This is a genomic window from uncultured Streptococcus sp. (assembly GCF_963511325.1).
Taxonomy (GTDB): Bacteria; Bacillota; Bacilli; order Lactobacillales; family Streptococcaceae; genus Streptococcus.
This window is the reverse complement of sequence record NZ_CAUPII010000005.1, coordinates 1-56,797: the sequence shown is the minus strand read 5'-3', so window position 1 is coordinate 56,797 and position 56,797 is coordinate 1. Positions and strand designations below refer to the sequence as shown.

The 56,797-nt window shown below is 38.3% G+C and carries 59 protein-coding genes and 4 pseudogenes (1 of these 63 cut by a window edge); 50 read left to right on the top strand and 13 right to left on the bottom strand.

The annotated features are described in order from the left end of the window. Positions 1–1,149: the 5' portion of an alpha-amylase gene (locus RQ973_RS02850; RefSeq protein ID WP_311522689.1), read on the bottom strand. It extends 303 nt beyond the left edge of the window; only the first 1,149 of its 1,452 coding nucleotides appear in the window; it begins with the start codon at positions 1,147–1,149; the stop codon falls past the left edge of the window. A gap of 246 nt (positions 1,150–1,395) precedes the next feature. On the opposite strand from RQ973_RS02850, the gene RQ973_RS02845 reads away from it, so the two are divergent. From RQ973_RS02845 to RQ973_RS02785, 13 genes are all read left to right on the top strand, one after another. Next, positions 1,396–2,559: a class I SAM-dependent rRNA methyltransferase gene (locus tag RQ973_RS02845; protein ID WP_311522688.1), complete on the top strand. Its 1,164-nt coding sequence runs from the start codon at positions 1,396–1,398 to the stop codon at positions 2,557–2,559. After that, positions 2,556–3,233 carry a type I 3-dehydroquinate dehydratase gene (aroD, locus tag RQ973_RS02840; protein ID WP_311522687.1) on the top strand — a complete coding sequence of 226 codons (678 nt, stop codon included), beginning with the start codon at positions 2,556–2,558 and terminating at the stop codon, positions 3,231–3,233. Before RQ973_RS02845 ends, aroD begins: the two co-directional genes overlap by 4 nt. Further along, positions 3,223–4,080: a shikimate dehydrogenase gene (locus tag RQ973_RS02835; RefSeq protein WP_311522686.1), complete on the top strand. Its 858-nt coding sequence runs from the start codon at positions 3,223–3,225 to the stop codon at positions 4,078–4,080. The genes aroD and RQ973_RS02835 overlap by 11 nt, the downstream gene beginning before the upstream one ends. Positions 4,081–4,096: 16 nt before the next feature. Beyond that, the gene (aroB, locus tag RQ973_RS02830) at positions 4,097–5,164 is read left to right on the top strand and encodes a 3-dehydroquinate synthase (RefSeq protein ID WP_311522685.1); all 1,068 of its coding nucleotides are present in this window, start codon (positions 4,097–4,099) and stop codon (positions 5,162–5,164) included. Positions 5,165–5,173: 9 nt separating this feature from the next. After that, complete coding sequence (gene aroC / locus RQ973_RS02825) at positions 5,174–6,340, top strand: chorismate synthase (RefSeq protein ID WP_311522684.1); 1,167 nt, start codon at positions 5,174–5,176, stop codon at positions 6,338–6,340. 9 nt (positions 6,341–6,349) lie between these two features. After that, entirely contained in the window at positions 6,350–7,453 is a 1,104-nt protein-coding gene (locus tag RQ973_RS02820) for a prephenate dehydrogenase (protein WP_311522683.1), read from the top strand. Positions 7,454–7,463: 10 nt separating this feature from the next. Next, a complete protein-coding gene (locus tag RQ973_RS02815; RefSeq protein ID WP_173214114.1) occupies positions 7,464–7,613 on the top strand; it encodes a hypothetical protein in 150 nt (49 codons plus the stop codon). 231 nt (positions 7,614–7,844) lie between these two features. Next, positions 7,845–8,045 (top strand): hypothetical protein, encoded by a 201-nt coding sequence (locus RQ973_RS02810; protein ID WP_311522682.1) that lies wholly within the window; start codon positions 7,845–7,847, stop codon positions 8,043–8,045. A 53-nt stretch (positions 8,046–8,098) separates the two neighbouring features. Continuing rightward, the gene (locus RQ973_RS02805) at positions 8,099–8,437 is read left to right on the top strand and encodes a YlbF/YmcA family competence regulator (protein ID WP_311522681.1); all 339 of its coding nucleotides are present in this window, start codon (positions 8,099–8,101) and stop codon (positions 8,435–8,437) included. A gap of 89 nt (positions 8,438–8,526) precedes the next feature. After that, a complete protein-coding gene (gene aroA / locus RQ973_RS02800; protein WP_248035331.1) occupies positions 8,527–9,810 on the top strand; it encodes a 3-phosphoshikimate 1-carboxyvinyltransferase in 1,284 nt (427 codons plus the stop codon). After that, a complete protein-coding gene (locus RQ973_RS02795; protein WP_311522680.1) occupies positions 9,803–10,279 on the top strand; it encodes a shikimate kinase in 477 nt (158 codons plus the stop codon). Before aroA ends, RQ973_RS02795 begins: the two co-directional genes overlap by 8 nt. Next, the gene (gene pheA / locus RQ973_RS02790) at positions 10,276–11,124 is read left to right on the top strand and encodes a prephenate dehydratase (RefSeq protein ID WP_311522679.1); all 849 of its coding nucleotides are present in this window, start codon (positions 10,276–10,278) and stop codon (positions 11,122–11,124) included. The genes RQ973_RS02795 and pheA overlap by 4 nt, the downstream gene beginning before the upstream one ends. Further along, positions 11,121–12,440, top strand: coding sequence for an LCP family protein (locus RQ973_RS02785; RefSeq protein WP_311522678.1), 1,320 nt, complete (start codon positions 11,121–11,123; stop codon positions 12,438–12,440). The genes pheA and RQ973_RS02785 overlap by 4 nt, the downstream gene beginning before the upstream one ends. A 304-nt stretch (positions 12,441–12,744) precedes the next feature. Here the strand turns inward: RQ973_RS02785 and RQ973_RS02780 are convergent, their stop codons facing one another. Continuing rightward, positions 12,745–13,911, bottom strand: coding sequence for an IS30 family transposase (locus RQ973_RS02780; protein WP_311522677.1), 1,167 nt, complete (start codon positions 13,909–13,911; stop codon positions 12,745–12,747). A 215-nt stretch (positions 13,912–14,126) separates the two neighbouring features. On the opposite strand from RQ973_RS02780, the gene RQ973_RS02775 reads away from it, so the two are divergent. From RQ973_RS02775 to RQ973_RS02755, 5 genes are read left to right on the top strand one after another with little or no spacing between them, the layout of a single operon-like run. Next, positions 14,127–14,963, top strand: a complete 837-nt coding sequence (locus RQ973_RS02775; RefSeq protein WP_311522676.1) for a phosphorylcholine transferase LicD — start codon at positions 14,127–14,129, stop codon at positions 14,961–14,963. Then, the gene (locus tag RQ973_RS02770) at positions 14,953–16,056 is read left to right on the top strand and encodes a glycosyltransferase (RefSeq protein ID WP_311522675.1); all 1,104 of its coding nucleotides are present in this window, start codon (positions 14,953–14,955) and stop codon (positions 16,054–16,056) included. Before RQ973_RS02775 ends, RQ973_RS02770 begins: the two co-directional genes overlap by 11 nt. A 1-nt stretch (position 16,057) precedes the next feature. Next, a complete protein-coding gene (locus RQ973_RS02765; RefSeq protein WP_311522674.1) occupies positions 16,058–17,044 on the top strand; it encodes a glycosyltransferase family 2 protein in 987 nt (328 codons plus the stop codon). 15 nt (positions 17,045–17,059) lie between these two features. Continuing rightward, positions 17,060–18,526 (top strand): O-antigen polysaccharide polymerase Wzy family protein, encoded by a 1,467-nt coding sequence (locus RQ973_RS02760; RefSeq protein WP_311522673.1) that lies wholly within the window; start codon positions 17,060–17,062, stop codon positions 18,524–18,526. Beyond that, positions 18,519–19,556, top strand: a complete 1,038-nt coding sequence (locus tag RQ973_RS02755) for a prephenate dehydratase (RefSeq protein WP_311522672.1) — start codon at positions 18,519–18,521, stop codon at positions 19,554–19,556. Before RQ973_RS02760 ends, RQ973_RS02755 begins: the two co-directional genes overlap by 8 nt. Before the next feature lie 4 nt (positions 19,557–19,560). On the opposite strand, the pseudogene RQ973_RS02750 reads toward RQ973_RS02755, so the two are convergent. Next, positions 19,561–20,377, bottom strand: a pseudogene (locus RQ973_RS02750) (IS630 family transposase). A 184-nt stretch (positions 20,378–20,561) separates the two neighbouring features. On the opposite strand from RQ973_RS02750, the gene RQ973_RS02745 reads away from it, so the two are divergent. The 4 genes and pseudogenes from RQ973_RS02745 to RQ973_RS02730 form a co-directional block, all read left to right on the top strand. Beyond that, a complete protein-coding gene (locus RQ973_RS02745; RefSeq protein ID WP_311522671.1) occupies positions 20,562–22,076 on the top strand; it encodes a lipopolysaccharide biosynthesis protein in 1,515 nt (504 codons plus the stop codon). Next, positions 22,057–22,860: a LicD family protein gene (locus RQ973_RS02740; protein ID WP_311522670.1), complete on the top strand. Its 804-nt coding sequence runs from the start codon at positions 22,057–22,059 to the stop codon at positions 22,858–22,860. Before RQ973_RS02745 ends, RQ973_RS02740 begins: the two co-directional genes overlap by 20 nt. Beyond that, on the top strand, positions 22,861–23,667 hold the full coding sequence (locus RQ973_RS02735; RefSeq protein ID WP_311522669.1) for a phosphorylcholine transferase LicD: 807 nt from the start codon (positions 22,861–22,863) through the stop codon (positions 23,665–23,667). It abuts the gene before it with no gap. Between the two features lie 29 nt (positions 23,668–23,696). Continuing rightward, positions 23,697–23,978 (top strand): annotated as a pseudogene (locus RQ973_RS02730) (MBL fold metallo-hydrolase); the annotation flags it as partial. Between the two features lie 76 nt (positions 23,979–24,054). Here the strand turns inward: RQ973_RS02730 and RQ973_RS02725 are convergent. Continuing rightward, positions 24,055–24,616, bottom strand: a pseudogene (locus RQ973_RS02725) (transposase); the annotation flags it as partial. On the opposite strand from RQ973_RS02725, the gene RQ973_RS02720 reads away from it, so the two are divergent. Continuing rightward, positions 24,591–25,435, top strand: a protein-coding gene (locus RQ973_RS02720) for an IS630 family transposase (RefSeq protein ID WP_311522668.1) whose coding sequence is annotated in 2 segments (ribosomal slippage) — positions 24,591–24,906 and positions 24,906–25,435 — 846 coding nt in all. Because the reading frame shifts where the segments join, the coding sequence is not laid out codon by codon here. The pseudogene RQ973_RS02725 and the gene RQ973_RS02720 overlap by 26 nt on opposite strands. A 64-nt stretch (positions 25,436–25,499) precedes the next feature. Here RQ973_RS02720 and RQ973_RS02715 read toward each other — a convergent pair. Beyond that, a complete protein-coding gene (locus tag RQ973_RS02715) occupies positions 25,500–25,916 on the bottom strand; it encodes a DUF6556 family protein (protein WP_311522667.1) in 417 nt (138 codons plus the stop codon). Positions 25,917–26,052: 136 nt separating this feature from the next. Here RQ973_RS02715 and RQ973_RS02710 point away from each other — a divergent pair, with 136 nt between their 5' ends. The 10 genes from RQ973_RS02710 to abc-f all read left to right on the top strand — a co-directional run bounded on the left by RQ973_RS02710 (position 26,053) and on the right by abc-f (position 36,166). Then, complete coding sequence (locus RQ973_RS02710; protein WP_311522666.1) at positions 26,053–27,195, top strand: cysteine desulfurase family protein; 1,143 nt, start codon at positions 26,053–26,055, stop codon at positions 27,193–27,195. 8 nt (positions 27,196–27,203) lie between these two features. After that, positions 27,204–28,418: a tRNA uracil 4-sulfurtransferase ThiI gene (thiI, locus tag RQ973_RS02705; protein WP_311522665.1), complete on the top strand. Its 1,215-nt coding sequence runs from the start codon at positions 27,204–27,206 to the stop codon at positions 28,416–28,418. Between the two features lie 135 nt (positions 28,419–28,553). Further along, complete coding sequence (locus tag RQ973_RS02700; RefSeq protein ID WP_311522664.1) at positions 28,554–29,378, top strand: alpha/beta hydrolase; 825 nt, start codon at positions 28,554–28,556, stop codon at positions 29,376–29,378. A 21-nt stretch (positions 29,379–29,399) separates the two neighbouring features. Next, positions 29,400–30,140 carry an esterase family protein gene (locus tag RQ973_RS02695; RefSeq protein WP_311522663.1) on the top strand — a complete coding sequence of 247 codons (741 nt, stop codon included), beginning with the start codon at positions 29,400–29,402 and terminating at the stop codon, positions 30,138–30,140. Positions 30,141–30,152: 12 nt separating this feature from the next. Further along, positions 30,153–31,319: an ATP-grasp domain-containing protein gene (locus tag RQ973_RS02690; RefSeq protein WP_311522662.1), complete on the top strand. Its 1,167-nt coding sequence runs from the start codon at positions 30,153–30,155 to the stop codon at positions 31,317–31,319. Between the two features lie 158 nt (positions 31,320–31,477). Beyond that, positions 31,478–32,347, top strand: a complete 870-nt coding sequence (gla, locus tag RQ973_RS02685; protein WP_281335100.1) for an aquaglyceroporin Gla — start codon at positions 31,478–31,480, stop codon at positions 32,345–32,347. Positions 32,348–32,512: 165 nt separating this feature from the next. Then, on the top strand, positions 32,513–33,046 hold the full coding sequence (locus RQ973_RS02680) for a YutD family protein (protein WP_311522661.1): 534 nt from the start codon (positions 32,513–32,515) through the stop codon (positions 33,044–33,046). A gap of 16 nt (positions 33,047–33,062) precedes the next feature. Continuing rightward, positions 33,063–34,148 (top strand): 23S rRNA (adenine(2503)-C(2))-methyltransferase RlmN, encoded by a 1,086-nt coding sequence (rlmN, locus tag RQ973_RS02675; protein ID WP_045763788.1) that lies wholly within the window; start codon positions 33,063–33,065, stop codon positions 34,146–34,148. A gap of 1 nt (position 34,149) precedes the next feature. Next, on the top strand, positions 34,150–34,623 hold the full coding sequence (locus RQ973_RS02670) for a VanZ family protein (RefSeq protein ID WP_153224791.1): 474 nt from the start codon (positions 34,150–34,152) through the stop codon (positions 34,621–34,623). A 1-nt stretch (position 34,624) separates the two neighbouring features. Then, on the top strand, positions 34,625–36,166 hold the full coding sequence (gene abc-f / locus RQ973_RS02665; RefSeq protein ID WP_049549120.1) for a ribosomal protection-like ABC-F family protein: 1,542 nt from the start codon (positions 34,625–34,627) through the stop codon (positions 36,164–36,166). A 54-nt stretch (positions 36,167–36,220) separates the two neighbouring features. Here abc-f and RQ973_RS02660 read toward each other — a convergent pair whose 3' ends face one another. The 4 genes and pseudogenes from RQ973_RS02660 to RQ973_RS02645 form a co-directional block, all read right to left on the bottom strand. Continuing rightward, complete coding sequence (locus tag RQ973_RS02660; RefSeq protein ID WP_153224792.1) at positions 36,221–37,024, bottom strand: peptidylprolyl isomerase; 804 nt, start codon at positions 37,022–37,024, stop codon at positions 36,221–36,223. Between the two features lie 81 nt (positions 37,025–37,105). Continuing rightward, positions 37,106–37,321: a hypothetical protein gene (locus RQ973_RS02655; RefSeq protein WP_153224843.1), complete on the bottom strand. Its 216-nt coding sequence runs from the start codon at positions 37,319–37,321 to the stop codon at positions 37,106–37,108. 51 nt (positions 37,322–37,372) lie between these two features. Continuing rightward, the gene (locus tag RQ973_RS02650) at positions 37,373–37,603 is read right to left on the bottom strand and encodes a hypothetical protein (RefSeq protein ID WP_311522660.1); all 231 of its coding nucleotides are present in this window, start codon (positions 37,601–37,603) and stop codon (positions 37,373–37,375) included. Positions 37,604–37,722: 119 nt separating this feature from the next. Continuing rightward, positions 37,723–38,052, bottom strand: a pseudogene (locus RQ973_RS02645) (hypothetical protein); the annotation flags it as partial. A 289-nt stretch (positions 38,053–38,341) separates the two neighbouring features. Between RQ973_RS02645 and RQ973_RS02640 the strand changes: the two are divergent. The 4 genes from RQ973_RS02640 (at position 38,342) to RQ973_RS02625 (ending at position 43,076) form a co-directional block, all read left to right on the top strand. After that, positions 38,342–40,207: an AAA family ATPase gene (locus tag RQ973_RS02640; RefSeq protein WP_311522659.1), complete on the top strand. Its 1,866-nt coding sequence runs from the start codon at positions 38,342–38,344 to the stop codon at positions 40,205–40,207. Positions 40,208–40,336: 129 nt separating this feature from the next. Further along, a complete protein-coding gene (locus tag RQ973_RS02635) occupies positions 40,337–41,305 on the top strand; it encodes a WYL domain-containing protein (protein WP_311522658.1) in 969 nt (322 codons plus the stop codon). A gap of 62 nt (positions 41,306–41,367) precedes the next feature. Then, positions 41,368–42,171 (top strand): hypothetical protein, encoded by an 804-nt coding sequence (locus RQ973_RS02630; RefSeq protein ID WP_311522657.1) that lies wholly within the window; start codon positions 41,368–41,370, stop codon positions 42,169–42,171. Between the two features lie 5 nt (positions 42,172–42,176). Next, positions 42,177–43,076 (top strand): ribonuclease D, encoded by a 900-nt coding sequence (locus tag RQ973_RS02625; protein ID WP_311522656.1) that lies wholly within the window; start codon positions 42,177–42,179, stop codon positions 43,074–43,076. Positions 43,077–43,309: 233 nt separating this feature from the next. Here RQ973_RS02625 and RQ973_RS02620 read toward each other — a convergent pair whose 3' ends face one another. Further along, positions 43,310–43,483 (bottom strand): hypothetical protein, encoded by a 174-nt coding sequence (locus RQ973_RS02620; protein WP_311522655.1) that lies wholly within the window; start codon positions 43,481–43,483, stop codon positions 43,310–43,312. A gap of 180 nt (positions 43,484–43,663) precedes the next feature. Between RQ973_RS02620 and rpsP the strand changes: the two genes are divergently transcribed. From rpsP to RQ973_RS02590, 6 genes are all read left to right on the top strand, one after another. Beyond that, positions 43,664–43,936 (top strand): 30S ribosomal protein S16, encoded by a 273-nt coding sequence (rpsP, locus tag RQ973_RS02615; protein WP_000268760.1) that lies wholly within the window; start codon positions 43,664–43,666, stop codon positions 43,934–43,936. A 19-nt stretch (positions 43,937–43,955) separates the two neighbouring features. Then, positions 43,956–44,195: an RNA-binding protein KphA gene (gene kphA, locus RQ973_RS02610; protein WP_000379617.1), complete on the top strand. Its 240-nt coding sequence runs from the start codon at positions 43,956–43,958 to the stop codon at positions 44,193–44,195. 44 nt (positions 44,196–44,239) lie between these two features. After that, entirely contained in the window at positions 44,240–44,575 is a 336-nt protein-coding gene (locus tag RQ973_RS02605) for a MazG nucleotide pyrophosphohydrolase domain-containing protein (protein ID WP_311522654.1), read from the top strand. A 71-nt stretch (positions 44,576–44,646) separates the two neighbouring features. Next, on the top strand, positions 44,647–45,165 hold the full coding sequence (gene rimM / locus RQ973_RS02600) for a ribosome maturation factor RimM (protein WP_311522653.1): 519 nt from the start codon (positions 44,647–44,649) through the stop codon (positions 45,163–45,165). Continuing rightward, entirely contained in the window at positions 45,155–45,874 is a 720-nt protein-coding gene (trmD, locus tag RQ973_RS02595) for a tRNA (guanosine(37)-N1)-methyltransferase TrmD (protein ID WP_311522652.1), read from the top strand. The genes rimM and trmD overlap by 11 nt, the downstream gene beginning before the upstream one ends. 12 nt (positions 45,875–45,886) lie before the next feature. Further along, positions 45,887–46,225 (top strand): ATP cone domain-containing protein, encoded by a 339-nt coding sequence (locus tag RQ973_RS02590; protein WP_001196044.1) that lies wholly within the window; start codon positions 45,887–45,889, stop codon positions 46,223–46,225. Between the two features lie 30 nt (positions 46,226–46,255). Here the strand turns inward: RQ973_RS02590 and RQ973_RS02585 are convergent, their stop codons facing one another. Next, complete coding sequence (locus RQ973_RS02585; protein WP_311522651.1) at positions 46,256–46,576, bottom strand: hypothetical protein; 321 nt, start codon at positions 46,574–46,576, stop codon at positions 46,256–46,258. A gap of 98 nt (positions 46,577–46,674) precedes the next feature. On the opposite strand from RQ973_RS02585, the gene RQ973_RS02580 reads away from it, so the two are divergent. Further along, the gene (locus RQ973_RS02580; RefSeq protein ID WP_311522650.1) at positions 46,675–46,890 is read left to right on the top strand and encodes a YdbC family protein; all 216 of its coding nucleotides are present in this window, start codon (positions 46,675–46,677) and stop codon (positions 46,888–46,890) included. A 57-nt stretch (positions 46,891–46,947) separates the two neighbouring features. On the opposite strand, the gene RQ973_RS02575 is transcribed toward RQ973_RS02580, so the two are convergent. Both RQ973_RS02575 and gor read right to left on the bottom strand, forming a co-directional pair. Beyond that, complete coding sequence (locus RQ973_RS02575; protein ID WP_311522649.1) at positions 46,948–47,487, bottom strand: biotin transporter BioY; 540 nt, start codon at positions 47,485–47,487, stop codon at positions 46,948–46,950. 335 nt (positions 47,488–47,822) lie between these two features. Continuing rightward, positions 47,823–49,169 carry a glutathione-disulfide reductase gene (gene gor, locus RQ973_RS02570; RefSeq protein WP_311522648.1) on the bottom strand — a complete coding sequence of 449 codons (1,347 nt, stop codon included), beginning with the start codon at positions 49,167–49,169 and terminating at the stop codon, positions 47,823–47,825. A gap of 241 nt (positions 49,170–49,410) precedes the next feature. On the opposite strand from gor, the gene RQ973_RS02565 reads away from it, so the two are divergent. The 6 genes from RQ973_RS02565 to RQ973_RS02540 all read left to right on the top strand — a co-directional run bounded on the left by RQ973_RS02565 (position 49,411) and on the right by RQ973_RS02540 (position 56,648). Further along, positions 49,411–50,598: an efflux RND transporter periplasmic adaptor subunit gene (locus tag RQ973_RS02565; RefSeq protein WP_311522647.1), complete on the top strand. Its 1,188-nt coding sequence runs from the start codon at positions 49,411–49,413 to the stop codon at positions 50,596–50,598. Continuing rightward, positions 50,582–51,283: an ABC transporter ATP-binding protein gene (locus RQ973_RS02560; RefSeq protein WP_311522646.1), complete on the top strand. Its 702-nt coding sequence runs from the start codon at positions 50,582–50,584 to the stop codon at positions 51,281–51,283. Before RQ973_RS02565 ends, RQ973_RS02560 begins: the two co-directional genes overlap by 17 nt. 1 nt (position 51,284) lies before the next feature. Then, positions 51,285–52,544, top strand: coding sequence for an ABC transporter permease (locus tag RQ973_RS02555; RefSeq protein ID WP_311522645.1), 1,260 nt, complete (start codon positions 51,285–51,287; stop codon positions 52,542–52,544). Positions 52,545–52,668: 124 nt separating this feature from the next. Further along, the gene (gene metG / locus RQ973_RS02550; RefSeq protein WP_248035429.1) at positions 52,669–54,666 is read left to right on the top strand and encodes a methionine--tRNA ligase; all 1,998 of its coding nucleotides are present in this window, start codon (positions 52,669–52,671) and stop codon (positions 54,664–54,666) included. A 103-nt stretch (positions 54,667–54,769) separates the two neighbouring features. After that, positions 54,770–55,696 carry an aldo/keto reductase family oxidoreductase gene (locus RQ973_RS02545; RefSeq protein WP_248035431.1) on the top strand — a complete coding sequence of 309 codons (927 nt, stop codon included), beginning with the start codon at positions 54,770–54,772 and terminating at the stop codon, positions 55,694–55,696. Between the two features lie 133 nt (positions 55,697–55,829). Further along, positions 55,830–56,648: an EbhA gene (locus RQ973_RS02540; protein WP_248035507.1), complete on the top strand. Its 819-nt coding sequence runs from the start codon at positions 55,830–55,832 to the stop codon at positions 56,646–56,648. Positions 56,649–56,797: the final 149 nt, after the last annotated feature.

Genomic DNA, 56,797 nt, shown 5'->3' with positions numbered 1-56,797 from the left:
ATCTTTGAAATCTTGCTGAGCATATTGACCAGAAATACCGTAGTAGTCTCCATAAAAGACACATGGGAGCCCCTGCTCTCGCAAAAGAATGAGGGCGTAGGCTGCTGGTTTAAACCATTCTTCAACAGTGGATTCAAGAGCTTGGCCACGTTGAGTATCATGATTATCGACAAAGGTTACAGCTCGGTCTGGATTGAATTGAACCAGACTATCATCAAAGATGGTTGTTAAATCATAGTCTTCTCCAGCCTTGCTTGCTTCAAAGAGATTTTGGTGAAGGCGAACATCGACAAGATCAAAGCGCTCTTCAATCTTTTCAAGGTAATCCAGATTTGCTTCCTTGTCTGGATTCCAGAATTCTCCAAAGACATAGAAATCTTGACCATATTTTTCTTTGATATCGCGAATGAAGTTGCGCATAAAGAAAGAGTCAATGTGTTTAACTGCATCCAAACGGAAACCAGCTACACCAGTCGTTTCCATAAACCAATCTGCCCAATCGTAGATATTTTTTATCACTTCAGGATGTTTGAAATCTAGATCGGCATACATGAGATAGTCGTAATTGCCATTCTCATTGTCGACTAATTCTTCATGAGCCCAGCCTTTGTTGTCTCCCTGTATCAGATAGATACCAGACTTACGGCGTTTAGCATCATAGTCAGTTCCAGTAAAGTGGTACCAGTGCCAGTGGAAGTCATTGTAGGTGTTTTGTCGTCCGTCAAAGGTAAAACCAGTCCAGCCATTGATGGTAAAAGGTTCTCCTAGTTCCACAGTTCGATCTTCTGGATCCACTTCTATTACTTGGAAAGATTCTAAATGGTCAGCGGCTGCCTTATGATTTAAGACGATATCAGCCATTGGTTGAATCCCATGAGATTTTAAAGTTTGGATGGCATGAAGATAGTCTTCTTTAAAGCCATACTTAGTACGTACAGTACCCTTCTGATTAAATTCTCCAAGGTCAAACAAGTCATAGACGCCATAGCCAACATCCTTTTCATTTGTTGCTTTAAAAGCAGGGGGCATCCAAATGTGACTAATACCTAAGTTGGCTAGGTGTTCAGCATCGTCAGCTAGGCGTGTCCAGTGATTTCCATCGTGGGGGAGATACCACTCAAAATATTGCATTAGGGTTTGATTTTTCATAGTTGATCCTCTTACTTACAGTGATGAGAATTATTGTAGCATAAAGCCAAAGAATATGCAAACGTTTGCGTTATAATTAAACTCTTTGAATTTTATGTCTATTTTTCAATTGGAAGTGTTGAAATACTATAAAAGAAAAATAGTAGGACTAATGGCAGGAAAAATTCTCTCAGATAGGGCAGGATGATGGATGAATCAATAGTTTCTATTTTGTGAATTGTCACAAAATTTGTTATAATAGTATTTATGAATAAAGTATTCGTCAGTAGACGTGTTGAAAAAAAACTAAACCAAGGTCTGGTACTTTTGGAGGAAATTGATTTTCCAGAACTATCTGAAACTGATCAGGAAGTTGAGTTATTTAGTCAAAACAAGCAGTTTTTGGGCAAGGCTTATTTATCTCGTCAAAATAAGGGGATTGGTTGGTTTGTAACGAACCAGAAGCTTTCTTTTAACCAAAAATTCTTTGAAAGTTTGTTTGAAAAAGCCAAACAAAAACGTTCTTCTTACTATCAAGATGAGTTGACAACTGCCTTCCGTTTGTTTAATCAAGAAGGCGATGGTTTTGGTGGAATGACTCTGGATATCTATGGAGATTATGTTGTTTTCTCCTGGTATAACTCCTATGTCTATGGGCTTCGCCAACAGATCCTAGCAGCCTTTGCTCTGGTTTTCCCTGAAGTCTTAGGTGCCTATGAAAAGATTCGTTTTAAAGGTCTAGACTATGAGTCTGCCCATATCTATGGTCAAGAAGCACCAGAAAATTTTACAGTTCTTGAGAATGGCGTCCTCTATCAAGTTTTTATGAATGACGGTCTTATGACAGGCATCTTCTTGGACCAACATGAAGTGCGTGGTAGCTTGGTTGATGGTTTAGCTATGGGGAAATCCTTGCTTAATATGTTTTCCTACACAGCAGCTTTCTCAGTTGCTGCAGCAATGGGAGGCGCTAGTGAAACAACCTCTGTAGATCTAGCCAAACGTTCGAGAGAACTGTCAGAAGCTCATTTTCATGCCAATGGACTCAGTCTTGACAATCATCGTTTCATTGTTATGGATGTCTTTGAATATTTTAAATACGCTAAACGTAAGGGCTTATCTTATGATGTGATCGTTCTAGACCCACCTAGCTTTGCCCGTAATAAAAAGCAAACTTTCTCTGTAGCTAAGGACTATCACAAGTTGATTTCCCAGAGTTTAGAGATTTTAAATCCGGGAGGTATGATCATTGCTAGCACCAATGCTGCCAATGTTTCCCGTCAAAAATTTATAGAACAAATCGACAAAGGATTTGCAGGAAGAAAGTACCAGGTTCTTAATAAATATGGACTTCCAGCAGACTTTGTCTACAATGAAAAAGATGAAAGTAGTAATTACCTTAAGGTGATTAGCATGAAGGTAACTAAATGAAATTAGTCGTTTCAGTAATGCCAAAGAGTTTAGAAGAGGCGCAAGAAATCGATGCCATGCGGTATATCGATGCTGATATCATTGAGTGGCGTGCCGACTTCCTACCAAAGGAAGCTATTTTACAGGTAGCTCCAGCTATTTTTGAAAAATTTGCAGGTCGCGAACTCCTCTTCACCCTACGTACTCGTGCTGAGGGAGGCGAGATCGATTTGGATTCGGCAGAGTATGTACAAATTATCAAAGATGTAGCTCAACTTTATCAACCTGAATATATCGATTTTGAGTATTTTTCTCACAAGGATGTTTTTGAAGAGATGCTTGATTTTCCAAATCTAGTCTTGAGTTATCATAATTTCCAAAAAACTCCAGAGAATATGATGGAAATCTTATCCGAGCTAACCAGCCTAACGCCCAAAGTGGTTAAAGTATCGGTTATGGCTCATACAGAACAAGATGTATTGGACCTTATGAACTTTACACGTGGCTTTAAAACATTGAACCCAGAACAAGAATATGTGACGATTTCTATGGGGAAAGTGGGCAAGGTTTCTCGTATTACTTCAGATGTGACGGGTTCTAGCTGGTCTTTTGCAAGTCTGGACGAAGCCAGTGCTCCAGGACAGATTTCACTTTCTAGCATGAAAAAAATTAGGGAGATACTAAATGAAGATTGATGGCTACACACGTTTAGCAGCTGTAGTCGCCAATCCTATCAAACACTCCATTTCACCTTTCATTCACAATAGAGCTTTTGAGGCAACTCATACCAATGGAGTTTATCTTGCTTGGGAGATAGAAGGAACAGACTTGGCAGAAACAGTTGCCAACATTCGTCGTTACCAGATGTTTGGAATCAATCTTTCTATGCCCTACAAGGAGCAGGTGATTCCTTATTTGGATCAATTGAGTGAAGCAGCTCGTTTGATTGGTGCTGTCAATACAGTGGTGAATCGAGAAGGAACTTTAATCGGATATAACACAGATGGCAAGGGATTCTTTAAGAGCTTGCCTTCTTTTAAAATATCTGGGAAAAGAATGGTCTTGTTAGGAGCAGGCGGTGCAGCCAAGGCAATTTTGGCGCAGGCAATCTTGGATGGAGTCAGTCAGGTTTCTGTCTTTGTACGTTCGACTTCAATAGAAAAAACAAGACCTTACTTAGAAAAACTGCAAAATGAAACAGGGTTTAAAGCAGATTTATTTGCTTTAGAAGATGTTTCTGAACTGCAAGCAAGGATAACTGATTCGGATTTACTGGTAAATGCGACTAGTGTTGGTATGGATGGAGTATCTCTGCCAATCCCAACAAGTATCGTTTTGCCAGAGAAGCTTTTGGTAGCTGATGTGATTTATCAACCCTTTGAGACACCATTTTTATATTGGGCAAGAAACCAGGGCAATCACGTTGTTAATGGCCTAGGCATGTTGCTTTACCAAGCTGCGGAAGCTTTTCAGTTATGGACAGGTAAGGAAATGCCAACCGATCAAATCTGGGAATTACTAAAACAAAAGTATCAAAAATGAAAAAAGGAGAACTGCTATGAAAATCAGAATAGACCTTCCCCACCATCCTTATGATATTCAGATTGAAAAAGGATGCCTGTCTCAAGCAGGAAAATGGTTGCGGGAACTTTGGCAACCGCAAAAAGTCGTTATCATTACCGATAACCATGTGGCTTCTCTCTATGCAGAAAAAGTTAAATTGAGCCTAGAGGATGCTGGTTTTCAAGTGGCAGTTTTTGACTTTCTAGAGGGTGAAGAGCGAAAAAATCTAACCACGGTTCAAAAGGCTTATGAATTTCTGGTTAAGCAAGACTTGACTCGCAGTGATGGCATCGTAGCTCTAGGTGGTGGTGTCGTTGGTGATTTGGCTGGCTTTGTAGCCTCAACCTATATGCGCGGTATTCACTTTGTTCAAATTCCGACCAGTTTGACTGCTCAGGTGGACTCTTCAATCGGTGGTAAGACAGGAGTGAATACTCCTTTTGCTAAGAATATGGTGGGAACTTTTGCCCAACCAGACGGCGTTTTGATTGATCCAACCGTTCTTGAAACCCTAGGTAAACGAGAGTTGATTGAAGGAATGGGTGAAGTCATCAAGTATGGCTTAATTGAAGATCCAGAACTATGGGACTTATTATCTGAAATGGATGGTTCTGTAGAGAGTATTTTGGAGCATTCAGAAAGTTTGATTGAGCATTCTTGCCAGGTGAAGCGCAAGATGGTAGTCGAGGATGAATTGGACAATGGCATTCGTCTATATCTCAACTTTGGTCATACAATCGGCCATGCTATTGAAGCAACTGCTGGTTATGGACGTGTCATGCATGGTGAGGCAGTAGCGATGGGAATGGTTCAGGTTTCTAAGGTAGCCGAACTAAAAGGACTCATGCCAGTGGGAATCACTCAGTCTATTCGAGAAATGTGTCAGAAATTTGGTCTTCCTGTTGACTATGAAAACTGGGATGTTGATAAGCTTTATCAGGCCTTGACTCATGATAAAAAAGCGCGTGGGAATACCATGAAATTAGTTTTGGTGCCAGAACTTGGTTCAGCAACCATTCACCCAGTTTCTCTCGAAGAAATGAAAGATTACCTAGTAAAATAAGGAGAATGTATGAGATATTTAACAGCAGGAGAATCACACGGTCCTCGTCTGACAGCAATTATTGAAGGAATCCCAGCAGGCCTTCCTTTGACTGCCGAGGATATCAATGAGGATCTCAAACGTCGCCAAGGTGGTTACGGTCGTGGTGGGCGCATGAAGATTGAGAGTGATCAGGTTGTCTTTACTTCTGGCGTTCGCCACGGGAAGACGACAGGGGCTCCCATTACCATGGATGTCATTAACAAAGACCACCAAAAATGGCTAGATATCATGTCTGCCGAGGATATTGAAGATAAACTTAAAAGTAAACGAAAAATCACACATCCTCGTCCAGGTCACGCAGACTTGGTTGGGGGCATCAAATACCGCTTTGATGATTTGCGAAATTCCCTAGAACGTTCATCTGCTCGTGAAACGACTATGCGAGTAGCAGTCGGGGCTGTGGCCAAGCGTTTATTGGCTGAGCTTGATATAGAAATCGCTAACCATGTTGTTGTTTTTGGTGGCAAGGAAATCGATGTTCCAGAAAACTTAACAGTCGCAGAGATTAAGAAACTAGCTGCCCAGTCTGAAGTTTCTATCGTCAACCAAGAACGTGAGCAGGAGATCAAGGACTATATTGACCAAATCAAACGAGATGGTGATACCATCGGTGGTGTTGTCGAAACGGTTGTCGGTGGCGTTCCAGTTGGTCTGGGTTCATACGTCCAATGGGATCGAAAACTAGATGCAAGATTAGCTCAAGCAGTTGTTTCCATCAATGCTTTTAAGGGTGTGGAGTTTGGTCTTGGTTTTAAAGCCGGTTATCTCAAGGGGAGCCAAGTCATGGATGAAATCCTCTGGTCACAAACAGATGGCTATACTCGTCGTACTAATAATCTTGGAGGTTTCGAAGGTGGTATGACTAACGGCCAACCGATTATTGTCCGTGGGGTTATGAAACCAATTCCAACTCTCTATAAACCATTGATGAGCGTTGATATTGAAACCCATGAGCCTTATAAGGCAACGGTGGAGAGAAGTGATCCAACCGCTCTTCCAGCAGCAGGTGTCGTTATGGAAGCAGTCGTAGCAACAGTTTTGGCCCAGGAAATTCTAGAGAAATTCTCTTCTGATAATCTGGAGGAATTAAAAGAAGCTGTTGCTAAACATCGGGAGTATACAAAGAATTATTAAGGAGTTCTTATGGCAAAAACCATCTATATTGCAGGACTAGGTTTGATTGGTGCTTCCATGGCACTCGGAATCAAGCGGGATCATCCTGATTATGAAATTTTAGGATACAATCGCAGTCAGGCATCTAGAGATATTGCCTTGGAGCGAGGAATGATTGATCGTGCGACGGATGATTTTGCCAGTTTTGCTCCACTTGCAGACGTTATTATCCTCAGCTTGCCAATCAAGCAAACCATTGCTTTTTTACAAGAATTGGCAACTTTGGATTTGAAAGAAGGTGTCATTATTTCCGATGCTGGATCGACCAAGTCAGCTATTGTAACTACGGCTGAAAAATGCTTTGCTGATAAGCCTGTTCGCTTTGTAGGGGCTCATCCTATGGCAGGGAGTCATAAGACAGGAGCGGCTTCTGCCGATGTTAATCTTTTTGAAAATGCCTACTATATCTTCACACCTTCGAGCCTAACGACTCCAGACACGCTTGAAGAAATGAAGGACTTGCTGTCAGGTCTGCACGCTCGTTTCATTGAAATCGATGCTGAAGAGCATGACAGAGTGACTTCTCAGATCAGTCATTTTCCGCATATCTTAGCATCAGGCTTGATGGAACAAACTGCTAGTTATGCTGAAGAACATGAGATGGCACGACGCTTTGCGGCAGGTGGTTTCCGTGATATGACACGGATTGCCGAAAGTGAGCCAGGCATGTGGACTTCTATCCTCTTATCCAATCGAGAAACTATTATTGAACGCATCGAGGATTTCAAGCGACGTTTAGATGAGGTTGGTCAAGCCATCAGCAAGGGAGATAAAGATCAGATTTGGAACTTTTTCAACCAAGCGCGTGCACAACGTCAGGCCATGGAAATTCATAAGCGTGGTGGAGTGGATAGCTCTTATGACCTCTATGTCGACGTTCCCGATGAAGAAGATGTCATCCTGCGGATTTTGGAATTGCTGCGAGGAACTTCCTTGGTCAATATCCATATCAACGAGGAAAATCGTGAGGATATTCACGGGATTCTACAAATTTCATTTAAAAATGCTCAAGACTTGGAAAGAGCCGAGCACCTCATAACAGAAAATACCGACTACACAGTCGTCATCAAATAAGGAGAAAAATATGCCTAAAATAGAGCCTAGATTCATATTTGGTATTATCTTTATTTCTTTTATCTTACTTAGAGCTTACGCTGTTAAAAAAGATGTGAAAACTACTTCAGAAGCAAGTGTCGAGACAAAAAATGAACCATCCAACAAGGAAATAAGTTAAGAGAAAACCAATTCAAAGTATGTAGACGATAGAATTATTAATGGGTTTATCAATAGCTATAATCAAAATTCTAATAGCCCATTAGAAAATATCAAAAAAGGAAATATAAAAATAAAATATTTCGCATCAAGCTACGGATACTACCTGGAACTTTTACATGCAAATGATACTGATAAAATCAATGTAACAATAAATCAGACAAATGAAAATAGTGAATTTGGTGTTGCAGGAATGAAAGAAGTATTTCATGATATTGTTAAATCAATTGAATTATCCTTATCCGATGATGAGATAGATAACTATTTTAATAATCTTATGTCAAATGACATAAAAACAGGTTCTAATTTAGGAACTTTGAAGATAGAGTATATACCAGATAAGGAATTAAGAAATGGACATTCAAGAGGTCATATAAAAGTGATTGCACAATAATAATGACCACAGAGTGACTAGTAATTTTAAAAGAAATAAATAAGGAGAAAATTATGTCAAATATTTATGATAGTGCAAACGAACTTAGTCGTGGACTACGCGAATTGCCTGAATACAAGGCGGTTAAAGAAGCTAGAGATGCCATCCAAGCCGATGCAGAAGCTAGCAAAATCTTTGCAGATTACATCGCTTTTCAGCATGAAATCCAAGTCATGGCCCAAACTGGTCAAATGCCCGACGCTTCTTTCCAAGAAAAAATGGAAGACTTTGGTAAGCAAATTCAAGAAAATGCTCTTCTATCAGCCTTCTTTGCCAAACAACAACAATTATCCATCTACTTATCTGATATCGAACGAATTGTCTTTGAACCAATTTCAGAACTTTTAAAATAAGAATTTACCTCATAAAGTCAGGAATTTTTAAGAAATTTCTGACTTTTTATGATAAAATAAGAAAAAGTATTGTCAGTATGAGGTCTAGTATGAAGTTAAAAACAAACATTAACCACTTGAACGGTAGTATTCGAGTACCAGGTGATAAGTCTATCAGTCATCGCTCTATTATTTTTGGAAGTTTGGCTGAAGGTGAGACTAAGGTTTATGATATCTTACGTGGTGAAGATGTTCTATCAACTATGCAAGTTTTTCGTGACCTCGGTGTTGAGATAGAGGATAAAGACGGTGTCGTTACCATTCAAGGTGTTGGGATAGATGGATTGAAAGCCCCTAAGGACGCTCTCGATATGGGGAATTCTGGGACCTCTATTCGTTTGATTTCAGGTGTCCTTGCTGGTACAGACTTTGAAGTAGAGATGTTTGGAGATGACAGTCTTTCTAAACGTCCTATGGACCGTGTGACCCTTCCTTTGAAAAAAATGGGAGTTAGCATTTCTGGTCAGACAGAGCGAGACTTGCCACCGTTACACTTAAAAGGAACAAAAAACTTAACACCTATTCATTATGAATTGCCGATTGCCTCTGCTCAAGTCAAGTCAGCCTTGATTTTTGCAGCTTTGCAGGCTCAGGGCCAGTCTGTCATCATTGAGAAGGAGTGCACTCGTAATCATACAGAAGATATGTTGCGTCAATTTGGCGGAGACTTGAGTGTCGATGGTAAGAAAATCACTGTCCAGGGACCACAGAAACTAAGTGGACAAAAGGTTGTCGTTCCAGGAGATATTTCTAGTGCAGCCTTTTGGTTGGTGGCAGGTTTGATTGTTCCAAATTCTCATGTGGTACTTAAGAATGTCGGTATTAACGAAACACGTACAGGTATTATCGATGTCATCCGTGCTATGGGTGGCAAATTAGAGATTACTGATATTGATCCAATTGCTAAGTCTGCAACCTTGACTGTTGAAACTTCAGATTTGAAGGGAACAGAGATTGGCGGAGCCTTGATTCCGCGCTTAATTGATGAATTACCAATTATCGCTCTCCTTGCTACCCAAGCTCAAGGGCAAACGGTCATCAAAGATGCTGAAGAACTTAAAGTCAAAGAGACAGACCGTATTCAGGTTGTTGCAGATGCTTTAAATAGCATGGGAGCAGCGATTACTCCTACAGCAGACGGCATGATTATCGAAGGGAAATCTGCTCTCCATGGAGCTAGAGTCAATACCTTTGGTGACCACCGTATCGGCATGATGACAGCCATTGCAGCGCTTTTAGTGGCAGATGGAGAAGTTGAATTGGATCGTGCAGAAGCCATTAATACTAGCTACCCAAGCTTCTTTGATGATTTGGAGACTTTGATTCATGGCTAAGGTTTTACTAGGTTTTATGGGTGCAGGAAAATCAACTATTGCTAGAGGATTAGATCCTGACTTTGTAGACATGGATCCCTTGCTAGAAGACCGACTGGGGATGCCAATTGCTCGTTTCTTTGAAGAAAAAGGAGAAGCAGCCTTTCGTCAGTTAGAAGAAGAAGTTTTGGCTGACCTACTAAAAACGGACCAAGTCGTGTCTACTGGTGGTGGAGTGGTCATTTCTCAGAAAAATCGTGACTTACTCAAGCAAAATCCAGAGAATATCTACCTAAAAGCAGATTTTGAGATCCTTTACCAGCGAATTTCAGCTGATAAGGACAATCAACGTCCACTATTTTTAAAGAATAGCAAGGAAGATTTGGCTGCGATTTTTGATGAAAGACAGGCTTGGTATGAGGAAGTGGCTAGTCAGATTGTTGATGTATCAAGATTAAGCCCAGAGGAAATTATAGAGGAATTGACATGAAAATTGCCTATCTAGGTCCCAAAGGATCTTTTTCGCACCATGTTGTGCAGACGGCTTTTCCTCATGAGGAACTAGAGCCTTTTTCAAATATTACAGACGTTATCAAGGCCTATGAACAGGGATTGGTAGACTATTCAGTAGTACCAGTTGAAAATTCCATTGAAGGTAGTGTCCATGAGACTCTGGACTATCTTTTCCACCAGGCTCGCATTCAAGCTGTGGCAGAGATTGTTCAGCCAATCCACCAACAATTGATGGCAGTGCCAGGGCAATCTAAAATTGAGAAAATCTTTTCTCACCCACAGGCCTTGGCACAGGGGAAGAAATTTATTGACGAGCATTATCCAGATGCGCAACTAGAAGTCACTGCCAGTACAGCTTACGCTGCGCGCTATGTTTCTGAGCATCCTGATCAACCATTTGCGGCGATTGCCCCAAGAAGTTCTGCAGAGGAATATGGGCTAGAACTGGTCGCTCAAGATATTCAAGAAATGGAAGCTAACTTTACTCGCTTTTGGGTTTTGGGACCTAACTTACCACAAATTCCCTTGAGTCCAGGTTCTGAAAAGATGAGTCTAGCTTTGACTTTGCCAGATAATCTTCCAGGTGCATTATATAAGGCACTTTCTACCTTTGCTTGGCGAGGAATCGACTTGACTAAAATTGAGAGTCGTCCCCTAAAAACAGCCTTGGGAGAATACTTTTTTATCATTGATGTGGACTATGCTGATAAAGAACTGGTCCATTTTGCTCAAAAAGAACTAAAAACGATTGGAATCCAGTATAAAGTACTAGGTGCTTATCCTATCTATACCATACAGGATAAAGGAAAGGAGAAGGAATGACTAGAGAGAATCCTTTGACACACCATGAAAAACTGAGATATGACTATCTTTTGAAAAATATTCATTATTTGAATGAGAAAGAAAAGAGAGAATTTGACTTATTACATGCTAAGTTAGAAGGTCAAAAAAGTTCAGCGGAAGTTTTCAATCCAGAAACTAAAGAACAACTTCTTTCAGACTCTGGTATCGACCTGCCAACCTATGCTAATCGTAGTCGTTCTAGCCGCCGTAGTGGTGGAACTCAACTGGAAACGAAGGTTCCAAAAGCTAAGAAGCCAAAGAAAAAAAGAGGTTTTCGTTTTAAACGATTATTTGCTTGGTTAGGGATGTTATTGCTTTGTGTAGCAGTAGGAATGATCGTCATGTTCTTAAAGGGATTCCAATCGGCGAATCCTAATAGCTCAAATGGGCCCAAAGATGCCAAAGCTGCTCAGGTTGAGGTTTTTAATGGACAGGATACCCGAGATGGTGTTAATATTCTTATTTTGGGAACAGATGGACGTATCGGACAGAATAGTGCAGAAACACGGACAGATTCCATTATGGTTCTGAATGTAAGTGGCAAAGATAAAAAATTGAAGCTCGTTAGCTTTATGCGTGATAACTTAGTCTATATTGATGGGTATAGCCAAGTTATCAATGGTCAAAAACAGACCGACCATAAATTAAACTTAGCCTACGAATTAGGGGAACAAGAAGGTAAACAAGGGGCTGAAATGGTCCGCAAGGTTCTCAAGGATAATTTTGATCTAGACATCAAATATTATGCCCTTGTCGATTTCCAAGCCTTTGCGACAGCCATTGATACGCTTTTCCCTGATGGTGTGACCATTGATGCTCAGTTTTCAACTCTAAACGGGGTCCCAGTGACAGAAGCGACTGTAGGAGATGATTTGCATGCAACGGAAACTGAATCACCGACTCAAACCATTCGAGCTGGGAAACAACAGATGAATGGTTCGACTCTTCTCAACTATGCACGTTTCCGTGATGATGATGAAGGGGATTATGGTCGTACTCGTCGACAACAGCAGGTCATGACAGCTGTTTTACAGCAAATTAAAGATCCGACAAAACTTTTCACAGGCTCAGAAGCACTAGGAAAAGTATTTGCCATGACCTCTACAAATCTTCCATATACTTTCTTATTGACTAACGGATTATCAGTCCTTGAAGGAGGTCAGAATGGTATTGAAAGATTGACAGTTCCAGAACTTGGAGACTGGGTAGACGACTTTGACGTATACGGTGGTCAATCACTTCGAGTAGATCAAAAAGCTTACCAAAATAAATTGGCCCAGATGGGATTTAGGTAAACTGAAAAAAACGAATCAGAGCTTGGAATACCTATGGCAACAGGTGTCTCGGGCTAAATTCCCAAACTAAGTTCCACTGCTAATCCAAGTGGAAGTTAGTCTGATAAAAATCCTAAAAACCAGTGGAATTCCGTGTCAGGGTAAATTCCACTGGTTTTACTAATGCTTGATTTCATCGCTTCTGTAGCCAAAATGAATAGACAAAAAGAGCGCACAAAATCCCCTCATCTGAAAGCGTTTCAGATTAAGTTCCGCTATGGTGGAAGTTAGTGTGAGACGTTTGAATGGGGTTGAAGGTTAGTTTTTAGATCTTATGTTGGAGTAATTTAGAAGACTGACAGACGTCTTCTGCAGGTATTTTAGAAATGCCGAGAAGCTTAGGAATTTCTTCTCCGTAAGTAAAAGCAAAGAGTTCATAGGCTGATTTTCCATTCAAAGCAGCGCGCTTGACGCTATTGACATGTGAACAAACGAGATTGATGTCCTCTTGAGTTAAATTGTTAAAGGAAGTTCCCTTAGGTAGAATGTCGCGAATCAGCGTGTGATTTTTCTCAATTCTCCCTTTCTGGTCAGAGCGATTAGGGTCACAAAAGAAAAGCTTACTCTCTCCTCGCACATCCATTTCGATGTCATCAACCCTGGCAAACTCCCCACCATTATCGGTAAGAATGACAGGAAAGAGATGGAAGAAGTCTTTATCCGCTTGGTGAAGAGTGTTCTTGATGTCATAGAGGTGTTTGGTAACCTCAAGGGCAGTTTTATTATTCAGGAGTCTAGCGAAGATAAAATTACAGAAAGATAGATTGAAGGTGAGTAGGACTTTACCTCCCATCCTGCCCATAACTGTGTCCATTTCCAGCCAAGATTCTAGTTGATTAAGGGTTAAATAGTTTTGGAAATCCTCATAGGAACGGCCTTCTTTAGCTTCTTTAGGGATGGAAGGTAGCTTACTTTTTTTTCTTTCTTTAAATTTAACGGCTCTGGCTAGATCAATAGGAGCGATAGACAGGTATCCTTTTCGGATGTGTCTATAGACGGTTGAGGAGCTGACATCAAGGTTATGGGTTTTGAGAATATGATAGATGTGTTGTCCCTTTTTAACACCATCAGAAATGACTTTGTCCATATCCCAGAAGGTCTTGGAATTAAGGGGAGTCCCTTCACGAGATTCAACAAGAGTTTGTTCGTACTGCTTTTGAGCTTGTTTAGCGAGGTAGAAGATTTTCTGATAGCCACAGTTTTGTCTTCTTTTAGAGCACCCATTACAGACAAAGGGAGCTTTATCGAGTAGAGGGCAAGAAAGGTTGTTAAAGGTAGAGTCTCTAATTTGTTTGTTTCGTTTGACTTCTTTAGAAACAGTAGTCGGATCTTTTAGAATAAGTTGCCCGATAGCTTTGAAGGTTTCACCGCGCTCTAAACCTAATTGGATATCATTACGGTCTGAAAGGGTAAGGTGTTTATGTTTGGTCATAGTAGGCCTCATTTCTACCACAAACGTCTCACACTTAATTCCACCATAAAAATCCGTTTTAGACTAATTTCCACTTTGGTCAGGAAAGTGGAAGTTACTTTGAGAAATTACCACAGGTATTTCGGGCTTTGATTTTTCCATAATCAGATGGATTTTTTGACCATTTTTATGGTATAATGAGATGATATAATTCTATAGAAGAGGAAGAGAATAAGATGAGTGATTTAAAGGCAATTCAAACTCGTAGCTTAGAGATGGCTGAATATTTTGTCGCCTTTTGTAAAGAACACGATTTACTCTGTTATTTGTGTGGTGGAGGAGCTATTGGTGCTCTACGAAATAAAGGTTTTATCCCTTGGGATGATGACTTAGACTTCTTCATGCCCCGCAAGGATTATGAAAAATTAGCAGAGTTATGGCCTCGTTATGCGGACGAGCGTTACTTCCTATCAAAAAGTGATAGAGACTTTGTTGACCGCAACCTCTTTATCACTATTCGAGACAAGGAAACAACTTGCATCAAGCCTTACCAACAAGATTTGGACCTCCCACACGGCTTGGCTCTGGATGTTCTTCCCTTGGACTACTACCCTAAAAATCCAGCTGAACGTAAGAAACAAGTACGTTGGGCTTTGATTTATTCCCTCTTCTGTGCACAAACCATTCCAGAAAAACATGGAGCCCTCATGAAATGGGGCAGCACGATTTTATTAGGATTAACTCCTAAATCCCTTCGTTATCGTATCTGGAAAAAAGCTGAGAAAGAAATGACCAAGTATGGTCTAGCAGAAAGTGATGGCATCACGGAATTATGCTCAGGTCCAGGATACATGAAAAAGAAATATCCAATTCAAGCATTTGAAGATAATATTTTCCTACCATTCGAAGGAACAGAAATGCCTATTCCAGTTGGTTATGATGCCTATCTCAGCACATCTTTTGGTGACTACATGACACCACCACCGGCAGACAAGCAAGTGCCTCACCACGATGCCCTTATAGCAGATATGGATAAGAGTTACACTGAATATAAGGGAGAATATGGTGAATAATAAGAAAATTCTATTTTTTATGTGGTCTTTCTCACTAGGAGGAGGTGCCGAAAAAATCCTTTCTACGATTGTTTCAAACTTGGATCCGAAAAAGTATGATATTGACATCCTCGAAATGGAACATTTTGATAAAGGATACGAACCAGTACCTGAAAATGTGAGAATTTTAAAATCCTTACAAGACTATCGTCAACCAAGATGGCTAAAATCGCTTTTGTGGAGATTGAGAATTTATTTTCCAAGACTCACCAGACGTTTACTTGTAAAAGATCAATATGATGTAGAGGTTTCCTTTACCATTATGAATCCTCCTCTTTTATTTTCTAAACGACAAGAAGTGAAGAAGATTTCTTGGATTCATGGAAGTATTGAAGAATTTTTAACAGATAGTTCGAAGCGTGATTCTCATAGACGACAATTGGATGATGCTGATAGGATAGTAGGAATTTCAAAAAAAACCAGCAGTTCTATCAAAGAAGTTTATCCAGATTACTCGCAGAAATTAGTAACAGTCTATAATGGTTATGATTTTGAAAGCATTTTGGAAAAATCAAAAGAGAAGGTGGCTATTGAGATAGCTCCTCAGAGCATCTGTACTATTGGACGTATTGAAGAGAATAAGGGTTCTGATCGAGTAGTAGAAGTTATACGACTGTTGCACCAGCAAGGCAAGAAATACCATCACTACTTTATAGGTGCTGGTGACATGGAAGAGGAGTTGAAAAAACGAGTCAAAGAGTATCAACTTGAGGATTACGTTCATTTCCTTGGTTATCAAAAAAATTCGTATCAGTATCTTTCTAAGATGCAAGTTCTTTTATCCATGTCCAAACAGGAAGGTTTTCCTGGAGTCTATGTCGAGGCCTTGAGTCTGGGAGTTCCCTTTGTATCTACTGAAGTTGGGGGAGCAGAGGAATTATCTCAGGAAGAACGATTTGGTAAAATCATTAAAAGTAATCAAGAAGCAGCTCAAGCAATTGAGAACTACATGACAGCTGCATCAAGCTTTAATGTCAATGAAGCCAGCCAATTTATTCAACAATTTACGATTGCTAAACAAATTGAACAAGTAGAAAAACTAATAGAGGAGTAGCATGGAAACTGCATTAATTAGTGTCATCGTTCCAGTCTATAATGTGGCGCAATACCTTGAAAAATCAATAGCATCCATTCAGCAACAAACCTATCAAAATCTTGAAATCATTCTTGTTGATGATGGGGCGACAGATGAAAGTGGTCGCTTGTGTGAACAAATTGCTGAACAAGATGAACGAGTTTTGGTTTATCACAAGGAAAACGAAGGCTTGTCTCAAGCTCGAAATGATGGATTGAAGCAAGCCCACGGAGACTATGTTATTTTTATAGATTCGGATGATTATATACATCCTGAAATGATTGCTAGCTTATATCAACAATTAGTCAAAGAAGACGCAGATGTTTCCAGCTGTGGGGTTATGAATGTCTATGCCAATAGCGAGAGCCCACAGTCTGAAAATCAGGATGATTATTTTATATTTGATACAGAAACATTCCTTAGAGAATATTTAATTGGTGAGAAAATACCTGGTACTATTTGTAACAAACTCATCAAGAAGAAAATTGCAGCACAGTTAACTTTTCCAAAAGGTTTGATTTATGAAGATGCCTATTATCATTTTGATCTCATTAAAGTAGCTAAAAAGTATGTTGTTAATACCAAACCGTACTATTATTATTTCCACCGAGGAGATAGTATTACTACCAAACCATATGCGGAAAAAGACTTAGCTTACATTGATATTTATCAAAAATTTTATACTGAAGTCGTTAAGGAATATCCAAACTTAACAGAAGTAGCTTTCTTTAGACTGGCATATGCACATTTCTTTATCTTGGATAAAATGCTTCTAGATGATAATTTCAAAGAGTTTAAAGACTATCCACGGATTTATGGCTACTTAAAAAAACATGCCTTTGCTATTTTCAAAAATACCATTTTTAGAAAAGGAAGACGTATTAGTGCTTTAGCCTTATTTGTAAATGTAAGATTGTATAGAATATTATTGTTTAAAAATATTGAGCAATCGAAAAAAATTAATTAGAAAAGGAGGGCTGAGATGGTTGATGGGAAACGAATGTTGCTAACGGTTACGATTCTAAGCTATATCGTAACCATAATAAGCGGAATCACTTATTTGTTTACCAGTAACAACGTAGGACTTCTGACAACTTTGCTTTTGCTCTTAATTAGCAGTCTGCTACTTTGCTGGAATAATATCAAATACTATTTGATTCACTTTATATTCTTTATCACAATTTTTATATTTTTGGTATCCAGACCCACCATTGATTATTTTAGAGATGGAGCGCTAGACACCTACCAACCAATTGCCTATCGATTTGCTTTCCTAGTTGTCATTGTTTCTATTTTAGGACTGACAATAGGTGGTTTTATAGAGAATTATTATCTTGCTCGAAAAAGCAAAGCTCCTGTAAAAGTAGAAAAAACAGTAAATGTCAATTATATAAAAAAATTACGTTTTGTTTCATTGAGTGTATTTCTACTCACCTATCCATTTTATTTTCTAAGACTGTTTGAGCGCTTACTATACCGTTTGCAAACTTCTTATTATAATTATTATGCAAATTTTGAAAGTCAATTGCCCTACTTTACCTATATCTTATCGACTTTCACGGTTTATGCCATGTGTGTTTACTTAGCAACCAAACCTAAAAAATCACATGCGACAATGGTTTTAGTTGCCTATATCGCGGCTAACTTGATTCACTTAGTAATTGGTACCAGAAATCCCTTTATTCTAAGTTTGATTTTTGCCTTTGTTTACTACTTTATGCGTGAACAAACGGAGAAAGGGAAATGGATTGGTTTCAAAGAAAAAATGGCTATTTATCTTGGAACACCTGTTCTCATGCTTGCGATGGGAGCATTAAACTATGTTCGTGATAATGCTCAAGTATCCCAGAGTGGAGTTTTTGATTTATTACTCGATTTCATTTATAAACAAGGAACTAGTTTTGGAGTTTTAGCGAGAGGATTCCTGTACAATAGTAGTCTTCCTTATAGAGACTTCCGAAATTTCACTTTTGGTCCGGTTGTTGACTATTTTGCGAGAGGTAGTATCGGAATCATATTTGGTGCCAAACCATTTGAACATACGACAAATAGTATTGAACTAGCGATTGACAGTAATAGTTATGCCCACAATTTATCTTATCTTGTTCTAAATAAAGAATATTTAAGAGGCCATGGTATTGGAAGTAGTTATATCATGGAATTGTATACTGATTATGGTATGTTGGGACTATTTCTACTAAGTATCTTACTTGGTATGCTATTTATAGCTATGCTGCAAGTAGCTTATCGCTCAAGAACAATCTTATTTGCATTATCTTTGCTAATCTTGAATAATTTATTCTTTATGCCTAGAAGTAGCTTCTCAGAAAGTTTCTTTAATCTTTTTACAATGCAATTCTGGGGAATTGTTCTAATTATCATTTTCGTGGCAAAAATGCTTACAAAAGAAAATCATCACTTAATTAAAAAAGGGGAAATACATGTTTGAACATTATTCTGTAGCTGATTTGTTCGCAAATCTTTATAAAAAACGTAAAGTGAATTTGCTAGCTTTACTAGCCTTATTTGCTCTCATAGCTGTACCATTTACTTTAAAAGCTATTAAAAATAAAAATACAGTCAAAGATTCTACTAGTTATTCTACTTATATCACCTATAAAATAACTGCTCCAGAAACATCATCAAAAACAATTTTGAATCATCAAGTTGGTGGCTATAGTGACTTCTATGCAAAACTAATTGATGGTAATCTAAACGGTGCCTTTCTTTTCAATGATGTTGATTCTGATAAGATGAAGGAAATCGCAAAAGATTTAGATACCACAGAAACAGCATTGAAGAATTCTGCAAGTGACTATTGGACAAAAAAATTAACCATTAACCCATTGATTGATGATGCAGGTGTAACTGTTAAAATTTTAACTCCAAGTAAGGAAGTAAATGATTTCCTTGAAAGCAAATTTGATTCATTGATTGACAAGTTCAAGTCTACCTATACAGACGTTAAGATTGAAAAACTTGAAACAGTTAACTCTAAAGAATTGACTCCGAATGGAGAAGTTGCTCTTGGCTTTAACTTGAAAAATTTGATCTTGCGCTTAGTGATTATTGGTATTCTCTGTGTCATCCTAGTGATCATGGCGAATGTTCTAGTATACCTCTTCAACCCAACTATTAATCGTGCAGGCGATTTCTCTGCTTATCAAGTAGACTTCGTTTCAACTATTACAACTCTTGAAAATCTTTCTGAACTATTGAGTTACAAGTGTCAAGGTCAACCACTAGCAATCGTAAGTTCAGATAATCGTATTTTGAATAAATTACAAGCAGAATACAAATTGAATCTTGAGGGGGTTCAGTTTGTTAACTTGCAAAATGTCAAAGATCTTTTAGCATTTGAGAATGTCCTTTTCGTAGAAGAATATGGTGTTACTCGCTATAAGAAATTTGAAGAAAGCATGCAAGAAGTGAGAAATCTAAACCGTTCAGTTTTAGGTGTGATTACTTTTGCACTCTAATGATTCAAAGATATTTGGGTACTTTCCTTAATAAATATGTCACTTTCTTTTTCAAGACAGCCCAAGCTTGCTCAATGGGATTCAAATCTGGTGAATAAGGTGGTAGAGGTAAGAAAAAGTGTTTATCTTGGATACAAAGTTCATCCAAGATCTTCTTGGGATGAAAACTAGCATTGTCTATGACAATGACATGAGGTGCCTTCAAAGCAGGCAGGAGTTGCGTTTTGAACCACTTCACAAAGAAGTCGCTCGTCATACTTTCCTTGTAAACCATAGGAGCTATAAACTCTCCATCTACTTGTCCTGTAACGATTGAAGTCCGCTCAAAACGCCATCCGCTAATCTTTTCATAGACTTCCTCTCCTCTAGGAGCCCGTGCATGAGGACGATAGAGGTAGCGGTCTATTCCTGTTTCGTCAATATATACGACTGGTAAATCTTTTAAGTTATCCAAAATATCAAGAAATTCAGCGACTTTCTCTGGATCTTGTTCCTTAAAGCTAGTCGTCTTTTTTTAAAGTGACATTGATCCGCTTTAAAGCTGCCCATACTGAAGAAACAGCACAATCAAAATGTGCCGCAATTTCCCGTAAAAAAGCATCTGGATGAGCCTCTACAAAGGCCTTCAACTCCTCCAAAGGAATCTTTCGGCTTTTGGCGACTCGCTTTTTCCGCTCTAAGTGTCCTTGTTCACGTAATTTCTTTTCCCATGTGAAGAGAGTTCTGACGCCAACATCAAAAACTTTGGCCGCCTCGACATGGCTGTGTCCCTCTTTGATGTAATCTAATGCTCGTTGTTTAAAATCTGTACTATATGCCATATCTTTATTATAACATGTATTTTATAAACTAAGCAACTATAAAAGAATGATGTAGAAAAGACTTCCTAGAGGATTTGGATAAGATTTCGTCAGGGAGGACAAACATGGCTTGAGGAACAGATTTCCCAGTCAAATAGGTTTTTTAACTAACTTTATGATATAATAAATCAACGAGGTAAATTGAATGAAAAGTATAAAATTAAATGCCCTGGCTTATATGGGGATTCGTGTTTTAAATATTATTTTCCCAATTTTGACGGGTACCTATGTTGCGCGTGTTCTAGATCGAACAGATTATGGTTATTTCAACTCTGTTGATACCATTCTGTCTTTTTTCTTGCCCTTTGCAACCTATGGAGTCTATAATTACGGACTTCGAGCTCTTAGTAATGTAAAAGATAATAAGAAGGAATTAAATAAAGTCTTTTCATGTCTTTTTTATTTGTGTGTAACTTGTACGATTATTACAAGTATCGTATATCTTTTCTCCTATCCCTTATTCTTTAATAGTAATCCTGTCATCAAAAAGATCTTTTTAGTAATGGGAGTCCAACTGATTGCACAAATCTTCTCAATCGAATGGGTGAATGAAGCGCTTGAGAATTATAGCTTTTTATTTTATAAAACAGCCTTCATCCGTATTCTCATGCTGGTATCCATCTTTTTATTTGTGAAAAATGAGCATGATATTGTTGCCTATACATTGATTATGAGTCTTTCAACTCTCATCAATTATCTCATTAGTTATTTTTGGATTAAAAGAGATATCCAGTTTGTTAAGGTTACATTAGAAGAATTTAAACCTCTTTTCCTACCTTTGACAGCCATGCTGGTCTTTGCCAATGCCAATATGTTATTTACCTTCCTGGATCGTCTCTTTTTGGTAAAAACTGGAGTTGATGTAAATGTCAGTTACTATACGATGGCACAACGGATTGTAACTGTTATCGCAGGTGTTGTTACGGGTGCGATTGGAGTCAGTGTTCCTCGCTTGAGTTACTATCTAGGTATTGGAAAAAAAGAAGAGTATGTAAATCTGGTGAATCGGGGAAGTCGCATTTTTACCTTCTTCATCCTCCCTCTTAGTTTTGGTTTGATGATTTTAGGTCCCTATGCAATACTTCTGTATGGCAGTGAAAAATATATTGGTGGTGGAATCTTGACCTCCATCTTTGCATTTCGTACCATTATTCTTGCTTTAGAAACTATTTTAGGATCTCAAATTCTCTTTACAAATGGATTTGAAAAAAGAATTACAGTTTATACGCTATTTGCTGGTGGATTGAACCTAGTTCTGGATAGTCTACTCTACTTTAATAATATTATTGCACCGGAGTATTATTTGATTACGACGATGTTATCGGAAAGTTTTCTCCTAGTGCTTTATGTTGTATTTATTCATAAGACCAAGCTCATTAACCTAGGACATATCTTCAAATATACGGTTCGTTATTCACTTTTCGCATTGACATTTGTTCCGATCTACTTTTTAGTCAATTTTGTTTATCCGGTCAAAATGGTTATCAATCTACCTTTATTGGTCAATATGTTGATCATCATGGTCTTATCAGCTCTTAGCTATATTGGTTTACTAGTTTGGACAAAAGATAGTATCTTTTATGAATTTTTAGGATATTTTGTTTCTCTCAAAAAACGTATAAAAATCTTAGGAGGATTAGATGAGAAGATTAAGCATTGAAGAAGCTAAGCAGATTGAACTTGATATTTTAGCTTTTATTGACTCGTTTTGTAAGAAGCATGATATTGATTATTTTATCAATTATGGCACTTTGATTGGAGCTATTCGTCACAAGGGTTTTATCCCCTGGGATGATGATATAGACCTTTCTATGACACGTGAAAACTACGAACGTTTTATCCAGTTATTTCATCGAGAACAATCTAAATATAAGATTTTAGCCCTAGAAACTAATGATCAATATTATAATAATTTTATTAAGGTTATAGATTCGACAACGAAAATAGTGGATACACGAAATACAAAAACGTATGATTCTGGTATTTTCATTGATATTTTTCCAATGGATTCATTCAACGATCGTAAGGTTATCGATGTTTGCTATAAGTTGGAAAGCTTTAAATTACTGTCTTTCAGTAATCATAAGAATATTGTTTATGGAGATAGTAATTTAAAAGACCTAATTCGTACCTTCTTCTGGCTTCTTCTGCGTCCGATTTCTCCGCGATTTTTCGCGAATCAAATCGAAAAGCAAATTAAAAAATATAGGGTAGAAGATGGGAAACACCTAGCTTTTATACCATCAAAAGCTAAGGAAAAGGAAGTTTTTCCAAGTGATTTGTTTGATGAACTGATTGAAATACCTTTTGAAAATCTTCTTCTTCCAGCTCCCAAGCAATTTGATGCTGTCTTAAAACAATATTATGGTGATTATATGACTCTTCCACCAAAAGAAAAACAGTTTTATAGTCACGAATTTGAAGCCTATAAATTGGAGGATTAAATGCAGTACTTAGAAAAAAATGAGATTAAAGAAATTCAACTAGGTATTTTGGATTATGTCAATGAAATTTGTAAAAAAAATGACATTCCTTATTTCCTTAGTTATGGAACCATGCTAGGGGCTGTTCGTCATAAGGGAATGATTCCTTGGGATGATGATATCGATATTTCACTGTATAGAAAAGACTATGAGCATCTATTAAAAGCGATTGAGGAAGACCAACATCCTGTATATCGAGTCCTTTCCTACGATACCTCTTCATGGTATTTCCATAATTTTGCAGCTATTTTAGATACATCAACAGTTATTGAAGATAATGTAAAATACAAACGTCATGATACAAGTTTGTTCATTGATGTCTTTCCGATTGATCAATTTTCCGATTTGAGCATCGTTGACAAAAGCTATAAATATGTTGCCTTGCGTCAGCTTGCCTATATCAAAAAAGAACGTGTGGTTCACGGTGATAGCAAATTAAAAGATTTTCTCCGATTGTGTACTTGGTATCCGTTGAGATTTGTCAATCCGAGATATTTCTATAAGAAAATAGATCAATTAGTAAAAAATAGTGTGGCGGAAAATCCTGCTTATGAAGGAGCTATTGGAGTTGACAAAGAGGGAATGAAGGGTGTTTTTCAAATAGATACTTGTAAAGAATTAATTGTAACAGAGTTTGAAGGAAGAATGATGCCAATTCCAAAGAACTATGATGCTTTTCTGACACAAATGTATGGTGATTACATGACTCCGCCATCAAAAGAAATGCAGGAGTGGTATAGCCATAATATAAAGGCTTATCGAAAGTAAGTGTAAATGTATTGAAATAAATTGCAATTAGTGGAGCTATGGAGACTGGCTGGAAACAACTGAATGGCAATTGGTATTATTTCCAAGCAGATGATTCCTTATTGAGAAATGCTACAACACCTGATGGCTACAAGGTCAATCAAGATGGCATTTGGAGCTTGAATCCTGATAAAGTAGAAGTTCAGGGAAGTCAAGAAGATCCTAAGAAAGATTCTGATAAGCCAATAGAAAAGGAAGAAAAATTAGCAGAAGTCAATGAAAAAGATGAAGCTGCTGAAACAAAACCGACTTTTAAGGCAGCTAAAGAATAATCTTAGTTGTTTTGCTAGAAAGCTGATTAGGTGCTACCGTTCAGATCTGTCAGATACTTTTCTTTTAAAATAGTATTTATATACATCTCAGAGAATCGATCAGGGGTTTATTTGAAAAAAACAGTAAAAAAGCGCAAAAAATTACTTCCTGTGAACTGCTTCCTGTCAAGTGGACAATGAAATAATAAAAAATATTCAGAGCGATGAAAATTCGTTTCTTAAAGTTGTCAAAGTTCCTAAAAACAAAGGCATTACGCTTGATAAGTTTAATAAGATTATTCGTTGCTTCCAATTTGGCGTTGGAATAAGGTGATTGAAGGGCGTTGACAATTTTCTCTTTGTCCTTGAGAAATGTCTTAAAGACAGTCTGAAAAAGAGGATGAACCTGCTTTAGATTGTCCTCAATGAGTCAGAAAAATTTCTCGGGCTCTTTATTCTGAAATTGAAAAAGCAATAGTTGATAGAGTTCATAGTGATCTTTTCGGAATAGCTTAAACGCTTGTCTAGAATCTCTTTATTCGTCAAGTGCATACAAAAGTAGGGTGATAAAAGCATTTATCGCTGAGTTTACGATTATCCTGTTGAATGAGCTTCCAGTAGCGTTTGATAGCCTTGTATTCATTAGATTTTCGTAAAAAAGTTCTCGCTTATTGTGAGCGAACAGGTAGTATAACAGAAGCATCACACATTTTCCAAATCTCACGTAATACCATTTATGGCTGGTTAAAGCTAAAAGAGAAAACAGGAGAGCTAAACCATCAAGTAAAAGGAACAAAACCAAGAAAGGTTGATAGAGATAGACTTAAAAACTATCTTACTGACAATCCGGACGCTTATTTGACTGAAATAGCTTCTGAATTTGGCTGTCATCCAACTACTATCCACTATGCTCTCAAAGCTATGGGGTACACTCGAAAAAAAAGAATCACACCTACTATGAACAAGACCCAGAAAAAGTAGCTTTATTTCTTAAAAAATTTAATAGTTTAAAGCACTTAGCACCTGTTTATATTGATGAAACAGGATTCGATACTTATTTTTATCGAGAATATGGTCGCTCTTTAAAAGGTCAGTCAATAAGAGGTAAAGTATCTGGAAGAAGATATCAGAGGATTTCTTTGGTTGCAGGGCTAACAAATGGCGAGTTAATCGCTCCAATGACTTACGAAGAGACGATGACGAGCGACTTTTTTGAAGCTTGGTTTCAGAAGTTTCTCTTACCAACATTAAACAAACCATCAGTTATTATTATGGATAATGCAAGATTCCATAGAATGGGTAAGCTAGAGCTCTTATGTGAAGAATTTGGGCATAAACTTTTACCACTTCCTCCCTACTCACCTGAGTACAATCCTATTGAGAAAACATGGGCTCATATCAAAAAGCACCTCAAAAAGGTATTGCCAAGTTGTAATACTTTTTTCGAGGCTCTTTTGTCTTATTCTTGTTTCAATTGACTATAAATGCTGAAGATAGCAATAAAAAACCAGCGATTCAATCACTGGCTGTTAGATCGTTCTTTTAGGAAGCTCCATTAGTAGTAGACGTTTTTGTATCTGTTGTTTGAGTGCTAGAAGAAGGAACAGTCGGTTGTTCTTGTTTACTGCTAGTATCTTCTTTCTTACTTTCTGCACTGCTACTAGATTGACTTGTTGTTTCTTCTTGTGTGTTTTCTTTTGTAGAAGTATTGTCCTTGTTTGGAGTAGTATTCTCTTGAGGGGATTCCTTTTGAATCTCTTTTATGACTGTTGTCTGGGTTGTCGTAGTTTCTTTTTTAGAGTTATTGTTGTTATTATTATTCATAGCATTCATGATGGTGATACTTGCAGTAATCAGCCCCAGAATACTACCGATAGTAGCAATCGTTTTCTGAAAAACAGTAAATCCTTTTTTGATGTGTTCTGTTTTGGGTTTTGATGTTCTACGATAATTAGACATAATATCTCTCCTTTACTAAAATTCATTATACCGAAAATCTTTAAAAAAAACTTAAATGAACCTGAATTGCCTTTCTTGTCGCCTGAACTGTTTCGTGATACAATAGAAGGAGTGATTTTAGAAAGCGTGAGAAACCATGATTTACTTTGATAATTCGGCAACGACTAAGCCTTATCCAGAAGCACTTGAAACCTATATGCAAGTGTCTGCAAAAATTATTGGAAATCCTTCAAGTCTCCATCGTTTGGGAGACCAATCTAGCAGAATTTTAGATGCATCTCGTCAACAGATTGCTGATTTGATTGGCAAGAAAAGCGAAGAAATCTTCTTTACCTCTGGTGGGACTGAAGGAGACAACTGGGTTATCAAAGGGGTTGCATTTGAAAAAGTGCAATTTGGTAAACACATTATTGTGTCAGCTATTGAGCATCCAGCAGTCAAGGAGTCAGCTCTTTGGCTCAAGACTCAAGGTTTTGAAGTGGATTTTGCACCAGTTGATGAAAAAGGATTTGTAGATGTAACTGCTTTAGAAAATCTACTTCGTCCTGATACAACGCTAGTCTCTGTTATGGCAGTCAACAATGAAATTGGCTCCATCCAGCCCATCCAAGCTATTTCAGAACTTTTAGCGGATAAACCAACCATTTCTTTCCATGTTGATGCCGTTCAAGCTTTAGCTAAGATTCCGACAGAAAAGTATTTGACTGACCGAGTAGATTTCGCAACCTTCTCCAGTCATAAATTCCATGGAGTTCGTGGTGTTGGCTTTGTCTATATCAAGTCTGGTAAGAAAATTACACCGCTTTTAACTGGTGGTGGCCAAGAGCGTGACTATCGTTCAACAACTGAGAATGTAGCAGGAATTGCAGCAACAGCCAAGGCACTGCGTCTAGCTATGGAAAGATTGGAATTGTTTTCTAACAAAACGAGTCAGATGAAGGAAGTCATCCGTCAGGCTCTTCTTGATTATCCAGATATTTTTGTCTTCTCAGATGAGGAAGATTTTGCCCCCCATATTCTGACCTTTGGGATTAAGGGTGTTCGTGGGGAAATCATTGTTCATGCTTTTGAAGACTATGATATTTTCATTTCTACAACATCAGCTTGCTCGTCCAAGGCTGGGAAACCTGCTGGGACCCTGATTGCCATGGGCATTGAAAAAGATAAAGCCCAGTCAGCAGTTCGTCTCAGTCTAGACCTAGAAAACGATATGAGTCAAGTTGAGCAATTTTTGACTAAACTAAAATTAATCTACAATCAAACTAAAAAAGTAAGATAGGAGTATTCATGCAGTATTCAGAAATTATGATTCGCTACGGAGAGCTTTCAACCAAGGGTAAAAACCGTATGCGCTTCATCAATAAACTACGTAATAATATCTCAGATGTCTTGTCCATCTATCCTCAAGTTAAAGTGACAGCAGACCGCGATCGTGCCCATGCTTATCTAAATGGTGCCGACTACACAGCAGTGGCAGAGTCACTCAAGCAAGTTTTCGGGATTCAAAACTTTTCTCCAGTGTATAAGGTTGAAAAATCCGTAGAAGTTCTGAAATCTGCTGTCCAAGAGATTATGAAGGACATCTACAAGGAAGGTATGACCTTTAAGATTTCTAGCAAACGTAGTGATCACAACTTTGAACTGGATAGTCGTGAACTCAACCAAGTTCTTGGTGGTGCTGTTTTTGATGCCATTCCAACTATTCAAGCCCAGATGAAAAATCCCGATATCAATCTGCAAGTGGAGATTCGTGAAGAGGCGGCCTACCTTTCTTATGAAACCATTCGAGGAGCTGGTGGTTTACCGGTTGGAACTTCTGGGAAAGGCATGCTCATGTTGTCAGGTGGGATTGACTCACCAGTAGCTGGTTATCTAGCTCTAAAACGTGGAGTGGATATCGAAGCTGTTCACTTTGCTAGTCCACCATATACCAGTCCAGGTGCCCTCAAAAAAGCCCAAGATTTAACCCGTAAACTGACTAAGTTCGGTGGCAATATCCAGTTTATCGAAGTGCCATTCACAGAGATTCAAGAAGAGATTAAGGCTAAGGCTCCAGAAGCTTATCTCATGACTCTGACTCGCCGCTTTATGATGCGCATTACAGACCGTATCCGTGAAGTGCGAAATGGTTTGGTCATCATCAATGGTGAAAGTCTTGGTCAGGTGGCAAGCCAAACCCTGGAGAGTATGCAGGCTATCAATGCGGTGACTAATACACCAATTATCCGTCCAGTTGTAACTATGGATAAGCTAGAAATCATTGACATTGCGCAAGAAATTGATACCTTTGAAATTTCTATCCAGCCGTTTGAAGATTGTTGTACTATTTTTGCACCCGATCGTCCGAAGACAAATCCAAAGATTAAGAATGCAGAGCAGTATGAAACACGTATTGATGTCGAAGGATTGGTTGATCGAGCAGTAGCAGGAATTATGATTACTGAAATTACCCCTCAAGCTGAGAAAGATGCGGTTGATGAGTTAATTGATGACCTCCTTTAATCAGAAAAACCAGAGGAAAAAATAAAATAAGTAAAAAAAGTTAGTTTATTGTCCTAAATTTGGACGGAAACTGACTTTTTTTCTATTTTTATGATATAATTAGGTAAAATTTTGAATATAGAGAGTTTTCTGACAATGAATCAATCTTATTTTTATCTAAAAATGCGAGAGCATAAATTAGTGGTTCCCTACACAGGTAAGGAGCGCCGGGTACGTGTTCTCCTCCCCAAAAACTATGATAAAGACACGGATAGAAGCTACCCAGTTGTGTATTTTCACGATGGACAAAACGTCTTTTATAGTAAGGAATCTTACGTTGGACATTCCTGGAAGATTATCCCAGCCATCAAGCGAAATCCAGATATCAGCCGTATGATTGTTGTGGCTATTGACAATGATGGACTTGGACGGATGAATGAGTATGCGGCATGGAAATTCCAAGAGTCCAACATTCCTGGCCAACAATTTGGTGGTAAGGGAGTCGAGTACGCTGAGTTTGTCATGGAAGTGGTCAAACCCTTTATCGACGAAAACTATCGGACAAAGTCTGATCGCAAGCACACTGCTATGGTTGGATCTTCTCTGGGTGGAAATATTACCCAGTTTATTGGCTTGGAGTATCAGGATCAGATTGGATGTTTGGGAGTTTTCTCATCAGCTAACTGGCTTCACCAAGAGGCTTTTGATCGCTATATGGAGCGTAAAAAACTATTGCCAGACCAGCGAGTCTTTATCTATGTTGGGACGGAAGAAGCAGACGACACAGACAAGACCCTCATGGCTGGCAATATTAAGCAGGCCTATATCGACTCTTCCCTTCGCTATTATCATGATTTGATAGCAGGAGGAGTTGAGTTGGAAAATCTCTCTCTCAAGGTTCAGGCTGGAGCCATTCACCATGAAGTGCCATGGTCAGAAAATCTCCCAGCTTGCCTACGCTTTTTTGCAGAAAATTGGTAATTAGTATAAAGGAGACAGGATATGCATATTGAACATCTTAGCCACTGGAGTGGTCATCTTAACCGTGAAATGTATGTTAATCGTTACGGACACGCAGGTATCCCAGTGGTTGTCTTTGCTTCCTCAGGTGGTAGCCACAATGAATACTATGATTTTGGCATGATTGATGCTTGTGCATCCTTTATTGAAGAAGGTCGAGTGCAATTCTTTACCCTTTCAAGTGTCGATAGTGAAAGTTGGCTAGCAACATGGAAAAATGGTCATGACCAAGCTGAAATGCACCGTGCTTATGAGCGATACGTTATTGAAGAAGCCATTCCTTTTATCAAGCACAAGACAGGCTGGTTCGACGGCATGATGACGACAGGCTGCTCTATGGGAGCCTATCATGCCCTCAACTTTTTCCTACAACATCCAGATGTCTTTACCAAGGTAATCGCCCTCAGTGGTGTCTATGATGCGCGTTTCTTTGTAGGTGACTACTACAATGATGATGCTATCTATCAAAATTCACCAGTAGACTATATCTGGAATCAAAATGATGGTTGGTTTATCGATCGTTACCGTCAGGCTGAGATTGTGATTTGTACTGGCTTAGGTGCTTGGGAGCATGATGGCCTGCCTTCTTACTACAAGTTAAAAGAAGCCTTTGACCAAAAACAAATTCCTGCCTGGTTTGCAGAATGGGGGCACGATGTTGCCCATGACTGGGAATGGTGGCGCAAACAAATGCCTTATTTCCTCGGTCATATGAGTCTATAAAAGGAGTTGCTTATGAATTATCTTGTAATTTCACCCTATTACCCACAAAATTTTCAGCAATTTAGTATTGAGTTAGCCAATAAAGGAATCACAGTTCTAGGGATTGGGCAAGAACCCTACGAACAACTAGATGAACCATTGCGCAATAGCTTGACTGAGTATTTCCGCGTTGATAATCTTGAAAATATTGATGAGGTTAAACGAGCAGTTGCCTTTCTTTTCTATAAGCATGGTCCAATTGACCGCATTGAATCACACAATGAATACTGGCTTGAGTTAGATGCTGCTCTTCGTGAACAATTTAATGTCTTTGGTGCCAAACCAGACGACCTCAAAAAGACCAAGTTCAAGTCTGAAATGAAGAAACTCTTCAAAAAAGCTGGAGTTCCAGTGGTTCCAGGTGCTGTCATTGAAACAGATGCAGATGTTGACAAAGCTGTGAAAGAAATTGGCCTTCCTATGATTGCCAAACCTGACAATGGAGTGGGAGCGGCAGCAACCTTCAAGCTTGAAACAGAAGAGGATATCCATCATTTCAAGGCAGAGTGGGACCATTCAACCGTTTATTTCTTTGAAAAATTTGTCACCTCTAGTGAAATCTGTACCTTTGATGGTTTGGTAGATAGAGATGGAAATATCGTCTTTTCAACTACCTTTGACTATGCCCATACACCGCTTGATCTCATGATTTACAAGATGGATAATTCTTACTATATTCTTAAGGAAATGGATCCAAAACTTCGCAAGTACGGTGAGGCAATCGTCAAGGAATTTGGTATGAAAGAACGTTTCTTCCATATCGAGTTCTTCCGTGAGGGTGATGATTATATTGCCATTGAGTACAATAACCGTCCAGCGGGTGGCTTCACTATTGATGTCTATAACTATGCGCATTCCTTGGATTTGTACAAGGGCTATGCAGCGATCGTTGCGGGTGAACCATTCCCTGCTTCACAATTCGAGCCCCTGTACTGCTTGGCAACATCTCGTCGCGCTAATGCCAACTATGTTTATTCAGAAGAAGACTTGCTCGCCAAGTATGGTCAGCAATTCAAGGTCAAGAAAATCATGCCGGCTGCCTTTGCTGAATTGCAAGGAGACTTTCTCTATATGCTAACGACGTCAAGTCGTGAAGAAATGGATCAGATGATTAAGGACTTTGGTCAACGTCAAGAATAATCAAAATTTTGACTTAACAAACTCTCTTTGTTAGGTCTTTTTTGAAGTGCTGAAATAAAAGCGTTTTCCTGCAGTATTCTTTTAGAATATCTGTTGCTAAAAGGCTTAAAAATTGATAGAATAGGGATTGTCTAAAAAATATTAAGGAGAATCTATCAATGGATTTCGCATGGGCAGTCAAATATGCCACTGAATTTTTGGGAACAGCCATCTTGATCATCTTGGGAAATGGTGCAGTTGCCAACGTTGAACTTAAAGGTACGAAAGGTCACCAAAGTGGCTGGCTCGTTATCGCTGTTGGTTACGGTATGGGGGTTATGATCCCTGCCTTGATGTTTGGTAATGTTTCTGGTAACCACATCAACCCAGCCTTCACTCTTGGTCTAGCAGTTAGCGGACTTTTCCCTTGGGCACAAGTAGCACCATACATCGTTGCACAAGTCTTGGGAGCAATCTTCGGACAAGCCTTGGTTGTTGCAACTCACCGTCCTTACTACTTGCAAACTGAAAAAGCAAACAATATCTTGGGAACTTTCTCAACAATTTCAAGTTTGGACCACGGTACAAAAGAATCACGCTTCGCAGCAACAGTTAACGGTTTTATCAACGAGTTCGTTGGTTCATTCGTTCTCTTCTTTGCAGCACTTGGTTTGACAAAGAACTTCTTTGGAGCTGAAGTTCTCCAATACATGAAACAAATGGCAACTCAAGCTGGTCAAAATGTTGACTTCTCTGATTTGGCAATTAAAGCTCAAGTAGCGCCTCATACAGCTTCAGGACTTTCTGTTGCTCACTTGGCACTTGGTTTCCTAGTAATGGCCTTGGTAACTTCTCTTGGTGGACCTACAGGACCTGGTTTGAACCCAGCTCGTGACTTTGGACCACGTCTCCTTCATGCCTTCCTTCCAAAATCAATCCTTGGTCAACACAAGGGTGATTCAAAATGGTGGTATGCTTGGGTACCAGTAGTTGCACCGATTGCAGCAGCTATTGCAGCAGTAGCGCTCTTCAAATTACTTTACCTATAATCACTCAAAACTGGGAAATCCCAGTTTTTTTCTTGTCTAGGAAAGTCGAGTTTTTAGATAGAGATTCTTAAATCGTCAGACTTTTTTCATTTTAATGCTAAAGGTGAAAATGTGGCGAAAATATGGTAGAATAGAGTATTAAGTAATCGTTGAAAAAGGAAGATTATGCGTAAAGAGATTGCACCCGAATTATATAATTACAATAAATTCCCTGGTCCTGAATTTCATCTATCTGGAGATAAAGTCGAAGCTGAAGGGTTTACCTTTACTTTGGTTGAAAATAGTAAGGATGCTTTTGATGCAACGGCATTTACTCAACGCTTTTCTGAAGTTTTAAGTAAGTTCGATTATATTGTAGGAGACTGGAGCAATGAGCAGCTGCGCTTACGAGGTTTCTACAAGAATGAGCGAGCTGAAGAGTCTCTTGAGAAAATCAGTCGTTTACAAGATTACCTACTTGAGTATTGTAGCTATGGTTGTGCCTATTTTGTTCTAGAAAATGAAGTTCCTAAACGAGCACCGTTTGACCAAAAGATGCGCAAAAAAGAGGAAGAAAAAGATACTCGAAAAGGGAAAAAGACTTCCCAAAGTAAGAAAAAAAATCATACGGACAAGAGAAATAGACGCCGTTCAAAAGAACAAAAATCTCAGAAAGAAGACAAGGGGCAACGTCATTTCGTCATCCGTCAGAAAGATTAGAGAATAAGGAGAAAACATGAAACCGTCTATTTATAGTTTAACACGTCAAGGCATGCAAGAATGGGTCTTGGAGCAGGGAGAAAAGAAATTCCGTGCCGACCAAATCTGGGAGTGGCTTTACCGTAAACGTGTACAATCATTTGAAGAAATGACAAACTTATCTAAGGATTTGATTGCCAAACTCAATGATCAATTTGTAGTCAACCCTTTGAAACAACGCATCGTTCAAGAATCGGCTGATGGTACTGTAAAGTATCTCTTTGAGTTGCCAGATGGGATGTTGATTGAGACAGTGCTAATGCGTCAACACTACGGTTTGTCAGTCTGTGTAACGACTCAGGTAGGATGCAATATCGGTTGTACCTTTTGTGCGTCAGGCTTAATCAAGAAGCAACGTGACCTCAATAACGGTGAAATCGTTGCGCAGATTATGTTAGTCCAAAAATATTTTGACGAACGTGGACAAGATGAACGTGTTAGTCATATCGTTGTTATGGGTATTGGAGAACCTTTTGATAACTACAATAACGTCTTGAACTTTATCCGTACCATCAATGACGATAAGGGGATGGCTATCGGTGCTCGTCATATCACCGTATCAACTTCTGGTTTGGCTCACAAAATCCGTGAATTTGCTAATGAAGGAGTTCAGGTCAATCTTGCTGTTTCTCTTCATGCACCAAACAATGAACTTCGTTCAAGCATCATGAAGATTAACCGTGCCTTTCCAATTGAAAAACTCTTTGCAGCTATTGAGTACTACATCGAAACTACCAATCGCCGTGTGACTTTTGAGTATATCATGCTGAATGAAGTTAATGATGGAGTGGAGCAGGCGCTTGAGTTGGCTGAATTACTTAAAAACATCAAGAAATTGTCTTATGTCAATTTGATTCCTTACAACCCAGTTAGTGAGCATGACCAGTATAGCCGAAGCCCTAAAGAGCGCGTAATGGCTTTCTATGACACGCTCAAGAAAAAAGGTGTCAACTGTGTTGTTCGTCAGGAACATGGTACTGATATCGATGCCGCTTGTGGACAATTGCGTTCAAATACCATGAAGCGTGATCGCCAAAAAGCAGTAGCTGAAGTAAATCCATAAGATGAGTCGAAAAACATTACTAAGCTTGGGAGTGCTTTTATACAGTCTTTGTATCGTTTGTTTTTGTTTTACTCCCCAGCCTCAACTTCCTACAGGAGTGGAAACTCCAGGTATTCAAACTTTTGGACGCCTGGTTTTTCTTTTGACGCCTTTTAACTCCCTTTGGAAACTGGGTGAAGTAACCAGCTTTCTGCAGCTATTCTGGATATTTTTGCAAAACGCCTTAAATATCCTTTTACTCTTCCCACTGATTTTCCAGCTTCTCTATCTCATCCCCAGTCTAAGAAATACTAAGAAAGTGATATTGGTTAGCTTTTTATTGAGCTTGGGAATTGAATGCACGCAACTAGTTTTAGACTTTTTCTTGGACTTTAATCGGGTCTTTGAGATTGATGATTTGTGGACCAATACCTTGGGTGGCTACCTAGCTTGGCTCCTCTATAAACTACTACATAAACACAAGATAAGGAATTAAAATGAGTATCTTAGAAGTTAAAAATTTGAGTCACGGTTTTGGTGACCGTGCGATTTTTGAAGACGTGTCCTTCCGCCTCCTCAAAGGTGAACATATCGGCTTAGTTGGTGCCAATGGTGAAGGAAAATCAACCTTTATGAGCATTGTAACTGGTAAAATGTTACCTGATGAAGGTAAGGTGGAATGGTCTAAATATGTGACTGCAGGCTACCTTGACCAGCACGCTGTGTTAAAAGAAGGCCAAACCGTGCGTGATGTCCTTCGTACTGCTTTTGATGAGTTATTTAAGGCAGAAGCACGTATCAATGAACTCTACATGGAAATGGCAGAAGAGGGAGCTGATATTGATGCATTGATGGAAGAAGTTGGCGAACTCCAAGACCGTTTGGAAAGTCGTGATTTCTATACATTAGATGCTAAGATTGACGAAGTAGCGCGTGCCCTTGGTGTCATGGATTATGGTATGGATACAGACGTAACAGCCTTGTCAGGTGGACAAAGAACCAAGGTGCTTTTGGCCAAACTTCTTCTTGAAAAGCCAGATATCTTGTTGCTTGACGAGCCAACTAACTATTTGGATGCTGAGCATATTGACTGGCTCAAGCGTTATCTGCAGAATTATGAGAATGCCTTTGTCCTTATTTCGCACGATATTCCATTCCTCAACGATGTGATCAATATCGTATATCACGTTGAAAATCAACAGTTGACTCGTTATTCTGGAGATTACTACCAGTTCCAAGAAGTCTATGCCATGAAGAAATCGCAGCTGGAAGCAGCCTATGAGCGTCAACAGAAAGAAATTGCGGATCTCAAGGATTTCGTAGCCCGTAATAAGGCGCGTGTTGCAACACGAAACATGGCCATGTCTCGCCAGAAGAAATTGGATAAGATGGATATCATCGAACTCCAAAGCGAGAAACCAAAGCCTTCCTTTGATTTTAAACCAGCTCGTACACCTGGACGCTTTATCTTCCAAGCTAAGGACTTGCAGATTGGTTACGACCGCCCACTTACAAAACCATTAAATCTTACCTTTGAACGCAATCAGAAGGTCGCCATTATTGGTGCCAATGGTATCGGTAAAACAACCCTCTTGAAGTCTCTTTTGGGCATTATCCCCCCAATTGCTGGAGAAGTTGAACGTGGTGACTATCTAGAACTTGGTTACTTTGAACAAGAAGTGGAAGGTGGCAATCGTCAGACACCTTTAGAAGCAGTTTGGAATGCCTTTCCAGCTCTCAACCAAGCAGAAGTCCGTGCAGCCCTTGCCCGCTGTGGTTTGACAACCAAGCATATCGAAAGCCAGATTCAAGTTCTATCAGGTGGAGAACAAGCTAAGGTTCGTTTCTGTCTCTTGATGAATCGTGAAAACAACGTTTTGGTGCTGGACGAGCCAACCAACCACTTGGATGTGGATGCTAAGGATGAACTCAAACGTGCTCTAAAAGAGTATAAGGGTTCTATCCTTATGGTCTGCCACGAACCAGACTTCTATGAAGGCTGGATGGACCAAATCTGGGATTTTAACAACTTAACTTAAAATGAGAGTAAAAGAAATACAGTACCAAGATTGGATACTGTATTTTTTTGGTTTTTAAGATTTAAAATCGTAGTCCTTAACAATTTCGATACTGTCGATAGTGATAGCAGTAGTTGGTTTGTCTTTTTCGTCTTTCTCAGCCTTGGCAATCTTGTCAACAACTTCCATACCGTCGATCACTTGACCAAAGACAGGGTGTTTTCCGTCTAGACTAGGGTTGCCCCCTTCTTTATAGGCTTCGATAATTTTCTTTGGATAGCTACTTGTAGGCAGTTTGGCAGAAATGTCTGTCGTATTTTGGTTGATGAAGAACTGGCTACCATTGGAATTTGGTTGGCCAGTATTAGCCATGGAGAGAGAACCACGGATATTATAGAGATATGGAGAGATTTCGCTCTTGAAACCAGTTCCTTGATCTTTTGTTTTGTCCTTATCGTGCCAGATAGATTCACCACCTGTACCATCTCCTTTTGGATCACCAGTCTGAACCATAAAGCCATCAATCACTCGGTGGAAGGTAACGCCATTGTAGTAGCCTTCCTTAGCATGAGTTAGGAAATTTTCAACCGCAAGAGGGGTTAGCTTTGGAAAGAGTTTGATGCGGATATCTCCTTGACTTGTATGGAGAATAACTTCAGCCTCGTCTTCAGCAACTTCTTTAGATAGTTGTGGGAAATTGGCATTTTCATTTGTCAAGGCGTCTTTAAGATCCTTGGCAGATTGGGCAGCTGCTTTGGAACTTTCTTCGGCAGCCAAGCTAGAATCTACATAGTCATCCCCTCGAAGACTACGTTGGATACTGCTACATCCAGCAAGGGCAAAAGTTGAGATTAATAGAAGTGTTGCTATTTTTTTCATGGTAATCCTTTCAAAAATCATTTCTACCATTGTACCCTAATTGAAAGTGGATTTCAAATATTAGTAGTTTACAGAAATAGTTTAGATAATAGTTGGGATTTCATCATCATCTTGAAAATCTTCAACTTCTTTTTCCCCAGTAAATGGTTTCTGAAAAGAACTTAGTATAAAACGGGCAATTGGTCCAACAATTAGGAAATTTAGAGGAAGAGCTGCAATAAAGTTTACAGTCCAGGCACTTAGATAGGTCTTGGGTGTGATAGCAATGCCATTGTAAAAAAGTCCATAGAAGGACATGAAAGTGACCATGAGAACTGCCATTCCTCCAGAAATTGTAATGATTTTCTGTCAGCGTTTATGATGATCCTTGAGGATACGAAAGGCAATTGACTTAACGATTGGTCCAACAAGGATGACATCCAATAAAAAGGCTGTGACAAAACCAGGAATGTAACCAAGGGCTAAATGATGTAGTGAAAGTTGACCAACCATAAAAAGATTCCAAATAGACATACCGAGTACCATCATGGAACACATTAGTGTTGTAAATAAAAGAGCTTCTTTAAAATTTCTAGGCATTATAGTCTCCATTTCTTTTTGATTAGACATCAGTTTATCATAAAAAATTTTTTCTCGTAAGTGAATTGATTAGATTTTTTTAGAAACTGTTTTAAAAAAAATCAACCTGACTTGGTTGATTAAAGATTCTTTTTAGGATGGCGGTCAATGATTGCTTGATGGTCTTTGAGTGCCGGTTCTCCTTTTGGAGTTAGTCTATAACCGCGAATCGAAAAGTGACCAGCTAATTCTTCTGAAAAATGGTCATGAAGGGCTTGATTCAGGTCGGCAGCCTTCATTTTAGAAAGTCCAGTAACTCCCTTCTTCTTCAGGATATTCTTTTTCATGGTGCTATTTAGATGGTCAAGTGAGTCAAAAGCAGTTTCGACAAGAGCATAGCCTTTCTCAACAAGCGTTTCTAAATGTTTTGGGACATCAATGCCATAAGTGTACTCGAAGTATTTAGGAAACCAGTTCTTAAGAAAGCTCGTAAAGCATCACAATTAGTAAACGTTAATTCGAAAGAATTACTATATTTTAAAAGAGCATCTTTTTTGGGGGGTCTTTTTATACTTTCTTACTAAATTGGTGCAACTGACACAGTTGTTACGACTTTAGCCGCTTACAAATAAGGCTGCAACCTGACAAGGTCAGTTGCCTCAAAACTTTAATCCATATTTTGAAAAAACAATTAACTAGACAATAAATGTCCACCCTTTTTTGTAAACTTAAATTATCAATAATAAGAGGTGAAATTAAATGAATTATTATCAAGTTGAGTTTAAAAATCCTGATGATTTCTTAAAAACTCAAACAGAAGATTTTATTAAGACTAATCGTTTATTGCTATTTAAAGAGGATGACGCTTATTACCTTATTTCTCAAGAAAGATACAATGATCAAGAAATCATGGGGAAAATAAAGGATTTTTTTGATCATGAGTTTACATTAAAAAAAGTTAAAACTCTAACAGAAAGTGATTTTATAAAGAAACTTGAAACAAGTGATAGAAGAGAACTAGTAAAATTCTTATTAAGTGCAAATAAAGAGACCATGTCTCATTATCTAAAGCCTAATTTTGAAAAACTGGATGAATTGAAAAACATTTGTGGTCTCGCCGATTTTAAGAAGGCTGTTCAAGAACTAATTACATATCTTTCATTTCAAGAAAAAATAAATAATAATGAACAACAGCAACACTTTTATATTTTTAATGGTGAAAGGGGATCTGGTCGTAAGTTTGCTATCAAGTTTCTAGAGTCTCTCTTTGGAATGAATGCGATATTTGTTAATTGTAATAATTTTTTTATTCCTAAGATAGGCGAAAAAGATGTCCCGGTATTAGTTGATTATCTTTCAGCAAGGCCAAGAACAAAATCAGAATTTTACGATACATTTAGACAAAAGAAGGGGCATTCAATTAACATCATTATTACGAGAACTATCCAAGAGGCAGAATCTATAAAAAAAGATTTGCTTGAAGATTTTAGTAAAGTATCAATTGTGAATTTTCCGCAATATGATGAGGCTGAGCTTAAAAAAATCGGGCTTCAGATGATAAACAAAAAAGGTGTTCAATTGAGTAATGAAGATTTTGAGAGATTAATAGAAGAAAATAAAGTACTAAAGGATGCTAAAGAAATTCGTCTTTTTGTTCAAGAGCTTGTTGAATTTGCAGTACAAAATGATTATGATCCTTCAGATAAAAACGAATTAAGTCTGGATGGATTTATTCCCCAAAATGAATCTTCAGTTGAAGACGAAGAAAATGCTGAGAAAAAGTTGAGTGAATTAATCGGTTTAGAAGAAGTGAAAGTAGTCCTAAACCAGCAGTTAGCTTATAATCGAGTTTCTGCATTGCGTCAGGATCATGGATTTAGTAATGAAATACTAAATCGTCATCTCGTTTTTTCCGGAAATCCTGGGACTGGTAAAACTATAGTGGCTAGGCTTTATACAAAAATTTTATACAATAACAAGATAATCCAAGAGAATAAGTTAGTGGAAGTAGGTCGTGCGGACCTTGTTGGTGAATATGTCGGACAGACTGCTCCAAAAGTAAAAAGAGCTTTTGATGAAGCAAAAGGGGGAGTACTCTTTATAGATGAGGCCTATAGCCTTATTCCGAGTAGTGAGAGAGATTTTGGGCATGAAGCTATTTCAGCGATTATACAAGAAATGGAAAATCGTCGGGATGAGGTGTTGGTTATTTTTGCTGGGTATGAAGAATTGATGGCCCAATTCATTGAAACTAACCCGGGACTTTCCTCTAGAATTTCTAGAGAAATAAAATTTTTGGATTATACAATTGATCAACTAATTGCTATTTTGGAATTGATGATAAATAAGAGATATTATCAATTAACTGATGATTGTAAGATGGTACTACGTCAGCATTTTTCAGAAGTTATCAATTGTAAAAACTTTGGAAATGCTAGATACGTCCGAAAATTAGTAGATGAGATTGTCTTCAGTCAAGCACAACGAGTGATTGAAGGTGATAAGAATCAGTTAGAAGATGATACCTTTTTAAATCAAATTACATTGACAGATATCAATAAGGCTATTGTAGCTATTGAAGCAAAATCATCAAAATCAATATCGTTGATAGGATTCGGAAGGTAGAAGTAACCTTTAATAGACTTTAAAAGAAGAAATAGGTACTAGTAGTATCGGTAGAAGATTTGAACTAGTAAATTGATTGAATCTAAGCCATTGGAAATGTTATAATATTGTTAAAGGATTTAGGATTATATGAACGACCAAGAACGCTTATTAACTATATTTTTACGATTACAGTCTGGCGCACATTTAGCTAAGGCTCAGCTTGCAGATGAATTTGGTGTTAGTGAAAAGACTATACAACGAGATTTTTCTCTCCTGTCTGGTTTCTTAGATACACAACCGATGGTTGCAGCAGAACTTGCCTACGATACGAGGCATCATACTAGGTATTTAAAAGGGAAATCTTTATTTAATAAAAAGGATATTCTTGTAATTTCAAAGATTTTACTAGAAAATCGTTCTTTGAATAAGGAAGAAAACAAGTCATTACTTGATAGTTTATTGGCACTTATTTCAAAAGATGAGCAAAAAGAAGTTTCTAGTATTATTGCAAGTGAGTTGCTAAATTATGCACCATTATCAGACACACAAAATCGTATTGATAAGGTTTGGGAATGGTCTGAATTGATTCGTAAGGAGTTGGTCTTAGACATTGATTATCAATCTCCTTATAATACTAAAAAAAGACATACAATTTTTCCGGTTTCTCTTTACTATGATACTCATTATTTTTACATAGTAGCCTATAATTTACTATTTGATTCTTATATGACTTTAAAATTAGACAGAATACTTAGTTGGGTAGAATCTAAAAAAGAAAAACCTTCTCTTTCATATGGAAGAAAATTTCGTGATGGAGAAATTCGTAATAAGCGTGTAGATCCATTCATAGGAAAAGAGTTAAATATTAGAGTCCTATTCGTCAATGATCCAACAATTATTGTTGATCAATTTCCTACAGCAAAAATTATTGAAAAAACATCAAATGGTAATATTATTGAATTTGTGAGTCAAGATACACCAGGGTTGAAGAGGTGGCTGTTGAGTCAAGCAGAATCCCTAACGGTATTGTCTCCTCAATCGTTAATTGATGATGTAAAAACTCTTATTAATAGAATGCAAGAAAACTACATTGACTGGAAGTTTGAGAGCGAATAAGATAATTTTTTGTCTGTTATAAAAGAATACTGTGAATTTCACCAACTAAAGGAGAAGATGAAATGAGTAGAGTTATATATAGAACTCGTCCATTTATCCCCTACGCTAAGTATAGCAAATATTGGAACGAATACATTCAAGAGGGTGATGAGATTATTAAGTACGTTTATAATAAAGTTAAATTGCCTGACAGAGAATTAAGAAATGAAATATACTCACATGAGAAGCAAAGATGGACTATAGGTGATGTTAATCTTCCTGATTGGTTATATAGATATGTAGTTGACGATGATTTATCTGATAATGGCAAAAAAATTGTCAAACAGTGGAGATTAGAGAAGTATAGTTCAGAGTTAAATAACTACAAAGAAAAAGGTTATTTCATTGATGAAGAAAAGAAAATTGTCATAACCGATCGGGAAATATTAATGTTCCGAGAAGACTCAGAAGTACCTAGTTGGGATAAAATCACTTCTTTAGTCAAAAATGCTTATAATCGTATTCGAATCACACCTAAATTTATGGGATTAGTCAAAGATGACTTTGAGAATCACAAAGTGGATTATGAAAAGCTTCTTGGTATGGCTGAAAAAAATAGGGAGAAAGAAGAAGAGAGAAAAAAAGAAATTTTAATCAAGCAGCAAGAATTACAAGAGAAAAAAGATTACGAAGTAGCTATTCAATTGTTTTTAAGACTACAAAAAAATTTAGTTGATATAAAACCACAGCTGAGTGAAGAGGGAAGAAAAGAGGTAGATGCTCTTCTTAATTTAATAGACGACTCAGAGGTATGTCGTGCTAGATATGATATTTTGCATCAAGCGGGCGTTGAAATAATTCTGAAAGAAAAAAGTAAGAGAGGATAATTTAATTGGATTATGTAGCTAGAATACACTTAAAAAGAGACGATAACATTAGAAAAGAGTTAATTGATTTCTGTTTAAATAATTCTGAACAATATGTTGCTATTGGTTGGAGTTGGTTGAGCGAAGATATTAAATTAGATGATTTCCAAGAATTCTATAATCGTATTAAAAAAAAGAATGGTAAAGCACATCCAGCAATAAATGTTTTTAGAGATGCGAAGATAGATGATTTATTCTGGACCAGAGATTTAAGTGGGAATTACTGGATATGTAAAGTAAAATCTTCAGCTATAGTAGTTTGTGATACTCATTTGGATATTGGATCAGTTATCCCAGTTGATGCATTTAATGTGGGAATGCAAGTTCCTGGACAGATAAAATCATCGTTTAATAGGCCTCTTGGTGGTACTATTGAGAAGATACGGGATAAAAGCATAATAGAATATTCAAAATTGATATTTAATAAATTTTCGAAAAAGAATTATTTTGAGGTAACAACCTATAGTGGAGGTCTTCTTGATAATCTGCCTGAATTTGATTTAGAAGAACTCGTTATCTCATATCTTCAAATTAAGGAAAATTATTATGTACTTTCTAATTCAATTGCAAAGAAGTCTACAACCATAAAAATTGAATGTGAGATGATCTCAAGAGACATCAATAATCCAAGAAATGCAGTAGTTCAAGTAAAAGGGAAGAAGGCAAATGAACTTGATGCTTTAGATTTTAAACAATATGTAGATGATGGTTATTTAGTTTATTTGTATGCTCCAAAAATAATTAATTTAGATCAGATTGAAAATGTAATTCAGGTTGAGGATAGTGATTTATTAGCTTTCTACGAGGAGAATAAGTTAATTATACCAAGGTCTATCACACAATGGGAAGACTTATTTATTGATTGATAAATGATTAAAATGTTAAAATTTCATAAAACTATAATGGTGTGAAGTTTTCGGTACATTCTAGCTCATTTTTGATTTTTGGGAGTGAAATTCATACCATTTAATTGAAAGACATTCAAATTGGATGAAAAAATATTTTCTGAAAAAGCGGGAAAACGTTGATTTTGGGCGCATTTTAAAATATATTCAAATGGGAGATTTTACAACCAGCTTTCGGTGGTAAAAGTATCAAACTAGATTCTCCATAGTAAAATGATATCTACTGCCAGTAAATTATCTGCTAATAATTCCATATTTCGTTTTGGGACAGGTTTGGGGTCTAGTAGCCAATCCTCTATATCACGATTTGGAGAGATGTAAGGTTTGACTTGATGGTCTTTGTAAATCTTCTCTATACTAGTATTCATAAAGTTTCTCTTTATAATGTATCCCTATTAGTCTAACAAATTTCAAAAAAAAATTTAAAAATTTTAAAGTCTGTCAAGTTTTTTTCTTGACACCTCTTAGAAATCTGTTATAATAGAACATGTGCTAAATAGCTCAGCTATTTCACCGAACTAAAAAATAAAAGAAAAGAGATATTAAAAATGGCAGTTAAAATCCGTTTGACTCGTATGGGTTCTAAGAAAAAACCTTTCTACCGTATTAACGTAGCAGATTCACGTTCACCACGTGACGGACGTTTCATCGAAACAGTTGGAACTTACAACCCACTTGTTGCTGAAAACCAAGTAACTTTGAAAGAAGACCGCGTTCTTGCATGGTTGGCTGATGGAGCTCAACCTTCAGATACAGTACGCAACATCCTTTCAAAAGAAGGCGTATTGAAGAAATTCCACGATTCTAAATTCTCTAAATAATTCTAAAGTAGGTTGACAGATGGATACGATTGAAAATCTCATTATTGCAATTGTGAAACCTTTGATTTCACAACCAGATGCCTTAACTATCAAGATTGAAGATACACCAGAATTTTTGGAGTATCATTTGGATCTTGACCAAAGCGATGTGGGTCGTGTGATTGGTCGTAAGGGTCGCACTATCTCTGCGATAAGAACGATTGTCTACTCTGTCCCAACTGAAGACAAAAAAGTAAGAATCGTTATTGACGAAAAATAAGAAAAGCGGGACGGATGTCTCGCTTTTTTTGCAAGGAGCAGGATATGAAGGATTTAACGTTTAGACAATTACAAGACTACTTACTCGAACATTACCAGCAGTCTCGGACTGAGGAAGGTCTTTTTATCAAGCTAGTGGAGGAAGTCGGAGAAGTAGCTGAGGTTTTGAATGGACGCTCTGGTCGAAAAGAGGGTGTTCAGGATTCTAACGAGGAACTTGCTAAAGAACTTGCTGATATCATTCACTACACCGTCGCAATTGCAGCCATCAACGACATTGATCTAACCAAGAACATTTTTGAAAAAGACAAAAAGGCAGCTATCAAATATCAGCATGAACGAGATTTGGAAGGATATTTAGAAGCCGAAGGTCAGAACTAGCTTTTTCCTCCAACTTGTGAAAATACCTAGAACGTGATAAAATAAAGGGAGAAACATACACAGGAGATCAAATGAACTATTTTAACGTTGGAAAAATCGTCAATACGCAAGGTTTACAAGGTGAGATGAGAGTCTTATCTGTGACGGATTTTTCGGAAGAACGCTTTAAAAAAGGTGCAGAGCTGGCCTTGTTTGATGAGAAGGATCAATTTGTTAGAACAGTGACTGTCGCAAGTCATCGTAAGCATAAGAATTTTGATATTATCAAATTTAAGGATATGTATCACATCAATGATATTGAAAAATACAAGGGCTACAGTTTGAAGGTTGCGGAAGAAAACCTTAATGACCTGGATGAGGGTGAATTTTACTATCACGAAATTATCGGCTTAGAGGTCTACGAGGGTGACAATTTGATTGGAACCATCAAGGAAATCCTTCAACCAGGTGCCAATGATGTCTGGGTAGTTAAGCGCAAGGGGAAACGTGACCTGCTTTTACCATACATCCCACCGGTTGTGCTAAATGTTGATATTCCCAATAGGCGTGTGGATGTAGAACTCTTAGAAGGGTTAGACGATGAAGATTGATATTTTAACCCTCTTTCCAGAGATGTTCTCACCGCTAGAACATTCCATCGTTGGGAAGGCACGTGAAAAAGGGCTTTTAGATATCCAGTATCATAATTTTCGTGAATATGCTGAAAAGGCCCGTCATGTCGATGACGAACCTTACGGTGGTGGTCAAGGGATGTTGCTACGTGCGCAGCCAATCTTTGATGCTTTTGATGCCATTGAAAAGAAGAATCCACGCGTGATTCTCCTCGATCCTGCTGGTAAGCCGTTTGATCAAGCCTATGCTGAAGATTTAGCTCAAGAAGAAGAACTCATCTTTATCTGTGGTCACTACGAGGGCTATGATGAACGGATCAAGACCCTAGTGACTGATGAGATTTCTCTAGGTGATTATGTGCTAACGGGTGGAGAACTGGCAGCAATGACTATGATTGATGCGACGGTTCGCTTGATACCAGAAGTAATTGGTAAAGAAACGAGTCACCAAGATGATAGCTTTTCATCAGGACTTCTTGAATACCCTCAGTACACACGTCCTTATGATTATCGTGGCATGGTAGTTCCAGAAGTGCTAATGAGTGGGCACCATGAGAAGATTCGTCAATGGCGTCTCTATGAAAGTCTCAAAAAAACTTATGAGCGTAGACCAGATTTGTTGGAACATTACGAATTAACAGCAGAAGAAGCTAAAATGTTAGCGGACATTAAAGAAAATACAAATTAAAAGGAGAAGCCTATGCAAGTCATTAAACGTGATGGACAAGTTGCCGACTTTGATCCAGATAAAATTTATCAAGCCATTCTCAAAGCTGCTCAAACGGTTTATGTTTTGACAGATGATTTACGTCAAAATCTAGCTCAGGTAACTAAGAAAGTTGTCTTGGATCTAGAAGAGGCAAAAGTGGAGCGTGCCACTATCAGTATGATTCAATCAATGGTTGAGCATCGCTTGCTTGGTGCAGGCTACATTACCATCGCTGAACACTATATCTCTTACCGTTTGCAACGTGATTTAGAGAGAAGTGGTTACGGAGAACACATTGCTGTTCACCTTCATTTTGAACAAATTCGTTAATAGAAAAGAGTGAGATGAAGAAAACTCATCTCACTCTTTCTTAAATCGATTTTTTTGGGCTGTTTGGACAGTCGAGGGAACAAAACTTATTTTTTGAATATCTGGGATTCGAATAATGCGAGTCACATTTTTTGCAAAATTTTTTACGATAATTTGCTGGCGGTCCGTATCATATTTGATGATATCCCCTGTAAAACTTGTATCTGAAAAAATAATGTGGACAGCAGTTTTTTTTAGGAGCGCCTCTTTAATGGCACTTGTCAGGGAGTCGGCTTTGGAATGATCTAGTTCTTCTCGCCCGTCGAGAAAGCTTTGGAACTTTTGTTGAATGTGTTTAAATAAATCTTTCATCGGAGCCTCCCTTCTTTTTAACATTATTATATACAATTTTAAGAAAATCTACAAGATTTTACGAATAATCAAGTGAAGACAATCAAAAGGAGAATACAATGTCAGAATTTACATTTGAAATCGAGGAACACTTACTTACGCTCTCAGAGAATGAAAAAGGTTGGACTAAGGAAATCAATCGTGTCAGCTTTAACGGAGCACCAGCAAAGTTTGACATTCGTGCTTGGAGTCCAGACCACACTAAGATGGGGAAAGGAATCACCCTTTCAAACGAAGAGTTTCAAGTGATGGTCGATGCCTTCAAAAATCAATAAGCAATCATATAAAAACAGACGAAAGGAGGTTGTGAGAAAATTCCCGACCTCCTTTCTTTATTTATGTGAAAAGTAGGGTTGATTACTAAGACGTTGAAGGAGTGGTCGTCCGATAAAACTAATGGCAATAATTTTTGCAAGATCAGGAATGATAAAGGGAATGACACCGACAGCCAGTGCCTTATCAAAAGGCATACCAGCGAGGAAGTGGAGGCTGAGGATACCACCGACAAAGACAAGGGAATCCCCTAAGAGATTGGCTAGGAAAATACGTACAACACTGCTATTCGTATGAGTCAGATAGGAAGCAAGCCCAGCATAGACTAGGTCAAACCATAGATAACCAGCACTTGGCCCAATTAAAACGTGGAAACCAGCTCTGCCGCTAGCAAAGACAGGAAGACCAATGACACCCAGTAAAAGATAGATTCCAACAGAGAGAACAGCTTCCCTTGGTCTAAAAACAGTAGCGATGAGACCGATAGCAAAGTTTTGCAGAGTAAATGGAACAGGTCCAATTGGGATACTAATTTGGGCTAATACTGCAATCAGAGCAGCCCCGATAGCTGGAATAGCGTAAATATGTGCTTTTTTCATAATAGTTAACCTCTTTTGTAATTTATAGTAACTATTATACTGGAAAGGAGATGATTGTCAACCTATTTTAAAAACAAAGGTTACAAATTTGTAACGGCCGATTTAGAGAGAGCCGGAGGCCAAGAGATTTTTCAAAACACAGATAAATCTTATCCGTAATAAAAAGACTAGCCTTATAGAGCTTGGCTACCATATAGTGAAAATTATTAGGAATCCTGATGGCATGCTATTATAAGAGTTCTTTCATTTGCTCTAATAAAAGAAAAAGATTGAAGAAAATGGTCCAAAATAGGCTTTTTCTTCAATCTGAATGATCGAGATGGTCTCTTTTTGTATTAACGCATGGTCACAAATTCTTCTGAACCTGTAGGATGGATAGCGACCGTTGCATCAAAGTCAGCTTTTGTAGCTCCCATCTTGATTGCTACAGCAAAACCTTGAATCATTTCATCAACGCCGTAGCCGATACCATGAAGGCCAACTACCTTTTCGTCTGCACTAGCTGTAACTAGCTTGAAGCGAGCTTCTTGACGGTGGCTAGTTACTGCTGAATACATAGAAGCGAATTTTGAAGTATAAACTTTAATGTTTTCTTGTCCATACTCTTTGATAGCTTCTTCCTCAGTTAGACCGACAGTTCCGATAGCTGGGTGAGAGAAGACAACAGTTGGAATAGTAGTGTAGTCCATTTTAGCATTGGTTTTACCGTTGAAAAGTCTTTCGGATAGGGTACGACCAGCCTTGATAGCGACGGGAGTTAGTTCTTTCTCACCTGTGACATCTCCTAGAGCATAGATACCATCAACGACTGTATTTTGGTATTCGTCAACTTGAATGAAACCACGTTCATTGAGGGTAACACCAGCTTTTTCAAGTTGAAGTCCCTTAACGTTTGGACGGCGACCAGTTGCCCAGATAACTTGACTGGCGGTATGGGTGCTCCCATCTTCAAAATGAATCCTAATGCCTTTTTCAGTTTCTTCAAGTTTAGCAGGAACCTTATGGGTGTGGAGGTTTAGTTCAGTATTTTCCATTTCTTGAACCAAGCTCTCAACAATATAGCTATCAAATCCACGAAGTGGACGCTCACGACGGACAAATAAATCTGTCTGAACACCAAGTGTATGGAGCACTCCAGCTAATTCGACAGCAATATAACCTGCACCCAGAATGGCTACAGAATCTGGCAACTCTTCCCAGGCGAAGACATCATCTGAGCTACCACCTAGTTCAGCACCAGGAATGGCAGGGATATGAGGATGTGCCCCAGTTGCAATCACGATGTGCTTAGCACGGATTAACTCACCATTGACACTGACTGTATGAGCGTCAACGAACTCGGCACGTCCTTCAATCAAATCAACTCCGTTACGCTTAAAGCTTCCACCATAAGAAGAACGAGCACGGTCAATATAGGCTTCACGATTCTTACGAAGCGTTGCGTAATCAAATTGATTCCCAGTACTTGTGAAACCATAGTCAGGTCCATATTTGTGGATACTCTCAGCAATTTGTGCTCCATACCACATAATTTTTTTAGGGACACAGCCGAGGTTGATACAAGTTCCACCTAATTTCTTTTCCTCAATAACTGCGGCCTTAGCACCATGTTCACCAGCACGATTCATGGTAGCAATTCCCCCGCTACCTCCACCGATAGCGATAATATCATATTCTCTCATAGAAAGCTCCTTTAGTTGTTTTCTAGTCATATTCTATCTTTTTTTGGGAGTCAATGCAAAAATCTGCTACGTTTAAAAATTTTAAGAAAATGCTTGCAAAAATAAAAAAGAAAATGTATTATATAACTAATACAACAATAAAAGATTTTAGCAAATGTTTTTGGATAATGAAAAATCAATTGTCCATTTTTAGGATATGTGCTATAATCTTAACATATATATTTATAAAAGGGGTATTGCTATGAAAAAAAAGTCAAAAGCTAAGAAATGGCCTTTATTTACTGCTATTGGAGTTGCATCAGTACTTGTAGTGGGAGCAGCAGCTGTTCTTCTATTGAGACAACCAAATCAAGCTGCAGCAAAAGATGAAACTGCTAAAATTGCTGTAGCTAAAGATGGAACGGTTGCTTCATCGGTTCTTCTATCAGGTAGTGTAACTGCTCAAAAAGAACAATATGTTTATTTTGATGGTAGCAAGGGAGATTTGGATGAGGTTCTTGTTTCAGTTGGTGACAAGGTAAGCGAAGGCCAGGCCTTAGTCAAGTATAGTAGTGCAGATGCTCAAGCAGCCTATGATGCTGCTAGTCGTGCAGTTGCTAAAGCTGACCGTCATATCAATGAATTGAATGAGGCTCGAAATACTGCTGCTTCAACACCTGTGCTTCCTCAAGCAGGGATTGAAGGCGCTACGGACCAAACCCAAGCACAATCTTCTACATCAGCTACAGCTTCTATCGATTCACAAATCAGTGATGCGCGTGATGTTCGTGCAGATGCAGCGGCACAACTTGAAAAAGCCCAGGCACAGTTGAATGCTGCTACGGTATTGAGTACGGTGGAGGGAACAGTTGTTGAAGTGAATCGGAATGTTTCAAAATCTCCAACAGGAAATAGTCAAGTTTTGGTTCATATCGTAAGTAACGATAACTTGCAGGTCAAGGGAGAGCTTTCTGAGTACAATCTTGCCAATCTATCTGTAGGCCAAGAAGTCACTTTCACTTCCAAGGTTTACCCGGATAAAACTTGGAATGGTAAGATTAGCTATATTTCAAATTATCCAAAGAACAGTAGCGAAGCAAGTAGTAGCTTAGCTGGTTCAAACTCAGGATCTAAGTACCCATATACGGTCGATGTAACTAGTGAAATTGGCGATTTGAAGCAAGGATTTACTGTTAGTGTTGAAGTCAAGAATAAGAGCAAGGCCTTGATCGTTCCAATTTCGAGTGTAGTGATGGAAGAAGAGAAAAACTATGTTTGGATTCTTGATGAAAATCAAAAGGCCAAAAAAGTTGAAGTTGGTTTGGGCAATGCAGATGCAGAAAATCAAGAAATCACATCTGGTCTGACAGATGGAGCAAAAGTCATCAGTAATCCGACAGCTTCCTTGCAAGAAGGAAAAGAGGTGAAGACTGATGAAGCAACTAATTAGCCTTAAAAATATTTGCCGTAGCTATCGAAATGGTGATCAAGAACTTCAAGTCCTTAAAAACATTAACCTAGAAGTTCATGAGGGAGAATTTGTAGCAATCATGGGACCATCTGGTTCTGGGAAATCTACCCTCATGAACACCATTGGGATGTTGGATACTCCTACAAGTGGTCAGTATTTTCTAGATGGAAAAGAAGTAGCTGGTTTGGGTGAAAAACAATTAGCCAAGGTTCGAAATCAGGAAATCGGCTTCGTCTTTCAACAATTCTTTCTCTTGTCCAAGCTTAATGCTCTTCAAAATGTAGAACTGCCCTTGATTTATGCTGGAGTTTCAGCTTCAAAACGTCGCAAATTAGCAGAAGAGTATCTGGAAAAGGTTGAACTGACCGAGCGTAGCCATCACTTGCCTTCGGAGTTGTCAGGTGGTCAGAAGCAAAGGGTTGCCATCGCGCGTGCTTTAGTCAACAATCCTTCTATCATTCTAGCAGACGAACCAACTGGGGCACTTGATACCAAAACAGGAAATCAAATCATGCAACTCTTGGTTGAATTAAACAAAGAAGGAAAAACCATTATCATGGTTACGCATGAGCCTGAAATTGCCGCCTATGCGAAACGTCAAATCGTCATTCGTGATGGCGTCATTTCATCTGATAGTGGTTTCGTAGAAAAGGAGGAAAACTAAGATGCAGAATCTGAAATTTGCCTTTTCATCCATTATGGCCCACAAGATGCGTTCTTTCCTCACCATGATTGGGATTATTATCGGCGTATCATCCGTTGTCGTAATCATGGCCTTGGGCGACTCTATGTCTCGTCAGGTCAATAAAAATATGACCAAGTCCCAGAAAGATATCCATGTCTTTTTCTCACCTACAAAGAGTAAGGACGGTTCCTTTACACAAAGACAATCTGCATTGACCTTGTCTGGTGGTCAAGAAGAAAATTTTGTTGAACCACCAAAACCTCAAGAAGCATGGGTCAAGGAAGCTGCTAAGCTCAAGGGAGTGGATAGCTACTATGTGACCAACTCAGCCAATGTGACCTTGACTTATAAGGATAAAAAGGTCGAACACGCTAACATGACGGGTGGGAATGTCACCTATATGGATGCGGTCGAAAATGAAATCATTGCAGGTCGTGGCCTTAGAGCGCAAGATTATAAGGATTTCGCAAGTGTGATCGTTTTAGATGAAGAGCTTGCCAATAGCCTTTTTGGTTCAGCACAAGAAGCTCTCAACCAAATTGTTGAAGTAAATGAAATCAGTTACCGTGTTATTGGTGTTTATGCAAGTAAGGAAGCTAAGGCTGCGAAAACATTTGGAGTCGGAGGACTACCAATTACGACCAATATTTCTCTTGCAGCTAATTTTAACACAGATGAGATTTCAAATATTGTCTTCCGTGTCAATGATACTAGCTTAACCCAGACCTTAGGACCGGAGTTGGCGAGAAGAATGACAGAGATTGCAGGTCTTCAACAAGGGGAATATCAAGTTGCAGATGCGTCTGCAGCCTTCCAAGAAGTTCAACAACTCTTTGGCTTCATAACAACGATTATTAGTGCCATTGCAGGGATTTCCCTTTTTGTCGGTGGTACTGGTGTTATGAATATCATGCTTGTTTCGGTGACAGAACGTACTCGCGAGATTGGTCTACGTAAAGCACTAGGAGCTACACGCGCTAATATTCTGGTTCAGTTCTTGATTGAATCTATGATTTTGACTTTGTTAGGTGGGGGCATCGGTCTTGTGCTGGCTGCAGGGGTGACTATGCTTGCAGGTGTTCTTCTTCAAAACATGATTGCAGGAATCGAAGTTGGCGTATCTATCCCAATCGCTCTCTTTAGTTTAGCGGTCTCAGCTGGTATCGGTATGATATTTGGTGTTTTACCAGCCAATAAAGCTTCTAAGCTAGATCCGATTGAAGCTCTTCGCTACGAATAATAAAGAACAAGATGGACACTTGTCTATCTTGTTTTTGTATGGATTTCCCTATCGAAATTCATTAAAAATGTGATATAATGAAGTGTTAGAAAAACAGGTTTCATTTGCCTGGAAAGGAAATATTATGTCTGAAAAGAATTTTTATATTACAACACCGATTTACTATCCATCTGGTAAACTTCATATCGGTTCTGCCTACACTACCATCGCTTGTGATGTCCTAGCTCGCTACAAACGACTCATGGGCTACGATGTCTTTTATTTGACGGGTCTGGATGAGCATGGCCAAAAGATTCAACAGAAAGCTGAAGAAGCTGGTATCACGCCTCAAGCCTATGTTGACGGTATGGCAGTTGGCGTCAAAGAACTCTGGAAATTATTGGATATCTCATACGATAAATTTATCCGTACCACAGATGACTACCATGAAAAAGTGGTAGCACAAGTCTTTGAACGCTTGCTTGCTCAAGATGATATTTACTTGGGTGAATACTCTGGTTGGTATTCAGTTTCAGATGAGGAATTCTTTACAGAAAGTCAACTTGCGGAAGTTTTCCGTGATGAAGCTGGAAATGTAACTGGTGGTATCGCTCCATCAGGCCACGAAGTGGAATGGGTTTCAGAAGAGTCTTACTTCCTTCGCCTCAGCAAATACCAAGATCGTTTAGTTGAATTTTTCAAATCACATCCTGATTTTATCACTCCTGATGGACGTCTCAATGAAATGTTGAAAAACTTTATTGAGCCTGGATTGGAAGACTTGGCGGTTTCTCGTACAACCTTTACCTGGGGTGTACCAGTCCCATCAAATCCAAAACACGTTGTCTATGTGTGGATTGATGCCCTTCTCAATTATGCGACAGCTCTTGGTTATGGTCAAGAGGATCATGCTAACTACGATAAATTCTGGAATGGAACTGTCTTCCATATGGTAGGAAAGGATATTCTTCGTTTCCACTCAATCTACTGGCCAATCCTTCTTATGATGTTGGATATCAAATTGCCTGATCGTTTGATTGCCCATGGTTGGTTTGTCATGAAAGACGGCAAGATGTCTAAGTCTAAAGGGAATGTCGTATATCCTGAAATGCTAGTAGAACGTTATGGTCTAGATCCGCTTCGTTACTACCTCATGCGTAGCCTTCCAGTTGGTTCAGACGGAACCTTCACTCCAGAGGACTATGTAGGCCGTATCAACTATGAATTGGCAAATGACCTTGGTAACCTCCTCAACCGTACGGTTTCAATGATTAACAAGTACTTTGATGGTCAAATCCCTGCCTATGTAGAAGGTGTAACAGACTTTGACAATGCACTTGCTCAAGTGGCAGAACAATCAATCGCTGATTACCATACCTACATGGAAGCAGTTGACTATCCACGTGCACTTGAAGCAGTCTGGACCCTTATCTCACGTACTAATAAATACATTGATGAGACAGCTCCATGGGTACTGGCTAAGGATGAAGCTCTTCGTGAGCAATTGGCAAGTGTGATGAGCCACTTGGCAGCTAGCCTTCGTGTCGTAGCTCACTTGATTGAGCCATTTATGATGGAAACCAGTCGTACAGTCTTGACACAACTTGGTCTAGCAGAAGTTTCTAGCCTTGAAAACTTGAGCCTGGCTGATTTCCCTGCAGGTGTAACAGTAGTTGCTAAAGGCACACCAATCTTCCCACGTCTGGATATGGAAGAAGAAATCGCCTATATCAAGGAACAAATGGAAGGTAACAAGCCAGCCGTCGAAAAAGAATGGAATCCAGATGAAGTTGAACTCAAACTAAACAAGGATGAAATCAAATTCGAGGACTTCGACAAGGTTGAAATCCGTGTTGCTGAAGTCAAAGAAGTTTCTAAAGTGGAAGGTTCTGATAAGTTGCTTCAATTCCGCCTAGATGCTGGAGATGGTGAAGATCGTCAAATTCTCTCAGGAATTGCTAAGTACTATCCAAACGAACAAGAATTAGTTGGCAAGAAGGTACAAATCGTTGCCAACCTTAAACCACGTAAGATGATGAAAAAATATGTCAGCCAAGGGATGATTCTCTCAGCTGAACATGATGGCAAATTAACCCTTCTCACAGTTGATCCTGCTGTACCAAACGGAAGTGTGATTGGCTAAAATTTAAAAAGGACCAGTTTGAGCTGGTTCTTTTCTTTTGTGAGGTATCAGTTGATAAAAGAGGCATTCTGCTTTATAATGAAGAAAAACGGAGGAAGTTGCCATGAAATACATTCCATTCGGTCAAGAGAAAAGAGAATTGTCCGAAATCGTCCTAGGCATGATGCGAATCAGTGACAAGTCGGTCAAAGAAGTTGAAGAGCTGGTAGAAACAGCCCTATCTGTGGGAATCAACGCCTTTGACTTGGCAGATATCTATGGTCGTGGTCGGTGCGAAGAATTGTTGGGTCAAGTGTTAAACAATCGTCCTGACCTGCGTGAAAAGATGTGGATTCAGTCTAAGTGTGGCATTCGCATAGAAGAATTTACCTATTTTGATTTTTCAAAAGATTATATTTTAGAGTCAGTTGATGGGATTCTACAACGATTGCAGGTTGATTATCTAGATAGCTTGCTTCTCCATCGCCCAGATGCCTTGATGGAAGCTAACCAAGTGGCAGAAGCTTTTGATATTCTACAAAAATCAGGTAAGGTTCGAGACTTTGGTGTATCCAACCAAAATCCAATGATGATGGAATTACTGAAGAAAGAGGTTAAACAACCTTTATCTATCAATCAATTACAGCTAAGCGCAGCTTTCACGCCAGGTTTTGAATCAGGTTTCCATGTCAATATGGAAGGTGACAAGGCAGCTTTGCGTGATGGTAGCGTCTTTGAATACTGCAAACTGAATGATATGGTCATTCAGGCTTGGTCAGTCTTGCAGTTTGGCTATTTTAAGGGTAATTTTGTTGGAAAAGAGCAATTTCATGATCTAAATGAAGTTCTAAATCGACTAGCCTTAAAATACGGTGTAAGCCCATCAGCCATTGCTATCGCTTGGGTGTTACGCTATCCAGCCAAGATGCAAGCTGTAGTAGGGACAACAAATCCAAAACATTTGCTAGAAGCAAGCCAAGCAAGTAACTTTAGTTTGACTCGAAAAGAATGGTATGAGATTTACCTAGCAGCAGGAAATGATTTGCCTTAGAATTAAAACGAAATCCATTCAAGAGCGAGATTTTATCTCGCTCTTTTTGTTAAAAAAAATTTATATAATTGTTTGAAAATACAAACTAATAATAGTATAATAAAATAAATATTTTTTTGAAAAGGAAGTAAATATGAAAAAAATTGTAGTAGTCATATCAATTATGATATTTGCGATACTAGGTGTTGGTTTAGGTTATTACTTTTTATCTTATGTACCTTATAAAACTGCTGTCAGTAATTTTGAAAAAGCTTCGGTATCTCTAAAAGAAAAAAATAAGGATATTGAAGACTTAGTATCTGAGGCCGAAACGGTAGTTGAAAAAGGCGAAGAAGCATTAGAATCAAATACTTTAGATGACTTAAAGAATTCTGTAGAAAAAACTCAAAAATCAATAAGAAAAGTACCAGAAATGGAGAAAAAAACAAAAGATATTGAAAATCAAATTAATGAAATGAATCAACCAATAAGTTATGAAGAAAATCAAAATGAATTAAAGAATAAACTTGAAAAATACAAAAATAGCGTCACTCAATTAAAACAAATTACGAATCCATCTAGTACATTTATTGAGGAAAGACTTAAAGAAGTTGATACAATTACTGGAGTACAATCTGTGACAGAAAGTAATGATCCTAATAAGCATCTAAATAAACAAGGTGGTTATACGGCGTCTGTTTATTTTGTAGATAATCAAGTAACTCCTCCGGTGGAGGGTTCTGATATTATTCAAAAAGGAAATGATGCAGGCGGAAATATAGAGGTATATAAAACAAAAGAGGAAGCAGAACAGCGTAATAAATATATTAGTACATATGATGGAACCTCTCTTCAACCTGGTTCTCATTATGTATATGGTACAGTTCTGATTCGTACCTCTTCACGACTAACAGCAAGCCAGCAAGAAGAATTAACTAAGAAAATATATCAGAAATTTATAGAAATAAAATAATCAAAAGAATTAAATTTTTAAAATATGATTTAAGCTTTTCTATTTTTACATTAACTTTTATTCAAGAGCGAGATTCTATTTCGCTCTTTTTGTTTAAAACAAAGTATAAATTTCTAATTATCTTTTTATATTTTCTTAAATGCTCGTAA

What these genes read in the sequence shown, in the direction of transcription:
- RQ973_RS02845 (WP_311522688.1), top strand. Translation starts at nt 1,396, where the DNA reads ATGAATAAAGTATTCGTCAGTAGACGTGTTGAAAAAAAACTAAACCAA.
- aroD (WP_311522687.1), top strand. Translation starts at nt 2,556, where the DNA reads ATGAAATTAGTCGTTTCAGTAATGCCAAAGAGTTTAGAAGAGGCGCAA.
- RQ973_RS02835 (WP_311522686.1), top strand. Translation starts at nt 3,223, where the DNA reads ATGAAGATTGATGGCTACACACGTTTAGCAGCTGTAGTCGCCAATCCT.
- aroB (WP_311522685.1), top strand. Translation starts at nt 4,097, where the DNA reads ATGAAAATCAGAATAGACCTTCCCCACCATCCTTATGATATTCAGATT.
- aroC (WP_311522684.1), top strand. Translation starts at nt 5,174, where the DNA reads ATGAGATATTTAACAGCAGGAGAATCACACGGTCCTCGTCTGACAGCA.
- RQ973_RS02820 (WP_311522683.1), top strand. Translation starts at nt 6,350, where the DNA reads ATGGCAAAAACCATCTATATTGCAGGACTAGGTTTGATTGGTGCTTCC.
- RQ973_RS02815 (WP_173214114.1), top strand. Translation starts at nt 7,464, where the DNA reads ATGCCTAAAATAGAGCCTAGATTCATATTTGGTATTATCTTTATTTCT.
- RQ973_RS02810 (WP_311522682.1), top strand. Translation starts at nt 7,845, where the DNA reads ATGAAAGAAGTATTTCATGATATTGTTAAATCAATTGAATTATCCTTA.
- RQ973_RS02805 (WP_311522681.1), top strand. Translation starts at nt 8,099, where the DNA reads ATGTCAAATATTTATGATAGTGCAAACGAACTTAGTCGTGGACTACGC.
- aroA (WP_248035331.1), top strand. Translation starts at nt 8,527, where the DNA reads ATGAAGTTAAAAACAAACATTAACCACTTGAACGGTAGTATTCGAGTA.
- RQ973_RS02795 (WP_311522680.1), top strand. Translation starts at nt 9,803, where the DNA reads ATGGCTAAGGTTTTACTAGGTTTTATGGGTGCAGGAAAATCAACTATT.
- pheA (WP_311522679.1), top strand. Translation starts at nt 10,276, where the DNA reads ATGAAAATTGCCTATCTAGGTCCCAAAGGATCTTTTTCGCACCATGTT.
- RQ973_RS02785 (WP_311522678.1), top strand. Translation starts at nt 11,121, where the DNA reads ATGACTAGAGAGAATCCTTTGACACACCATGAAAAACTGAGATATGAC.
- RQ973_RS02780 (WP_311522677.1), bottom strand. Translation starts at nt 13,911, where the DNA reads ATGACCAAACATAAACACCTTACCCTTTCAGACCGTAATGATATCCAA.
- RQ973_RS02775 (WP_311522676.1), top strand. Translation starts at nt 14,127, where the DNA reads ATGAGTGATTTAAAGGCAATTCAAACTCGTAGCTTAGAGATGGCTGAA.
- RQ973_RS02770 (WP_311522675.1), top strand. Translation starts at nt 14,953, where the DNA reads ATGGTGAATAATAAGAAAATTCTATTTTTTATGTGGTCTTTCTCACTA.
- RQ973_RS02765 (WP_311522674.1), top strand. Translation starts at nt 16,058, where the DNA reads ATGGAAACTGCATTAATTAGTGTCATCGTTCCAGTCTATAATGTGGCG.
- RQ973_RS02760 (WP_311522673.1), top strand. Translation starts at nt 17,060, where the DNA reads ATGGTTGATGGGAAACGAATGTTGCTAACGGTTACGATTCTAAGCTAT.
- RQ973_RS02755 (WP_311522672.1), top strand. Translation starts at nt 18,519, where the DNA reads ATGTTTGAACATTATTCTGTAGCTGATTTGTTCGCAAATCTTTATAAA.
- RQ973_RS02745 (WP_311522671.1), top strand. Translation starts at nt 20,562, where the DNA reads ATGAAAAGTATAAAATTAAATGCCCTGGCTTATATGGGGATTCGTGTT.
- RQ973_RS02740 (WP_311522670.1), top strand. Translation starts at nt 22,057, where the DNA reads ATGAGAAGATTAAGCATTGAAGAAGCTAAGCAGATTGAACTTGATATT.
- RQ973_RS02735 (WP_311522669.1), top strand. Translation starts at nt 22,861, where the DNA reads ATGCAGTACTTAGAAAAAAATGAGATTAAAGAAATTCAACTAGGTATT.
- RQ973_RS02715 (WP_311522667.1), bottom strand. Translation starts at nt 25,916, where the DNA reads ATGTCTAATTATCGTAGAACATCAAAACCCAAAACAGAACACATCAAA.
- RQ973_RS02710 (WP_311522666.1), top strand. Translation starts at nt 26,053, where the DNA reads ATGATTTACTTTGATAATTCGGCAACGACTAAGCCTTATCCAGAAGCA.
- thiI (WP_311522665.1), top strand. Translation starts at nt 27,204, where the DNA reads ATGCAGTATTCAGAAATTATGATTCGCTACGGAGAGCTTTCAACCAAG.
- RQ973_RS02700 (WP_311522664.1), top strand. Translation starts at nt 28,554, where the DNA reads ATGAATCAATCTTATTTTTATCTAAAAATGCGAGAGCATAAATTAGTG.
- RQ973_RS02695 (WP_311522663.1), top strand. Translation starts at nt 29,400, where the DNA reads ATGCATATTGAACATCTTAGCCACTGGAGTGGTCATCTTAACCGTGAA.
- RQ973_RS02690 (WP_311522662.1), top strand. Translation starts at nt 30,153, where the DNA reads ATGAATTATCTTGTAATTTCACCCTATTACCCACAAAATTTTCAGCAA.
- gla (WP_281335100.1), top strand. Translation starts at nt 31,478, where the DNA reads ATGGATTTCGCATGGGCAGTCAAATATGCCACTGAATTTTTGGGAACA.
- RQ973_RS02680 (WP_311522661.1), top strand. Translation starts at nt 32,513, where the DNA reads ATGCGTAAAGAGATTGCACCCGAATTATATAATTACAATAAATTCCCT.
- rlmN (WP_045763788.1), top strand. Translation starts at nt 33,063, where the DNA reads ATGAAACCGTCTATTTATAGTTTAACACGTCAAGGCATGCAAGAATGG.
- RQ973_RS02670 (WP_153224791.1), top strand. Translation starts at nt 34,150, where the DNA reads ATGAGTCGAAAAACATTACTAAGCTTGGGAGTGCTTTTATACAGTCTT.
- abc-f (WP_049549120.1), top strand. Translation starts at nt 34,625, where the DNA reads ATGAGTATCTTAGAAGTTAAAAATTTGAGTCACGGTTTTGGTGACCGT.
- RQ973_RS02660 (WP_153224792.1), bottom strand. Translation starts at nt 37,024, where the DNA reads ATGAAAAAAATAGCAACACTTCTATTAATCTCAACTTTTGCCCTTGCT.
- RQ973_RS02655 (WP_153224843.1), bottom strand. Translation starts at nt 37,321, where the DNA reads ATGTCCTTCTATGGACTTTTTTACAATGGCATTGCTATCACACCCAAG.
- RQ973_RS02650 (WP_311522660.1), bottom strand. Translation starts at nt 37,603, where the DNA reads ATGCCTAGAAATTTTAAAGAAGCTCTTTTATTTACAACACTAATGTGT.
- RQ973_RS02640 (WP_311522659.1), top strand. Translation starts at nt 38,342, where the DNA reads ATGAATTATTATCAAGTTGAGTTTAAAAATCCTGATGATTTCTTAAAA.
- RQ973_RS02635 (WP_311522658.1), top strand. Translation starts at nt 40,337, where the DNA reads ATGAACGACCAAGAACGCTTATTAACTATATTTTTACGATTACAGTCT.
- RQ973_RS02630 (WP_311522657.1), top strand. Translation starts at nt 41,368, where the DNA reads ATGAGTAGAGTTATATATAGAACTCGTCCATTTATCCCCTACGCTAAG.
- RQ973_RS02620 (WP_311522655.1), bottom strand. Translation starts at nt 43,483, where the DNA reads ATGAATACTAGTATAGAGAAGATTTACAAAGACCATCAAGTCAAACCT.
- rpsP (WP_000268760.1), top strand. Translation starts at nt 43,664, where the DNA reads ATGGCAGTTAAAATCCGTTTGACTCGTATGGGTTCTAAGAAAAAACCT.
- kphA (WP_000379617.1), top strand. Translation starts at nt 43,956, where the DNA reads ATGGATACGATTGAAAATCTCATTATTGCAATTGTGAAACCTTTGATT.
- RQ973_RS02605 (WP_311522654.1), top strand. Translation starts at nt 44,240, where the DNA reads ATGAAGGATTTAACGTTTAGACAATTACAAGACTACTTACTCGAACAT.
- rimM (WP_311522653.1), top strand. Translation starts at nt 44,647, where the DNA reads ATGAACTATTTTAACGTTGGAAAAATCGTCAATACGCAAGGTTTACAA.
- trmD (WP_311522652.1), top strand. Translation starts at nt 45,155, where the DNA reads ATGAAGATTGATATTTTAACCCTCTTTCCAGAGATGTTCTCACCGCTA.
- RQ973_RS02590 (WP_001196044.1), top strand. Translation starts at nt 45,887, where the DNA reads ATGCAAGTCATTAAACGTGATGGACAAGTTGCCGACTTTGATCCAGAT.
- RQ973_RS02585 (WP_311522651.1), bottom strand. Translation starts at nt 46,576, where the DNA reads ATGAAAGATTTATTTAAACACATTCAACAAAAGTTCCAAAGCTTTCTC.
- RQ973_RS02580 (WP_311522650.1), top strand. Translation starts at nt 46,675, where the DNA reads ATGTCAGAATTTACATTTGAAATCGAGGAACACTTACTTACGCTCTCA.
- RQ973_RS02575 (WP_311522649.1), bottom strand. Translation starts at nt 47,487, where the DNA reads ATGAAAAAAGCACATATTTACGCTATTCCAGCTATCGGGGCTGCTCTG.
- gor (WP_311522648.1), bottom strand. Translation starts at nt 49,169, where the DNA reads ATGAGAGAATATGATATTATCGCTATCGGTGGAGGTAGCGGGGGAATT.
- RQ973_RS02565 (WP_311522647.1), top strand. Translation starts at nt 49,411, where the DNA reads ATGAAAAAAAAGTCAAAAGCTAAGAAATGGCCTTTATTTACTGCTATT.
- RQ973_RS02560 (WP_311522646.1), top strand. Translation starts at nt 50,582, where the DNA reads ATGAAGCAACTAATTAGCCTTAAAAATATTTGCCGTAGCTATCGAAAT.
- RQ973_RS02555 (WP_311522645.1), top strand. Translation starts at nt 51,285, where the DNA reads ATGCAGAATCTGAAATTTGCCTTTTCATCCATTATGGCCCACAAGATG.
- metG (WP_248035429.1), top strand. Translation starts at nt 52,669, where the DNA reads ATGTCTGAAAAGAATTTTTATATTACAACACCGATTTACTATCCATCT.
- RQ973_RS02545 (WP_248035431.1), top strand. Translation starts at nt 54,770, where the DNA reads ATGAAATACATTCCATTCGGTCAAGAGAAAAGAGAATTGTCCGAAATC.
- RQ973_RS02540 (WP_248035507.1), top strand. Translation starts at nt 55,830, where the DNA reads ATGAAAAAAATTGTAGTAGTCATATCAATTATGATATTTGCGATACTA.